Annotated in this window: 56 protein-coding genes and 1 tRNA gene (1 of these 57 only partly in view); 31 read left to right on the forward strand and 26 right to left on the reverse strand. The window is 61.1% G+C overall.

What is annotated here, in order from left to right; genetic code table 11:
• Window positions 1-32: 32 nt before the first annotated feature.
• Window positions 33-308 carry a hypothetical protein gene (locus ASE04_RS11520; RefSeq protein ID WP_056816859.1) on the reverse strand — a complete coding sequence of 92 codons (276 nt, stop codon included), beginning with the start codon at window positions 306-308 and terminating at the stop codon, window positions 33-35.
• Window positions 309-311: 3 nt separating this feature from the next.
• Window positions 312-3044 (reverse strand): DNA mismatch repair protein MutS, encoded by a 2733-nt coding sequence (gene mutS, locus ASE04_RS11525; RefSeq protein ID WP_056816864.1) that lies wholly within the window; start codon window positions 3042-3044, stop codon window positions 312-314.
• A 111-nt stretch (window positions 3045-3155) separates the two neighbouring features.
• On the opposite strand from mutS, the gene ASE04_RS11530 reads away from it, so the two are divergent.
• Window positions 3156-5441: an NADP-dependent malic enzyme gene (locus ASE04_RS11530; RefSeq protein ID WP_056816868.1), complete on the forward strand. Its 2286-nt coding sequence runs from the start codon at window positions 3156-3158 to the stop codon at window positions 5439-5441.
• A 57-nt stretch (window positions 5442-5498) separates the two neighbouring features.
• On the opposite strand, the gene ASE04_RS11535 is transcribed toward ASE04_RS11530, so the two are convergent.
• The 5 genes from ASE04_RS11535 to ASE04_RS11555 all read right to left on the reverse strand — a co-directional run bounded on the left by ASE04_RS11535 (window position 5499) and on the right by ASE04_RS11555 (window position 11262).
• Window positions 5499-6374: a GNAT family N-acetyltransferase gene (locus ASE04_RS11535; protein WP_056816871.1), complete on the reverse strand. Its 876-nt coding sequence runs from the start codon at window positions 6372-6374 to the stop codon at window positions 5499-5501.
• A gap of 109 nt (window positions 6375-6483) precedes the next feature.
• Window positions 6484-8748: an ATP-binding response regulator gene (locus ASE04_RS11540; protein ID WP_056816875.1), complete on the reverse strand. Its 2265-nt coding sequence runs from the start codon at window positions 8746-8748 to the stop codon at window positions 6484-6486.
• Window positions 8749-8804: 56 nt separating this feature from the next.
• Complete coding sequence (lspA, locus tag ASE04_RS11545; RefSeq protein ID WP_056816879.1) at window positions 8805-9308, reverse strand: signal peptidase II; 504 nt, start codon at window positions 9306-9308, stop codon at window positions 8805-8807.
• Complete coding sequence (locus tag ASE04_RS11550; protein WP_056816881.1) at window positions 9305-10165, reverse strand: TrmH family RNA methyltransferase; 861 nt, start codon at window positions 10163-10165, stop codon at window positions 9305-9307. The genes lspA and ASE04_RS11550 overlap by 4 nt, the downstream gene beginning before the upstream one ends.
• Window positions 10162-11262 (reverse strand): class I SAM-dependent methyltransferase, encoded by a 1101-nt coding sequence (locus ASE04_RS11555; protein ID WP_056816884.1) that lies wholly within the window; start codon window positions 11260-11262, stop codon window positions 10162-10164. Before ASE04_RS11555 ends, ASE04_RS11550 begins: the two co-directional genes overlap by 4 nt.
• 118 nt (window positions 11263-11380) lie before the next feature.
• On the opposite strand from ASE04_RS11555, the gene ASE04_RS11560 reads away from it, so the two are divergent.
• Window positions 11381-11833: an SRPBCC family protein gene (locus ASE04_RS11560; RefSeq protein ID WP_056816887.1), complete on the forward strand. Its 453-nt coding sequence runs from the start codon at window positions 11381-11383 to the stop codon at window positions 11831-11833.
• A 29-nt stretch (window positions 11834-11862) separates the two neighbouring features.
• On the forward strand, window positions 11863-12300 hold the full coding sequence (locus ASE04_RS11565; RefSeq protein ID WP_056816890.1) for a GNAT family N-acetyltransferase: 438 nt from the start codon (window positions 11863-11865) through the stop codon (window positions 12298-12300).
• A 5-nt stretch (window positions 12301-12305) separates the two neighbouring features.
• Here the strand turns inward: ASE04_RS11565 and ASE04_RS11570 are convergent, their stop codons facing one another.
• From ASE04_RS11570 to sppA, 4 genes are all read right to left on the reverse strand, one after another.
• On the reverse strand, window positions 12306-13211 hold the full coding sequence (locus ASE04_RS11570) for a S1C family serine protease (protein ID WP_056816893.1): 906 nt from the start codon (window positions 13209-13211) through the stop codon (window positions 12306-12308).
• A gap of 183 nt (window positions 13212-13394) precedes the next feature.
• The gene (locus tag ASE04_RS11575; RefSeq protein ID WP_056816896.1) at window positions 13395-13727 is read right to left on the reverse strand and encodes a LapA family protein; all 333 of its coding nucleotides are present in this window, start codon (window positions 13725-13727) and stop codon (window positions 13395-13397) included.
• 109 nt (window positions 13728-13836) lie between these two features.
• Window positions 13837-14136 carry an integration host factor subunit beta gene (locus tag ASE04_RS11580; protein ID WP_018898213.1) on the reverse strand — a complete coding sequence of 100 codons (300 nt, stop codon included), beginning with the start codon at window positions 14134-14136 and terminating at the stop codon, window positions 13837-13839.
• A gap of 26 nt (window positions 14137-14162) precedes the next feature.
• Entirely contained in the window at window positions 14163-15116 is a 954-nt protein-coding gene (gene sppA / locus ASE04_RS11585; protein WP_056816899.1) for a signal peptide peptidase SppA, read from the reverse strand.
• Window positions 15117-15327: 211 nt separating this feature from the next.
• Here sppA and lptC point away from each other — a divergent pair, with 211 nt between their 5' ends.
• The 6 genes from lptC to ptsN all read left to right on the forward strand — a co-directional run bounded on the left by lptC (window position 15328) and on the right by ptsN (window position 20533).
• Window positions 15328-15993, forward strand: a complete 666-nt coding sequence (gene lptC / locus ASE04_RS11590) for an LPS export ABC transporter periplasmic protein LptC (protein ID WP_056816903.1) — start codon at window positions 15328-15330, stop codon at window positions 15991-15993.
• A 15-nt stretch (window positions 15994-16008) separates the two neighbouring features.
• Window positions 16009-16638, forward strand: a complete 630-nt coding sequence (locus ASE04_RS11595) for an LptA/OstA family protein (protein WP_056816906.1) — start codon at window positions 16009-16011, stop codon at window positions 16636-16638.
• Between the two features lie 15 nt (window positions 16639-16653).
• Window positions 16654-17463 carry an LPS export ABC transporter ATP-binding protein gene (gene lptB, locus ASE04_RS11600; RefSeq protein ID WP_056816910.1) on the forward strand — a complete coding sequence of 270 codons (810 nt, stop codon included), beginning with the start codon at window positions 16654-16656 and terminating at the stop codon, window positions 17461-17463.
• 159 nt (window positions 17464-17622) lie between these two features.
• Window positions 17623-19179, forward strand: a complete 1557-nt coding sequence (rpoN, locus tag ASE04_RS11605) for an RNA polymerase factor sigma-54 (protein ID WP_056816914.1) — start codon at window positions 17623-17625, stop codon at window positions 19177-19179.
• Window positions 19180-19427: 248 nt separating this feature from the next.
• Window positions 19428-20003, forward strand: a complete 576-nt coding sequence (hpf, locus tag ASE04_RS11610) for a ribosome hibernation-promoting factor, HPF/YfiA family (protein WP_056816918.1) — start codon at window positions 19428-19430, stop codon at window positions 20001-20003.
• Window positions 20004-20068: 65 nt separating this feature from the next.
• Window positions 20069-20533 carry a PTS IIA-like nitrogen regulatory protein PtsN gene (gene ptsN / locus ASE04_RS11615; RefSeq protein ID WP_056816923.1) on the forward strand — a complete coding sequence of 155 codons (465 nt, stop codon included), beginning with the start codon at window positions 20069-20071 and terminating at the stop codon, window positions 20531-20533.
• 72 nt (window positions 20534-20605) lie between these two features.
• On the opposite strand, the gene ASE04_RS11620 is transcribed toward ptsN, so the two are convergent.
• The 3 genes from ASE04_RS11620 to ASE04_RS11630 form a co-directional block, all read right to left on the reverse strand.
• Window positions 20606-22951: a methyl-accepting chemotaxis protein gene (locus ASE04_RS11620; protein ID WP_056816927.1), complete on the reverse strand. Its 2346-nt coding sequence runs from the start codon at window positions 22949-22951 to the stop codon at window positions 20606-20608.
• Between the two features lie 220 nt (window positions 22952-23171).
• Window positions 23172-24071, reverse strand: a complete 900-nt coding sequence (locus tag ASE04_RS11625; RefSeq protein ID WP_056816930.1) for a ribokinase — start codon at window positions 24069-24071, stop codon at window positions 23172-23174.
• Between the two features lie 49 nt (window positions 24072-24120).
• Window positions 24121-25344, reverse strand: a complete 1224-nt coding sequence (locus ASE04_RS11630) for a DNA recombination protein RmuC (RefSeq protein ID WP_056816933.1) — start codon at window positions 25342-25344, stop codon at window positions 24121-24123.
• A gap of 198 nt (window positions 25345-25542) precedes the next feature.
• Here ASE04_RS11630 and ASE04_RS11635 point away from each other — a divergent pair, with 198 nt between their 5' ends.
• The 5 genes from ASE04_RS11635 (at window position 25543) to arsC (ending at window position 29926) form a co-directional block, all read left to right on the forward strand.
• Window positions 25543-27042 carry a globin-coupled sensor protein gene (locus tag ASE04_RS11635; RefSeq protein ID WP_056816938.1) on the forward strand — a complete coding sequence of 500 codons (1500 nt, stop codon included), beginning with the start codon at window positions 25543-25545 and terminating at the stop codon, window positions 27040-27042.
• Window positions 27043-27140: 98 nt separating this feature from the next.
• Window positions 27141-27656, forward strand: a complete 516-nt coding sequence (gene def / locus ASE04_RS11640; protein WP_056817661.1) for a peptide deformylase — start codon at window positions 27141-27143, stop codon at window positions 27654-27656.
• A 146-nt stretch (window positions 27657-27802) separates the two neighbouring features.
• Window positions 27803-28738 (forward strand): methionyl-tRNA formyltransferase, encoded by a 936-nt coding sequence (gene fmt, locus ASE04_RS11645; RefSeq protein WP_056816942.1) that lies wholly within the window; start codon window positions 27803-27805, stop codon window positions 28736-28738.
• Complete coding sequence (truA, locus tag ASE04_RS11650) at window positions 28738-29544, forward strand: tRNA pseudouridine(38-40) synthase TruA (protein WP_056816944.1); 807 nt, start codon at window positions 28738-28740, stop codon at window positions 29542-29544. The genes fmt and truA overlap by 1 nt, the downstream gene beginning before the upstream one ends.
• Window positions 29522-29926 (forward strand): arsenate reductase (glutaredoxin), encoded by a 405-nt coding sequence (gene arsC / locus ASE04_RS11655; protein ID WP_056816947.1) that lies wholly within the window; start codon window positions 29522-29524, stop codon window positions 29924-29926. The genes truA and arsC overlap by 23 nt, the downstream gene beginning before the upstream one ends.
• Window positions 29927-29929: 3 nt before the next feature.
• Here arsC and ASE04_RS11660 read toward each other — a convergent pair whose 3' ends face one another.
• The 3 genes from ASE04_RS11660 to dapD all read right to left on the reverse strand — a co-directional run bounded on the left by ASE04_RS11660 (window position 29930) and on the right by dapD (window position 32714).
• Window positions 29930-30526: a hypothetical protein gene (locus ASE04_RS11660; RefSeq protein WP_056816950.1), complete on the reverse strand. Its 597-nt coding sequence runs from the start codon at window positions 30524-30526 to the stop codon at window positions 29930-29932.
• Window positions 30519-31706: a succinyl-diaminopimelate desuccinylase gene (dapE, locus tag ASE04_RS11665; RefSeq protein ID WP_056816953.1), complete on the reverse strand. Its 1188-nt coding sequence runs from the start codon at window positions 31704-31706 to the stop codon at window positions 30519-30521. Before dapE ends, ASE04_RS11660 begins: the two co-directional genes overlap by 8 nt.
• Before the next feature lie 147 nt (window positions 31707-31853).
• Window positions 31854-32714 (reverse strand): 2,3,4,5-tetrahydropyridine-2,6-dicarboxylate N-succinyltransferase, encoded by an 861-nt coding sequence (gene dapD, locus ASE04_RS11670; RefSeq protein WP_056816956.1) that lies wholly within the window; start codon window positions 32712-32714, stop codon window positions 31854-31856.
• A gap of 193 nt (window positions 32715-32907) precedes the next feature.
• On the opposite strand from dapD, the gene ASE04_RS11675 reads away from it, so the two are divergent.
• Window positions 32908-33774, forward strand: coding sequence for an LOG family protein (locus ASE04_RS11675; protein WP_056816959.1), 867 nt, complete (start codon window positions 32908-32910; stop codon window positions 33772-33774).
• Window positions 33775-33821: 47 nt separating this feature from the next.
• On the opposite strand, the gene ASE04_RS11680 is transcribed toward ASE04_RS11675, so the two are convergent.
• A complete protein-coding gene (locus tag ASE04_RS11680) occupies window positions 33822-34469 on the reverse strand; it encodes an EF-hand domain-containing protein (protein WP_056816963.1) in 648 nt (215 codons plus the stop codon).
• 110 nt (window positions 34470-34579) lie between these two features.
• Window positions 34580-35287, reverse strand: coding sequence for a pyrimidine 5'-nucleotidase (locus tag ASE04_RS11685; protein WP_056816965.1), 708 nt, complete (start codon window positions 35285-35287; stop codon window positions 34580-34582).
• A 101-nt stretch (window positions 35288-35388) separates the two neighbouring features.
• Between ASE04_RS11685 and ASE04_RS11690 the strand changes: the two genes are divergently transcribed.
• Window positions 35389-36468, forward strand: coding sequence for a bifunctional transcriptional activator/DNA repair enzyme AdaA (locus ASE04_RS11690; protein WP_056816968.1), 1080 nt, complete (start codon window positions 35389-35391; stop codon window positions 36466-36468).
• Entirely contained in the window at window positions 36465-37238 is a 774-nt protein-coding gene (locus ASE04_RS11695; RefSeq protein ID WP_056816972.1) for an isocitrate lyase/PEP mutase family protein, read from the forward strand. The genes ASE04_RS11690 and ASE04_RS11695 overlap by 4 nt, the downstream gene beginning before the upstream one ends.
• An 18-nt stretch (window positions 37239-37256) precedes the next feature.
• Here the strand turns inward: ASE04_RS11695 and argB are convergent, their stop codons facing one another.
• Window positions 37257-38144, reverse strand: coding sequence for an acetylglutamate kinase (gene argB / locus ASE04_RS11700; RefSeq protein WP_056816975.1), 888 nt, complete (start codon window positions 38142-38144; stop codon window positions 37257-37259).
• A gap of 157 nt (window positions 38145-38301) precedes the next feature.
• Here argB and ASE04_RS11705 point away from each other — a divergent pair, with 157 nt between their 5' ends.
• The 3 genes from ASE04_RS11705 to ASE04_RS11715 all read left to right on the forward strand — a co-directional run bounded on the left by ASE04_RS11705 (window position 38302) and on the right by ASE04_RS11715 (window position 40219).
• The gene (locus tag ASE04_RS11705) at window positions 38302-38841 is read left to right on the forward strand and encodes a sigma-70 family RNA polymerase sigma factor (RefSeq protein ID WP_056816980.1); all 540 of its coding nucleotides are present in this window, start codon (window positions 38302-38304) and stop codon (window positions 38839-38841) included.
• Window positions 38838-39560, forward strand: coding sequence for an anti-sigma factor (locus ASE04_RS11710; protein ID WP_056816983.1), 723 nt, complete (start codon window positions 38838-38840; stop codon window positions 39558-39560). Before ASE04_RS11705 ends, ASE04_RS11710 begins: the two co-directional genes overlap by 4 nt.
• A gap of 101 nt (window positions 39561-39661) precedes the next feature.
• The gene (locus ASE04_RS11715) at window positions 39662-40219 is read left to right on the forward strand and encodes a fasciclin domain-containing protein (protein WP_056816986.1); all 558 of its coding nucleotides are present in this window, start codon (window positions 39662-39664) and stop codon (window positions 40217-40219) included.
• Window positions 40220-40271: 52 nt separating this feature from the next.
• Here the strand turns inward: ASE04_RS11715 and yihA are convergent, their stop codons facing one another.
• From yihA to rpmH, 4 genes are all read right to left on the reverse strand, one after another.
• The gene (yihA, locus tag ASE04_RS11720) at window positions 40272-40931 is read right to left on the reverse strand and encodes a ribosome biogenesis GTP-binding protein YihA/YsxC (RefSeq protein WP_056816988.1); all 660 of its coding nucleotides are present in this window, start codon (window positions 40929-40931) and stop codon (window positions 40272-40274) included.
• Window positions 40932-41072: 141 nt separating this feature from the next.
• On the reverse strand, window positions 41073-42869 hold the full coding sequence (gene yidC, locus ASE04_RS11725) for a membrane protein insertase YidC (protein ID WP_056816990.1): 1797 nt from the start codon (window positions 42867-42869) through the stop codon (window positions 41073-41075).
• A complete protein-coding gene (rnpA, locus tag ASE04_RS29950) occupies window positions 42869-43270 on the reverse strand; it encodes a ribonuclease P protein component (protein ID WP_082597317.1) in 402 nt (133 codons plus the stop codon). Before rnpA ends, yidC begins: the two co-directional genes overlap by 1 nt.
• 22 nt (window positions 43271-43292) lie before the next feature.
• The gene (rpmH, locus tag ASE04_RS29955) at window positions 43293-43427 is read right to left on the reverse strand and encodes a 50S ribosomal protein L34 (RefSeq protein ID WP_016552555.1); all 135 of its coding nucleotides are present in this window, start codon (window positions 43425-43427) and stop codon (window positions 43293-43295) included.
• 448 nt (window positions 43428-43875) lie between these two features.
• On the opposite strand from rpmH, the gene ASE04_RS11735 reads away from it, so the two are divergent.
• The 6 genes from ASE04_RS11735 to ASE04_RS11760 all read left to right on the forward strand — a co-directional run bounded on the left by ASE04_RS11735 (window position 43876) and on the right by ASE04_RS11760 (window position 50440).
• Entirely contained in the window at window positions 43876-45876 is a 2001-nt protein-coding gene (locus ASE04_RS11735) for a methyl-accepting chemotaxis protein (protein ID WP_200960709.1), read from the forward strand.
• A 157-nt stretch (window positions 45877-46033) separates the two neighbouring features.
• Window positions 46034-47545, forward strand: a complete 1512-nt coding sequence (locus tag ASE04_RS11740; protein WP_082597318.1) for an ATP-binding protein — start codon at window positions 46034-46036, stop codon at window positions 47543-47545.
• Between the two features lie 122 nt (window positions 47546-47667).
• Window positions 47668-47744, forward strand: a tRNA-Arg gene (locus tag ASE04_RS11745).
• Between the two features lie 185 nt (window positions 47745-47929).
• Window positions 47930-48259, forward strand: coding sequence for a DUF6204 family protein (locus ASE04_RS11750; protein ID WP_056816999.1), 330 nt, complete (start codon window positions 47930-47932; stop codon window positions 48257-48259).
• Window positions 48260-48386: 127 nt separating this feature from the next.
• Complete coding sequence (locus ASE04_RS11755) at window positions 48387-48758, forward strand: hypothetical protein (protein WP_056817002.1); 372 nt, start codon at window positions 48387-48389, stop codon at window positions 48756-48758.
• A gap of 644 nt (window positions 48759-49402) precedes the next feature.
• Entirely contained in the window at window positions 49403-50440 is a 1038-nt protein-coding gene (locus ASE04_RS11760) for a 4-hydroxyproline epimerase (RefSeq protein ID WP_056817004.1), read from the forward strand.
• Between the two features lie 2 nt (window positions 50441-50442).
• Here ASE04_RS11760 and ASE04_RS11765 read toward each other — a convergent pair whose 3' ends face one another.
• Window positions 50443-50925 carry an RbsD/FucU family protein gene (locus ASE04_RS11765; RefSeq protein ID WP_056817007.1) on the reverse strand — a complete coding sequence of 161 codons (483 nt, stop codon included), beginning with the start codon at window positions 50923-50925 and terminating at the stop codon, window positions 50443-50445.
• The gene (locus ASE04_RS11770; protein WP_056817010.1) at window positions 50909-52156 is read right to left on the reverse strand and encodes an ROK family transcriptional regulator; all 1248 of its coding nucleotides are present in this window, start codon (window positions 52154-52156) and stop codon (window positions 50909-50911) included. The genes ASE04_RS11765 and ASE04_RS11770 overlap by 17 nt, the downstream gene beginning before the upstream one ends.
• A 235-nt stretch (window positions 52157-52391) precedes the next feature.
• Between ASE04_RS11770 and ASE04_RS11775 the strand changes: the two genes are divergently transcribed.
• The 5 genes from ASE04_RS11775 to pyrC all read left to right on the forward strand — a co-directional run.
• Window positions 52392-53417 carry a sugar ABC transporter substrate-binding protein gene (locus ASE04_RS11775; protein ID WP_056817013.1) on the forward strand — a complete coding sequence of 342 codons (1026 nt, stop codon included), beginning with the start codon at window positions 52392-52394 and terminating at the stop codon, window positions 53415-53417.
• Between the two features lie 150 nt (window positions 53418-53567).
• Window positions 53568-54632 (forward strand): ABC transporter permease, encoded by a 1065-nt coding sequence (locus tag ASE04_RS11780; RefSeq protein ID WP_056817016.1) that lies wholly within the window; start codon window positions 53568-53570, stop codon window positions 54630-54632.
• Between the two features lies 1 nt (window position 54633).
• Window positions 54634-55416, forward strand: a complete 783-nt coding sequence (locus tag ASE04_RS11785) for an ATP-binding cassette domain-containing protein (protein ID WP_056817020.1) — start codon at window positions 54634-54636, stop codon at window positions 55414-55416.
• On the forward strand, window positions 55413-56039 hold the full coding sequence (locus tag ASE04_RS11790) for a nucleoside triphosphate hydrolase (RefSeq protein WP_056817023.1): 627 nt from the start codon (window positions 55413-55415) through the stop codon (window positions 56037-56039). The genes ASE04_RS11785 and ASE04_RS11790 overlap by 4 nt, the downstream gene beginning before the upstream one ends.
• A 147-nt stretch (window positions 56040-56186) precedes the next feature.
• On the forward strand, window positions 56187-56216 hold the start of the coding sequence (pyrC, locus tag ASE04_RS11795) for a dihydroorotase (protein ID WP_056817026.1). It continues 1011 nt past the right edge of the window; the window shows 30 of its 1041 coding nt (coding positions 1-30); its start codon is at window positions 56187-56189; the stop codon falls past the right edge of the window.

A 56216-nucleotide genomic window follows, 5' to 3' on the forward strand; every position in this document is an offset into this window, starting at 1 on the left:
ATGTGGCGCGTGAAAGCGGCGACATCGGCCAATCAGGCAGCGATCTGGGCCTGCACGGAATAGAGCACCTGACGTGTCTCGCTGGTGATTGCCTCCAGCGTCTCTTGGTCGCACTCGCGGTAGCCCGCCTTGGCGACGGACGTCGCAAGCTCCAGAATTCTGGCGCAGCAACGGATAATGTGCAGCAGGCCGAACGGCGACGCCCAGCCGCGCGGCGTACCGTGCTCGTCTGCAAGTCGCAGCGCTTCAAGCGCGCTGAAGATGGCCGCTAGCCTCTGGGTCTCGTTGAACAGCCGGTCCATGAACATCGATCAGCCCTGCTTCAGCTTTTTCTTGAGGTCGTAGAGCGCATCCATCGCTTCGCGCGGCGTCATGTCGTCGAGGCTCATGCCCTTCAAAGTCTCTTCCACCTTCGAGGCGCCGCGATTGGTATCCTCGCGGCGGACCGCCACCTGGAAAAGCGGCAGATCGTCGATGAGCTGGCTCGCCGGGTTCTTCCGGTCGGCGTCCTCGAGACGGGTCAGCACGTCGCGGGCGCGCGCCACCACCGAGGCCGGGAGGCCGGCAAGCCGGGCGACCTGGATGCCGTAGGAGCGGTCGGCAGCACCGGGGCCGACTTCGTGCAGGAAGATCACGTCGCCGTCCCATTCCTTCACCCGCATCGTCGCGTTCGATAGCCGCGCAAGCTTCTCCGAAAGCACCGTCAGTTCGTGGAAATGGGTGGCGAAGAGGCCGCGGCATCGATTGGCTTCGTGCAGATGCTCGACGGAGGCCCAGGCGATGGAGAGGCCATCGAAGGTCGCGGTACCGCGGCCGATCTCGTCGAGGATGACCAGTGAGCGATCGGTCGCCTGGTTGAGGATCGCCGCCGTTTCGACCATCTCGACCATGAAGGTCGAGCGGCCGCGCGCGAGATCGTCGGAGGCGCCGACACGCGAGAACAGCCGATCGACGATGCCGATATGGGCTGATGTGGCCGGCACGAACGAACCCATCTGGGCGAGGATCGCAATCAGCGCGTTCTGTCGCAGGAAGGTCGACTTACCGCCCATGTTCGGGCCGGTCAGCAGCCAGATCGCGCCATCCTTGCCGTCGGCAACAGGCGACAGATCGCAGTTGTTGGCGACGAACGGACCGGATGATTGCCGGCGCAGCGCCTGCTCGACAACCGGGTGACGTCCGCCTTCGATCGCAAACATCTTCGAGCCGTCGACCAGCGGCCGGCAATAGGCCTGCTCGTCTGCAAGCAGCGCAAGGCCGGCGGCAACGTCGATGACGGCGAGCGCGCGCGCGCCGGCCTTGATTGCCTCGGCCTCGGCGACGACGGCTGAGGTCATGCGGTCGAAGGCCGCCAGTTCGATCGCGAGCGCCTTGTCGGCGGCGTTGGCGATCCGGCTTTCCAGATCGGCAAGCTCGGTGGTGGTGAACCGCATCGCGTTCGCCATCGTCTGGCGGTGGATGAAGCGGCCCTTCGCCTCCGGCGTATCGGTCATCGGTCCGGCATTGCCGGCAGTGACCTCGATGAAGTAGCCGAGGACGTTGTTGTGCTTGATCTTCAGCGATTTGATGCCGGTTTCCTCGGCATATTGCAGCTGCAGGCCGGCAATCACGCGGCGCGACTGGTCGCGAAGCGCCCTGACCTCATCGAGTTCGGCATTGGCGCCGTCGCGAAGGAAGCCGCCGTCGCGTTTCAGCAGGGGCAACTCGTCGCCGAGTGTCTCGAAAAGCAGCGCTACGAGATTGGAGGGAAGTGCCTGAAGACTCGCAAGCGCAAGCTGCAGCTCTTCCGGCAGCAGCGCTTCGGACAACAGCCGGGCGACATCGCCCGCAGCGTTCAGACCATGGCGGATGGCGGCGAGGTCGCGCGGCCCGCCACGATCGAGCGCCAGGCGCGAAAGCGCGCGCGGCATATCCGGAACATGCTTGAGATGGTGGCGCAGGTCGCCTGACAGCGCAGGCTCCTCCATCAGGAAGCCGATCGAATCCAGCCGCTCGTTGATGCGGACGGGATCGGTCTGCGGCGACATCAGCCGTTCGGCCAGCAATCGTGCACCGCCGCCCGTGACCGTGCGGTCGATCGCCCTCAGCAGCGAGCCGTTGCGATCGCCTGACAGCGTGCGGGCAAGTTCGAGGTTGGCGCGGGTGGCAGGATCGATGAACAGCGTCGACGCGCCGCTCTCGCGCTCCGGTCGTCCGAGTGGCGGCCGCTCGGCGATCTGCGTTTTCTCGACATAGGCGACGGCGGCAGCCGCCGCCGCAAGCTCGGCGCGCGAGAAGGTACCGAAGCCATCAAGCGTCGAGACATTGAAATAGCGAGCGACCCGGCCCTCGGCGGTGGCGCTGTCGAAAAGGACGGATGGTTGTGGAACGGCGGTGCGACCCAGAACGTCGAAGACGGGCTTCAGCTCGGGATCGTGAAAGATCGTATCCGGCACGATCAGTTCACGCGGGTCGATGCGCAGGATATCGGCAAGCAGCCGCGAGTTTTCGGTCTCGGCCAGCCGGAAAATCCCGGTCGAAATGTCGATCCAGGCAAGCGCCAGCACAGGCTCGGCGCCGGCGCGAATCCGGGTAAGCGCCATCAGATAGTTTGATTCCGATGGCGAAAGCAGCTTTTCCTCGGTGATCGTGCCTGGGGTCACGAGGCGGACGACGTCGCGCTTCACCACCGACTTCGAGCCACGCTTCTTGGCTTCGGCGGGATCCTCGACCTGCTCGCAGACAGCAACCCGGAAACCGAGCGAGATCAGCCTCTGAAGATAATCGTCGGCCGCATGAACCGGCACGCCGCACATCGGAATATCCTGCCCCATGTGCTGGCCACGCTTGGTCAGCGTGATGCCGAGCGCGCGCGAAGCGTCGAGCGCGTCCTCGAAGAACAGCTCGTAGAAATCGCCCATACGATAGAACAGCAGCGAGTCAGGGTTGTTGGCCTTGATCTCGATGAATTGCTCCATCATCGGCGTTGCCGAGGCACGGCTTTCTTCCGTGGCCAGCTCTGCGGCCGAAAAGGCTTCCATTCCAGTGTCTATTCGTTCGTTCACGGAGATGCATTTTTTCCAAAAAAGAGGTGCCAACCCTAGCCGCCCGTCGCTATAGATGACAACTGCGATTGAGGAAGAGCAAGGCGTCACCCACAAGACGTTGGAGGAAAAATGCCCGATACCGAGAAGAAGCAGCGGCCGGTTACATCAGTGACGGACAACGAGGCTCTTGAGTTCCACGCCATGGGGCGGCCCGGAAAGCTGGAGATCAACGCCACCAAGCCGATGGCGACGCAGCGCGACCTGTCGCTCGCCTATTCGCCGGGCGTTGCCGTTCCGGTGAAGGCAATCGCCGCCGATCCTGCCACCGCCTATGATTACACGACCCGCGGCAACATGGTCGCGGTCATCTCCAACGGTACGGCGATCCTCGGTCTCGGCAATCTCGGCGCACTGGCCTCGAAGCCGGTGATGGAAGGCAAGTCGGTGCTCTTCAAGCGCTTTGCCGACGTCGACTCCATCGATCTCGAGGTCGATACCGAGAATGTCGACGAATTCATCAACTGCGTCCGTTTCCTCGGCCCGTCCTTCGGCGGCATCAACCTCGAGGACATCAAGGCGCCCGACTGTTTCATCATCGAGCAGCGCCTGCGCGAGCTGATGGACATTCCGGTTTTCCACGACGACCAGCACGGTACGGCGATCATCGCGGCCGCCGGTCTCATCAACGCACTGGAACTGACCGGTCGCGACCTGAAGACGACGAAGCTCGTCTGCAACGGCGCCGGTGCCGCTGCCATCGCTTGCGTCGAACTCATCAAGGCGATGGGCTTCGCGCCCGAGAATATCGTCCTTTGCGACACCAAGGGTGTGATCTACCAGGGCCGCACCGAAGGCATGAACCAGTGGAAGTCGGCGCATGCGGTCAAGACCAAGGCGCGCACACTCGAGGAGGCCATGAAGGGCGCCGACGTTGTCTTCGGTCTTTCGCAGAAGGGCGCCTTTGCCGAGAAGATGATCCGCTCGATGGCTGACCGCCCGATCATCTTCGCGATGGCCAATCCCGATCCGGAGATCACCCCGGAAGAGGTTGCCCGCATCCGCGACGACGCCATCATGGCAACCGGTCGCTCAGACTATCCGAACCAGGTCAACAACGTCCTCGGTTTCCCCTACATCTTCCGTGGCGCGCTGGACGTTCGTGCCACCACGATCAACGATGCAATGAAGATCGCCGCCGTGCAGGCGCTGGCAAACCTCGCACGCGAGGATGTGCCGGATGATGTGGTTGCCGCCTATCAGGGCAATCGTCCGCGCTTCGGCGCGCAATACATCATTCCGGTGCCGTTCGATCCGCGCCTGATCTCGGCGATCCCGGTTGCCGTGGCACAGGCAGCGATCGACAGCGGCGTCGCCCGCAAGCCGATATCCGACATGGCAGCCTATGCCCGCGAGCTTTCCGCCCGTCGCGATCCGATCGCCTCGACGCTGGCAAGCCTCTACGAACGCGTTCGGCGCCGCCCGAAGCGGGTGGTCTTTGCTGAAGCTGAGGAAGAGCAGGTCATGCGTGCGGCAATGTCCTACGCAAACCAGGAGCTCGGCACGGCGATCCTGCTTGGGCGCGAAGACCTGATCCGCCAGACCGCCGAGCGCGCCGGCATCGATCTCAATCGGCCGGGGCTCGAGATCGTCAACGCGCGCATCTCGACGCGGGTGGAAGCCTATACCGACTATCTCTATGCGCGGCTGCAGCGCAAAGGCTACTTGCACCGCGATGCCCAACGCCTGATCCACAATGACCGCAATCACTTTGCGGCCTGCATGGTGGCGCTCGGCGATGCCGATGGCATGGTCACCGGCATCACCCGCAACTATTCGACGGCACTCGAAGACGTGCGCCGTTGTATCGACATGAAGCCGGGTCACAGGGTCATCGGCGTATCCATTGCGCTCTGCCGCGGCCGCACGGTGTTCGTTGCCGACACGGCGGTTCACGATATGCCGAATGCCGAGGAACTGGCCGATATCGCCGTCGAGGCAGCCGGCTTCGCGCGCCGTATGGGCTACCAGCCGCGCGTTGCGATGCTTGCCTATTCGACCTTCGGCCATCCGTCGGGCGAGCGTTCCGAGCGCGTGCGTGAGGCCGTAAAGATCCTCGACAAGCGCCGCCTCGATTTCGAGTACGACGGGGAGATGGCCGCTGATGTGGCGCTGAACCGCAAGGTGATGGAGCAATATCCGTTCTGCCGCCTGTCGGGACCGGCCAACGTGCTGGTCATGCCGGCGTTCCACTCGGCTTCGATATCGACCAAGATGCTGCAGGAACTCGGCGGCTCCACCGTCATCGGCCCCATCCTCGTGGGTGTCGACAAGGCCGTCCAGATCACCTCGATGGGCGCGAAGGATTCCGACATTGTCAACATGGCCGCCATCGCGGCCTACACGGCTGGATCGTGACATAGAAAAGGAGCGGGAGGCTGCCTCCCGCTCCGTCTCAGTTACATCAATGAAAAATCAGCTCGCGAACCGTCCGGCGTCGGCGCCGTAATAGTTCAGGTAACGATCGGAAATGCTGGAGATCGGCAGAACGATCAGGACGTCCGTCGTGTTGAAGGCCTTGTCGACCACGGCGGTCGAGCCGACCATGGCGCCGAGGCGGAGATAACCCTTGATCAGCGGCGGCAGCGCCATCAGCGCCCGCTTCGGATTGACTGCTTCAGCAGGCATCAGGTCCATGTCGCGCGCCAGGTGCGGAAGAGCGTTGACTGCCCATTCGTCCTTGGCGACAACGTTGTGATGCAGGAAGGAAAGAGCCAGCGCATGGCTTTCCGGATGGACGCCCGGGAAGGATGCGCATCCGAACATGGCGCTCATGCCGTGCTTCAGCGCATAGGCCCAGTTGCCCTGCCAGAGCAGTTCGACGATCCGCTTGGTGCGGTAGTCGGGCAGAACGCAGGAGCGGCCAAGTTCCATGAAGCGCTTATCCGGGTGGCGGGCAAGCAGCTCGTCGATCACGAATTCCGAAGCCGAGTAAAAGCCACCGTTCGCCATGGCGACGTCCTGCCGCAGCAACCGATAGGTTCCGACGATCTGGTCCTCGCTGTCGCCCTCGATCGAGCGGTCGAGCACCAAAAGGTGGTCGCAGAAAGCGTCGTAGGCATCGACGTCTCGCTTGCGGCGCATGGCTTCCGCCGGCAGTTGCGCCTGCATTTCTTCGACGAAAACTCGGTAGCGGACAGCCTGTGCAGCGTCGATTTCGCTCGGGGTGCGGGCGAGACGCGTTTCGAGATTTCCGATGCGTCCGAAAACGTCGCTTTCCTTTGGCGCGGGTGCCCGGGAAGCGTGCGAAGCCTCGGCGACTGCGTCACGGTTGATGATGTCTACTGACATGGCGACTCTTTCATTGCCGGCTTTTGACACGCCATAAAACACTTATATGCGACAGGAAAGTGACATTTTAAACCCCCTGCTACGCAGCAAATGCAAGGGTTGTTGACGACTATTTCGCCTCCGCACGTCGTGCGGAAAGGGCAGCTACTGCTTGGACTTCCGTCAGAAGTCTTATCGGATCTACGGGCTTCAACATGACGCGGTTTGCGCCGTTCAGCAAGACTTGGCGCCGTGAATCATCGCGTTTGTCGGCGGTCAGAACGATAATAGGCACGGATGGCAGATCGAGACGGCGCTCATGTCCGCGTAGCCGGCCAATCATTTCGATGCCGTCACCGCCGGGCATGGAAAGATCGCTGATGATGATGTCGGGGCGTGCCCCTTCGGCAAGTGCACCATCAAGCAAGGCTTCGAAATGCGTCACGTGCTGGACGCTGTGACCGGCCTTGTCGAGCATGGCGCGAATCAGCATCGCGTTGATCGGGTCGTCTTCGGCCAGAAGGATCTTCAGGCCGCCATGATCGCCGGTATCCGGAACGATGGCGCTGAAGCCCGGCTGGTTGTCGTTGAGGGCGTCGCGCTTTTCCATACCGCGCATGCGGCCGCGCAGGACGTCGATCAGCGACTGTTCGCGCAGCGGACGGATCAACCAGGCATCGAAGAGATCGAGGGAATGCGCGTTGCGCTCCTCCGGGTTCACCAGAAGGATCTTTCTGAGACCCAGCCCCGCGATATCCGCACGGTCCGCAAGGTGGGCGGCAAACTCACCGGACATGCGGTGATCGACGATGATGTCGGTAGGTCTGCGACCAATGCCGGCCATCTCGAGCAGTGTCTGACGAGCCGTGCTGCCGTCTTCCGCGAAATGGCAGATGCCCCCGAGCGTGGTGATGGTTTCAGAGATGGCCATTCTTGCCGCGCCTGCCGGCGCAAGCAGCAGAACCATGTTGCCGGCAAGCATCGCATCGCGCCGCGGCTGCTTGGCGTCATCAGGCGCGACGGTGAAGCGGATGCTGAACTCGCTGCCGAGACCCTGTTCGCTGGCGACGCTGAGTGCGCCGCCGAATTCGCGCATGATACGCGAGGAGATCGCGAGACCAAGCCCGGTGCCAGTGCTTCTGTCCGCCATCGTGCCTCCCTGTTCGAACTCGCCGAAGATCCGCGATTGTTCCTCTTCGGTCATTCCGGGACCTGTGTCGGTCACGGTGATCAGCAATTCGTCGGCTTGCTTTGAGGCACGGATGAAGACGCCGCCGGCCTGCGTGAATTTCACGGCATTGCCGATGACGTTGAAGAGCACCTGCCGCAGGCGCGCGGGGTCGAAGTTCATCAGGTCAGGCACATCGGACGAGACCGTCGCGCCGATCTCGATCCCTTTCTCGTGGGCACGATAGGCGAGCATCTCGACGACGCTTTCCAGAAGCTTGCGCAGCGACTCGGCACGGGGGCGAAGCTGGAAGCGGCCGACTTCGATCGTCGAGAAATCCAGGAGGTCCTCGACGAGCTGCGTCAATGCATCGCCGGATTGGCGGATGCCGTTGAGGTAGCTCTGCTGCTCGAGGGATTGCCGCGTCTCGCTCAAGAGGTGCGTCATCCCGAGAATGCCTGAGAGAGGCGTGCGCAGTTCATGGCTGACGGTTGCCAGCAGCCGCGATTTGGCGGCGCTGTTGTACTCGGCTTTCTGGCGAGCATGTTCGCGAGCCTGGGCGGCAAGCCGTTCGTCGGTGACATCCCGCGCGATGCTGTGGAGGAGCAGGCGCCCGCCATCGGCGTCGCGAACGACCACGTCACGCCACAGGAAGATACGCTGACCTTGCGGCGTGGAGATTTCGACGTCGTAGCAGTGGGGCTCGGTTCCCGGTCGAAAGGCGACGCCTATTTCCTCGCAGGTCTGCCCTTCGGGCGCCGATCGCCCGGTAAGCTGGCGAAAGGTCTCGTTCGCTGCGATGATCCGGCGATCCATCGTCCTCGTTACGGTAATGTCGCCAAGCGCGTCATGGACGTTCGCAAAGAGCTCTGTCCCGCCGCCGGCCGTCAGGTTTCGGCGGCCTGAGGTGCCGCGGGCGACGCGTCGCCGGGTCGAGAAGACGACGGCCGCAAGAATGGACGCCACGATGATCGTGCCAACGCCGATCAGAAAGAGCAGGACGCCGCCTGCATAGGCAAGGGCAAGGAGAACGACCGAAGCCACCAAGCCTGCGCCGCCGAGCCAATGCGTCAGCAGCTTCCGCCCCGTGGGCGTTGAACTGGAGAAGGTGATGTCGGCTGAACCGAAGGGCGCAAGCGACCGTTCCGCCGCAGCGTCGCTATGACGTGCCGCATATGCGCCAAAGGCGTTCGCCAGCTTTTGCTGCAAGTGACCCAGACCGACCATGTGGATCGGATTAGCACGCCGGCCGTTCCAAATAGCTTCAGCAAACTGCTAAAACTTTAGGTATCCGCTTTTTTAGGTTGTATTAGCTCGTCAAGAATCACGCATCCCGCGCCGATTGTGATGAAACTGTCGGCCAGGTTGAAGACGGCGAACGACCATGTCTCGGTATGAAACAGGATGTAGTCGATGACGTGCCCATAGAGGAACCGGTCGATCAGGTTGCCGAGCGCACCTGATATGATCAGCGCATAGCCAAGATGGGCGAAGGTGCGCTGCTTGCCGGTCCGATGCCAAAGCCAGATGACGAAGGCGACGATGATGAGGCGCATTCCGACGATGAACCAGCCGTCCATGCCCGAAAGCATCGAGAAGGCGACGCCGAGATTGTAGGTCCGGTAGAGCGCCAGCATCGGGATAAGATGCACCGGCTCCTGCAGTGGCAAGGTGTGGTCGACGACGATCTTGACGATCTGGTCGAGCACGACAGCAATGACGATGAAGATCAGGATTGGCAGCGGCCGGGCAAACAGGGTCGGTCGTTCTAGCGTCTGATCGGTCATTTGGCCTCGTCGAGTGAGAGGAGATGGCGGCGTGCCTCGAACAGCATGACGGCGCTGGCGACGGCAAGATTGAGCGAGTCGGCGCGGCCCTGCTGCGGAATGCGGGCAAGCGCGTCGGCTTCCTTGGCAAGATGCTCCGGCAGCCCTGATTGCTCGTTGCCCATCAGGATCACCACCGGCTTCTTCTTGTAGTCGATCGTCCGGTAGTCGACGGAACCCGCTAGATGTGTGGCGACGACCGAAACGCCGGCGTGCTTCTTCCAGGCAACGAATTCATCCGCCGTGGCACGGGCAACGGGAACGGCAAACACTGAGCCCATAGTGGCGCGCACCGTTTCCAGCGAGAAGGGATCGGTTGTTTCGCCGACGAGAATGACGCCGGAGGCGCCGGCTGCATCGGCGGTGCGGATGATCGTGCCGAGATTGCCGGGGTCGCGCACCCGATCAAGGGCAATCCATGTCTCGCCCTGCTTCGGGTGGATTTCGCGCAGTGGCTTCCAGCGGCTCTCGAAGATGCCGACGACCATCTGCGGATTGTCGCGGCGGGTGATCGCGGAAAGCACTTTCTCGCTGACCTCGAGGACCAGCCCGCCCGATGCGACGGTTCGCGCCGCCATCTGCTCGACCAGCGGCTTGCCCTTGGCAGCCTTGGCATAGACAAGCGTGCGGATCGTCCAGCCGAGCTCGATCGCATCGATGACGAGCTTCAGGCCTTCGGCCATGAAGGTGCCGCTCTGCTCGCGCGTCTTCTTGTCGCTGAGCGCCTTGATATCCTTGATAATAGGATTGGCGAGCGAGGTGACCTCTTTCACATGCCCGACCTTATGCGGGCCATGGCCCTTGTGTTCATGGCTCATTTCGGCACCCAGCGGGAGAAGAGTGATGTGGAGAGCGCCCGGCCCGGCGCCTTGCCGTCCAGCCCGGCCTCGCGGATGACGAGCTCGCCCGACTCGACGACACCGCCGGCCCCGCGCATCGTCTCGCGCATCAGTTCATGGATCGAATAGAAGCTGGCGCGGATCGAATAGGCGGTCAGCACAAGTCCGACCGCCTTCGGCGACAGGATCTCGCGGCAGATGTCGAGCATGACAGGCAGATGTTCGAAAAGGTGCCAGACCTCGCCATTGGGTCCGCGGCCGAATTTCGGCGGATCGGTGAGGATGATGTCGTACTTGTTGCCGCGGCGTTCCTCGCGCTGGATGAACTTCATCGCGTCTTCGCAGATCCAGCGGATCGGCGCTTTCTCCAGCCGGCTCAGCGCCTGGTTCTCACGCGCCCAACCGATCGCCTTCTTCGAGGCGTCGACATGGGTGACTTCGGCTCCCGCCGCTGCTGCGACGAGGGAGGCGACACCGGTGTAGCCGAAGAGGTTCAGCACCTTCAGCGGTCGCCCTGCAGTCTCGACCTGCTGCTTCATCCATGTCCAGTGGACGATCTGCTCGGGAAACACGCCGACGTGGCGGAAGGAGGTGAAACGGCCAAAGAAATCGACGCCGAGCAGGTTCAGCGGCCAAGTCTCGCCAAGCGCTTCCTTGGGAAAGCGCCAGCGCCCGGTTCCTTCCTCGTCGGTATCACCGGTGAAGACAGAATCGACTTTTTCCCAGACCTGTTTCGGCAGGGAAGGCTGCCACAGCGCCTGGCCCTCGGGGCGCACGATCCGGTAGGGGCCGTATTGCTCCAGCTTCTCGCCATTGCCGCTGTCGATCAGATGAAAGTCGCCTGCGCCAAGGGATTCGAGGATGACGGGTACGCGTTCTGCCGGGCGCTCGCCGGTGCGCTCCATCAGCGGTCGATCGATCGCCGTCGGTACCGATGCCGGTTCGCGCATCTTCTCACGAGCCGGCGCAGGCTTGGCGGCGGGTCTTGTCGGCTGCTGGCCACGATCGTCGGCGCGGCGCCCGCCAGAGGGGCCGGCGGCGGATTTCTGGCCTGGCCGGCGTTCTTTTTGTCTCAACGTGATTTTCCGCGTGCTTCAATTCGATGGAACTCGTGCAAATAGCATTCCGTTTCACCTTGGCAAAGCGCTTTCCGGCTGTGATAAATCGAGCCAGGTCGAAATGGGAGGATTTCGGATGGACTTGACCGGCGAAGAACGGATTATGGCGCCTCGGGATGTCGTATGGGCCGCGTTGAACGATCCCGAGATTTTGAAGAAATGTATCCCGGGCTGTCAAAGCCTGGAGATGAAATCACCGACCGAGCTTGCCGCTGTCGTGAAGATCAAGATCGGCCCGGTCTCGGCGACCTTCAACGGCGAGGTGACGCTATCCAACATCAACGCCCCGGAAAGCTACACCATTTCAGGTGAAGGCAAGGGTGGTATCGCGGGCTTTGCCAAGGGCGGCGCCGATGTCGTTCTCAAGGAGGACGGCGGCGAGACCATTCTGCAGTATGAGGCGAAAGCCCAGGTCGGCGGCAAGATCGCTCAGCTCGGCGCGCGATTGATCGACTCGACGTCGACGAAGCTCGCACAGCAGTTCTTTTCGGATTTCAATGCCGCTGTCAGCGTTGCGGCGGCGGAATAGCGCGAGCAGATTGCTCGGTCAGGCAGGTCATGCAGTGGATAGTTAGGCCTGCCAATGCATCCGATCGGGAACCGTTGGCCGATCTCTATCTCGCTGTTCGACGACAGGCATTTTCGTGGGTCGATCCGCTGGCGTTCCGGCATGGCGATTTCTTCACGCAGACTCAGGGAGAAATCATCTGGGTGGCCGAGACGCCCGCAGGCGAAGTCGCCGGGTTCATCTCGCTTTGGCCGCCGGATGATTTCATCCACATGCTCTACGTGGCCGGTCCCTGGCAGTCGCGTGGAGCGGGTGGCGCTCTTCTGCGAGCGCTTCCCGATTGGCCGCACCAGAAGTACCGATTGAAATGCCTGGTCCAGAACAGGCGGGCAAAGGCATTCTATCTGGCCAACGGGTTCGTCGTTACAGGAAACGGCAAGTCCGCCGAAGGCATGTATGACGAGATGAGCTTCTTTCCCGCCGGCTAGCAGGCCTACTGCAACTGCGGCTTCTTCAGGTAGCTGTTGCGATCGGCCGATCTGATCCGCAGCCAGGCCTCGCGTCCGTCACGCAAGACTCTTATTGGAATTTCAGCGCCGGCGGATCCGCTGCTCCAGATCTTGCGGTAGAAGTCGGCAAGCCCGTCCACTTCGCCATCTCTTATTTCGGAGATGATGTCGCCTCTGCGAAGGCCAGCGTCATCGGCCGGGCTGCCATCGGCGACGCTCATGACGATGACGTCGCCGTTGCTCTCGGCGGAGAAGGCACCGAGCCAGGGGCGAGCGGGCTTGTTGACCTGCCCGCGGGTCAGGAGATCGTCGAGGATGGGCGGCAGAAGGTTGATCGGCACGATCATGTTGATGTCGGCAACTTCGTCGTTCTGGCTCATCTGCAGGCGCAGGGAGCCGATGCCCAACAGCTTCCCATCGGCATCGACGAGGGCAGCACCTCCCCACGACGGATGCGCAGGTGTCGTGAAAATCGCCTCGTCCAGCAGGTATTCCCAATACCCGGCAAACTCCTGCTTCGCGACGATCCGGGCCTCGACGAACTGGCCGATGCCATCGGCCAGCACCACCGGGTCTCCGAGGTTCGCGCCGATGCCGTCACCGAACTCGAGCGCCGGCAGAGCAAGATCGCCGAGAGCCTGCAGCAGGCCAAACCCGGTCTCCTGGTCGTAGGCGAGGGGATGGGCGGCGATCACGCGGCCATCGAGCGTTGTCAGCCAGACTTCGTCGGCCTCGGTGATCAGGTACCCGATCGTCAGCACGAGGCCCGATGAGCGGATGACCACGCCGCTTCCTTCCCGGCGCGTGCCGAGCGTGTCCGCCGTAAAGGCGTCTTCGGGGATTGAGGAGCGAACGGCCACAACAGACCGCAGAATGTCGTCGATATCCATGGTTTCATCCTCGCAAGGCAGAATGTCGGCCCGGCAAATGCGCACGCACTAACTGTATCGCGTATAGCTATGAAGGCAGGTCTATGGCTGCAAGTGGCCTTTAGCCTAATTCAGGCGACATCAGGTCAGTTCGGAGATGGTCCTTCTGGAGAAACAGGCGTTTTCGGCACAGGTTGCGGCGCGCTACCGCGACGGCAGCTGCCCGGCGATTTCCTCGGCGCGCGATTTGTGGTGTCCGGCTTCCGTCTGCCAGCGGACGGCTTCCTTCGCCTCGTTGCGGGCGCGCTTGCGATGCTTTCCCTGCCCGAGCCATGTGGCGGCGGCGCCGACGAACATGCCGATGATCAGCGCGATGAACAGGAAAACGAAGAGTGGTGCGGAAAGCGAGAGCACCTGATCTTCCGGCCGGAAGGGGTTGAAGGCCAGCGACACGCTCTGCCGGTTGGCGACGCAGAAGATGACCAGAATGATGCCAAGAGGCAGCAAAATCAGAAGGTTGATGATTTTCTTCGTCATTGTGCTGTCTCCGTATGCTGTCATTCACCGCGGCGTGCGATGGTGCATATCAGGATAAGCGGAGCCGGCGGAAGTTCAAGTGCGATGTCGCTTTGGTGGAGAAACCCGATCAGTCGTCCTGATCCGCCTGTCCTGGGTTCAGACGTTCGCGCAGTTCCTTGCCGGTCTTGAAGAACGGCACCCACTTCTCCTCGACGAAGACGGTATCGCCGGTACGCGGGTTGCGGCCGGATCGCGACGGACGGTTCTTGACGGAGAACGCGCCGAAGCCGCGCAGCTCCACGCGGTTGCCTGCCGCGAGTGCATCTGTGATCTCGTCGAGGACCGCGTTGACGATATTTTCGACGTCGCGGTGATAAAGATGCGGGTTGCGTGCCGCAACTATCTGCACCAGTTCGGACTTGATCACAGTTGCCCCCTTAAATTATTGATTTCTTATCTATCATTGCCAACCTGCCAAACTGAAAGGAGCCCGTCAAGGAGCAACTTCTGCGGCAGAATTCCGGTGAGGTCCTGGCTACGGGCAAGATCGCCGTAACCCAGGAGTGTGAGGATTTGGGATGCGGCGCCGGCGAGCAGGAACGGCGTCGTGCTCTTCTTGTCCCAGTCGACTTCGGGCAGGTCTTTCTTGACATTCCGCGTTGCCAGATAGGCACGGATTTCGTCGTCGCCGCCGATCTTGTCGATCAGCTTTACTTTCAGTGCTTGCCGGCCCGTGAAGATCGTGCCGTCCGCGAGTTTCAGCACTTCCTCGCGCGGAAGCTTGCGTCGGTCGGCCACGAGATCGACGAACCAGCCGTAGCTGTCGACGATCATCGAATTGATCATCGCCTTGGCCTCTTCGCTGGCGGGATGGAACGGCGACGGCTCGGCCTTCAGCGGCGAGGACTTGATCTCCTCGAGCGAGACGCCGATCTTGTCGAGCAGCGGCTTGACCTGCGGATACTGGAATATCACCCCGATCGAGCCCGTGATCGAACTGTCGCCGGCGATGATCATGTCGCCGGCCGTGGCGATCATGTAGCCGGCCGATGCCGCGAGCGTGCGTACGTCCGAGACGACGGGCTTCTTGGCCGCGATGGCGCGGATCGCCTTGAAGATCCGTTCGCCGCCATAGGTCGTTCCACCCGGAGACGAAATCGAGACCACGACCGCCTTCACCGCATCGTTCTTCTCGATCTTGCCGAGCCGCTCCAGCAACTCGTTGTCGTCGGTGATCAGGCCGGAGATCGTCACATGGGCGATGTGCGGGCGTTCCAAGCCGACGTCTTCGGCAAAGAACCGATATGCGACGAAACCGAGCGCCAGGAGCAGCAGAACCGCGATCACGCGCCAGAACCCAACCTTGCGCCGCAGTCGCCGGCGGTCTGCGATCATCGAACTGTCCATTCATTCCTCCGAATCGGCAAGCCTCAGGCAACCCCGTCAATCTAGAGTTCACCAGGCGCGCGGAAATGCTTTTGTGGCTAATTTCATGCTTTTCTTGCTTGTTGCAGAAAAAAATCCATATTGGCAAGTCGGTGTAATAATGCGAAACGAACTGTGATCTGCAGACGCGCTCCCTATATAAGCCTGCCGATCACTGCAACGGACCCTACTTATGCTCAATACACTGAACAACGGCGGACAGGCTGCCTATGCGAAGCCCGCAAGGAGCGCCTATGGCGACGCGCGGTTTCACTCGGCCAGAGTTCGCCGGCTGAAGGTGCTGCTGCCTGTGGCCGCCGTGATCGTGTCGCTCGCCTTCATCGGCGTTTCAATCATCCGCACCTATCTGCCCGAGAACATCAAGATCGAGGGTGCCAAGATCAAGGACGGCAAGGTCGTGATGGAGAAGCCGGCGATCTCGGGCCGCAACTCCGATGGCATCAACTATTCCATGCTGGCCGAGCGCGCGCTGCAGGATATCAAGAATCCCAATCTCATAACGCTCGAAACCATCAAGGCTGCCGTTCCTATTCGCGATGATCTCATCGCTCGAGTCGAGGCAACGACGGCCGATTACGACCGCGCGACTGACAACCTCAACGTCAAGTCGCCATTCACCATTCTTTTGAGCAATGGCCTTTCCGCGAAGTTCCAAACCGCTCAGGTCGATATCAAAGGTGGCAAGCTTACGACCAATGATGCCGTCGAGATCCAAAAAGACGGCGCATCAGTTGTTGCGCGCTCGCTCAAGATGACAGATAAGGGGCGGACGATCACATTCGAGGGGAATGTTCGAATGAATGTTGATCCGTCCGCTATTCACAAACAGGGCACTTAACCAGCCGGGTTCCTAATGGCAAACTATTGTCGCATTTCCACCCGCAAGTCGGGCGCAGTATTCTTTAACGGTGCGCTCGCACTGATGCTTTTGGCGGGCGGTGCGCTGGCTCAGGCAACGACCAGCCAGATGAACGGTCTGAAACTCAACCGGGATGAACCGATCCAGATCGAAAGCGACAAGCTGGAAATCCACGATCAGGAACACACGGCCGACTTCACCGGCAACGTCAAGGTTGTCCAGGGGGCGACGACCCTGCAGGCCGGTCACATGACGGTGTATTACAAGGCGAAGGGCGATGCCGCGAACGCCGACGCGAATGGCGCATCCAAGGCGTCGGCCGCCGACGACAAGCAGGCATCGACCTCCATCGCATCGGGCAGTGCCGACATCGACCACATCATCGTCACCGACAAGGTGTTCCTGAGCTCCGGAACGCAGACCGCGACGGCCGACAACGGATCCTTCGACATGGCGAAGCAGCTTTTCATCCTGAAGGGTGAGAAGGTCGTGCTGTCAGACGGACCGAATGTCTTCACCGGTTGTCAGTTGACGGTGCATATGGCGACCGGACAGGCGCAATTGGACAGCTGCGGGGGGCGCGTCCAAATTCAGCTTGATCCGAAATCACAGAAAAAGAACTGACCCCGGCATTACCACGTGAAATTATTCTCGCTATCGACCAAGTTCGGCAAGACTGGTTCGCAGGCTGCGGCTGATGCCGCAACCACGGACAAGAGCCGTTATCAGGGCACGCTGATCGCGCGCGGTCTGACCAAGACCTACAGCACGCGACGCGTCGTCAATGGTGTCTCACTCGTCGTTCGTCGCGGCGAAGCTGTCGGGTTGCTCGGGCCGAACGGTGCCGGCAAGACGACGTGCTTCTACATGATCACCGGCCTTGTTCCGGTTGATGAGGGCACCATCGAGATTGACGGCAACGATGTTACGACGATGCCGATGTATCGTCGGTCGCGCCTTGGCGTCGGCTATCTGCCGCAGGAAGCGTCGATCTTCCGTGGTCTGACGGTGGAAGAAAACATTCGCGCCGTCCTCGAAGTGCATATCAAGGACAAGGCGGCGCGGGAAAAGAAGCTCGACGAACTGCTGGACGAATTCCATATCCGCAAGCTCCGCAAGAGCGCGGCCGTGTCGTTGTCGGGCGGCGAGCGTCGGCGCCTCGAAATCGCGCGCGCCCTGGCAACCGATCCGACGTTCATGCTCCTCGACGAGCCCTTCGCCGGCGTCGATCCGATTTCCGTTGCCGATATTCAGAACCTCGTTCACCACCTGACCGCGCGCGGCATTGGCGTTTTGATCACCGATCACAACGTTCGCGAGACGTTGGGCTTGATCGACCGCGCCTACATCATCCATGCAGGCGAAGTATTGACGCATGGTCGTGCCAACGACATCGTCAATAACCCGGAGGTTCGCCGGCTTTACCTGGGCGATAACTTCAGCCTCTAGGAACGCCCGGTTGTGACGGAAATTCACCTTACCGTCACACTACCGCTTGACCAAATAAGATAAAAAAGCAATTTTTGGGCCAACTTGGTTTTCGTGGCCCGCTCCCAAATTTTTGGGCACGATTTCCCGGAGGAAATGAACGGGAGTTTCGCGTCCGCTATGGCACTTTCGGCCAACCTTTTCCTGCGCCAAAGCCAGTCTCTGGTCATGACGCCGCAGCTGATGCAGTCGATCCAGCTGTTGCAGATGACCCATTTCGAGCTGAACCAGTTCATCGCGCAGGAAGTTGAGAAGAACCCGTTGCTCGAGTTTCCGTCAAATGACGCGGAAACGGGCAGCGATCGGATCGAGGACGATGCCTTCGCCCGCGGCATCGAAGAGCCGGGCGGCGATGAAGACTATGATCGCCGGGCCGAAGTTCTTTCAGATGACTGGTCAGATAGGTCGGATGGCGCCGGCGCCGGTCGAATGAGCGACGAGCTCGATGCAAACTACAGCAATGTCTTCCAGGACGACGCGGCGCCGCAACGGGCCGATGCGCCAGAACTCATCAGCCAGTGGAAGTCGATGCCGGGAGCTGGCGATGCCGCCGAATCCTACGACCTCGATGATTTCGTCGCCGGCCAGGTGTCCCTTCGAGACTATCTCGGCCAGCAGTTGCCTTTCGTTTTGCCAGAGATGAATGACCGCCTGATTGCGCAGCATCTCGTCGATCAACTCGATGAGGCGGGCTATCTTCAGGGAGACCTGAAGGAAGCAGCCGAGCGCCTCGGATGCGATGCCGCGGACACGGAGCGCGTGCTTGCCGCCCTTCAGACGCTCGATCCGCCGGGCGTCTTTGCCCGCAACCTCGCGGAGTGCCTTGCGATACAGTTGCGCCAGAAGGATCGTTACGACCCCGCGATGCAGGCGTTTGTCGGCAACCTCGAGCTGCTTGCGCGGCGGGATTTCGCGGCGCTGAAGCGGCTCTGCGGCGTCGACGAGGAGGATCTCCTCGATATGCTGACAGAAATCCGCCAGCTCAACCCGAAGCCCGGCAGCGGCTTCGAGGCGGGTGTATCCGAGGCGATCATGCCTGATGTCGTCGTCAGGGCGGATTCGATCGGCGGCTGGCTGGTGGAGCTCAATCCGGATACCTTGCCCCGCGTTCTCGTCAATCAGTCCTATTTCGCCAATGTAACCAAGAACGGCCAGGATTATGCCTTCCTCTCAGAATGTCTGCAGAGCGCCAACTGGCTGACGCGCAGCCTAGACCAGCGTGCGAAGACGATCATAAAGGTGGCGAGCGAGATCGTCCGGCAGCAGGATGCCTTCCTGCTTCACGGCGTCGATCATCTCCGTCCGCTGAATTTGAAGACGATCGCCGACGCGATCAAGATGCATGAGTCCACCGTCAGCCGGGTAACCTCCAACAAATACATGCTGACGCCGCGCGGTCTGTTCGAACTCAAATACTTCTTCACGGTTTCCATCGGTGCCGTGGAAGGCGGCGACAGTCATTCCGCCGAGGCGGTCCGCCACAAGATCCGGATCCTGATCATGCAGGAGAGCCCGGATGCCGTCCTCTCGGACGACGATATCGTGGATATCCTGAAGAAGAGTGGCATCGAGCTTGCTCGCCGTACGGTAGCGAAATATCGTGAAGCCATGAATATTGCTTCATCCGTCCAACGTCGGCGGGAGAAGCGGGCCTTGGCGAAGGTCGCCGGTTTCTGAGGGTCCGGCACCGCGTTTTGTACGCGTATTCCTGCGTAAAATGAGCTCTTGTTGACTTTTTGGTAACTTCTGGATAGAAGCCGCCGCGATCGACGCTGTCGGCAGCGTTAGAGGTTATCCCCATCATCCTCAGGGCGGGCGCAGCCGAGAACTTCGGCCGATCTTGCTCGGGATCGCGTGAAGTGCTTGGATGAGGATGAGCCTTGGCGTAAACTGGTACTCGCAAACACCATAAGAAGGGAAACTCCATGAGTGTGCGTGTAGCCGGTAAACATATGGAAATTGGTGACTCCTTCCGTCAGCGGATCGAGGACCAAATAGATGTAGCCGTCACGAAATACTTCGACGGAGGGTATTCTGGCCAGGTAATCGTCGAGAAATCTAACGTCCGCTTTTCCGCAGATTGCAAGCTTCACCTCGATAGCGGTGTCGTTCTGCATGCCGCCGGAGAAGCAATGGATCCGCAGCCGGCGTTTGACGCTGCCTTCTCGAGAATCGAGAAGCGGCTTCGCCGGTACAAGAGGAAACTCAAGGATCATCATGCGGGCAACCATTCGAATGGTTTTGCAGAGGTTGCCTACACCGTCATGGACGCCGTGCCGGATCACGAGGATGAGGTTCCCGATGACTTTGCGCCAGCCATCGTGGCGGAAAGCACGAAGCAATTGAAGACCATGTCCGTTGCGACCGCCGTGATGGCGCTCGATATGACGGATGAGCCGCTGCTGCTGTTCCGCAGCCCCGGCAACGACCAACTTAACATCGTTTACCGTCGGCACGACGGCAACATTGGCTGGATAGACGCAGCCAACATCAAAGGCTGAGATTGAGGCGAGGGGCGGCAGACAGCCTGCCGCTCCCCCGGTTCTCGGCGCAAAAGGAAGAAGAAATGGCATTGGCAGATCTGCTGCAGCAAAATGCGATCATTCCCGCACTCAAAGTAAATTCCAAGAAGCAACTTCTCCAGGAATTGGCGGCCAAGGCATCCAAGGTGACCGGGCTTTCCGAGCGCGAGATTTTCGACGTTGTCCTGCAGCGCGAGCGGCTTGGCTCGACCGGTGTGGGCAACGGCATTGCGATCCCCCACGGCAAACTGGCAAGCATCCATTCCATCGTCGGGATTTTTGCGCGACTCGATCAGCCGGTCGATTTCGAGGCACTGGATGACCAGCCCGTCGATCTAGTGTTTTTGCTTCTGGCGCCGGAAGGTGCTGGTGCAGACCATCTGAAGGCGCTGTCACGCATAGCGCGCGTGCTGCGTGACCACGATCTCGTCGCCAAGCTGCGCGCGACCGATTCCGCATCAGCGATCTATGCCTTCCTCAACGAAGAGCAGACGTCGAACGCCGCCTGATAACAGGCAAGTTTAATAGAAAAGAGGCGCCCGAGCGATCGGGCGCCTCTTTTTTATTCAGTAGCGACCGGATCAGAACTCTTCCCAGTTGTCCTGTGCAAGCGCCGCGTTGCCATGCGTCTGGGCGACGGCCGGACGGCGGGGTGCCGGTGCAGCTGCCCGCTGGTAGCTCGGCGCCGAGGCTGTTGGTGCCCGCATCTGCTGAGCTGTGGAGCGCAGAGCCGCACCGTTGCCGGAGCCGGCGATGCGGAACCGCATGACCAGTTGCTTCAACGTTTGGGCTTCGTCGTTCAGGGTCACGCTGGCTGCGGTGGTTTCTTCGACCATCGCCGCGTTCTGCTGCGTCACCTGGTCCATCTGGTTCATGGCCTGGTTGATTTCCTTGAGGCCGATCGCCTGTTCGCTGGCGGAGGCGGAAATCTCGCGGATCAGGCTGTTGATGCCCATGACCTGCTCGGAGATCTTGTGCAGCGTATCGCCCGCACGTCCGACGAGATCCACACCATCCTTCACCTGGGAGGCGGAGGTGTTGATTAGCGTCTTGATCTCCTTGGCGGCATTTGCGGAACGCTGTGCAAGCTCGCGAACTTCCTGCGCGACGACTGCAAAGCCCTTGCCTGCTTCGCCTGCGCGCGCAGCCTCGACGCCGGCGTTGAGCGCCAGCAGGTTGGTCTGGAACGCGATATCGTCGATGACGCCGATGATGCGCGAGACCTCGGTCGAGGACTGCTCGATGCCACGCATGGAGGCGATAGCCTTGCGAACCACTTCGCCGGACTTCTCGGCATCCTCGCAGGCATGGTTGACGTTGTCGGCCGCGGTCCGAGCGTTCTCGGCGCTGGAGTTGACCTGCGCGGTCAGCTCGTTGAGGGCCGCTGCGGTCTCTTCCAGGCTGGCTGCCTGCTGCTCGGTGCGCTTGGCGAGATCGGAGGCGCTGCCGCTGATTTCGCTGGTGCCGGATCCGATGTTCACGACGCTCATGTTCATCGTGTTGATCGTTTCCTCGAGGCTTGCGAGAGCCGCGTTGAAGTCCTGCTTCAGCTTAGCATACTCACCGGGGAAGTCCTCGCTGATGCGGTGGCTGAGATTGCCTTGCGACAGCTCGGACAAGCCAGAACCGACGATCGAAACGATGTGGCGCTGCAGGTTTACCGACTGTAGACGTTCGGATTCCGAGCGGCCGCGTTCGGCTTCAGCTGCGTCGCGCTGGTTGTTGGCTTCGACCTCGAGGCGCTGTGTATTGGCAAGCGCGAAACGGAAACCTTCCAGGGCCTTCGCCACTGAGCCGATTTCATCGGCGCGATCCTGGCCCTTCACCGGCTGCTCGTAGCGTCCCTCGCTCAGAGCACGCACGCTGGAGACAAGGCCGCCGAGCGGCAGCTGAACCAGAGAACGGACCGCGAGATAGAGAGCGACCATGACGGCAGCGAGAACGAGGATGCCGGCCACGACCATCATGAAGGTCTGGTCCTGAACCGGAGCGTTGATGGCGCTGTGCGGCACATCGACGAGAATCACCCAGCTGGCGTTCACGTCAGGCAGTGCGAAAGGATAAACGACGCGATCGAAGGGCTCAAACCCATCGAAAGTAAGATCCTTGACGACGGCAGGCTGGAGCGAGGTCAGCGCGTTCTTGACCGAAGCGAGGCCTTCGCCGTCGTAGTCCTTCATGGAGAGATCGGCCTTCGGCGCGACGATCCACTTGCCCGTCTGAGACAGCAGGGTGACGCGGCCGGTGCCGAACGGGTGCAGTGTCGAGAGCTTGTCGCGCAGCGACTTCAGCGAAATATCGACGCCGCTGACACCGACCAGCTTGCCGCCGGACATGACGGGATATGCGATCGAGGTCATCGCGGTGTTCTCGCCGGTCGTCGTCTCGGCGTAAGGCGGCGAAAGCGCGCCCTTCTTGCTCTGCGCGGCGAGGGAGTACCATTCGGCCTTGTAGTCGGAATCGAAGGTCGAGAAGGTGAAGCCACCATCCTTCTTCTTCGTCCAATAGGGGTTGAATGTGCCATCCTTGGCGGAGCCGAAATCGACCTTGCCGGCCATCGTCGGCGACTGGCCGTCGAAGGCGTTCGGCTCCTCGGCAAACCAGCTGCCGAATGCGAACTGGTTGCGTTCAACGTTGGCCTTCAGCATGTCGACGACCGACTTGCGGTCGAGATACTTGCCTTCATGACCACGGCTGATCGTGCCGGCCATCGAGCGCGCCGCGCCGGCGAGTTCGCCGACGGAAGAGGCGACTTCGTTGGCGATCGACTTCGCCTCAAGGTTTGCCTGGTCCATCGTCAGCGTCTGGACGCGGCTGCGCGTCTCGCCGATCAGGAAGAAGTTGGAAACGAGAAGGACAAGTGCAATCGAGATGCCAGTAATGAGGATAAGCTTAGCCGCAAGCGACTTCATGCGAAAAATGAACATGGTTTCCTCGGGGGAAGGATGCGTCGGCCGGTGCATTCACCGACGCAGAGACGGAAGCCCGCCCCTTCATGGAGCAGCCGTAAAGAAATGCCCGATCCTTGGAGGAAGGTCTGGCGATCACCCGAAACATCGCCAGAAATCTATTAAATTTGAATGAAATGCCATCAAATTTCACGGGTGGAGATCGTCCGCGCCGCGAAATGTCGTCGCGGCGACGACGCTATAGTTCCTTTGCGACGTCGGCGCTCAGGGGGATGGAAGGCTGTGCGCCCTGCTTCAGGCAGGCGAGCGAACCGGCAACGGCCGCGCGCCGCAGCGCGGTCTCGAAATCCAGGCCCTCGTCCAGGCTGGCGGCGAAATAGCCGCAGAAGGTATCGCCCGCGCCAACGGTATCCACGGGCTCGATCTTCAGCCCCTTGGCCCTGAAAAGATGGCCGTCGCGGATGGCGACCACGCCGTCGGCGCCGAGCGTGACGATCAGTGTCTGGCCGGTCTCGCTGTTGAGTTGTTTCAGCGCCGCCTCGCGTTCGCCGGCGTCCATGACTTCCTGCCCGGCCAGTCGTTCGAACTCCGTCTCGTTGGCGATGACGATGTCGGCAAGGCGCCCGAGGCGCGGTGCGTCGGCGATCAAGGGTGCGAGGTTGAGGACCGTCGTAATGCCTTTCGCTTTCGCGCGGGCCAGTGCCTGCTCGACGGCTGGAACGGGGACTTCCAGCTGAAGCATGAGGATATCGTTCGTCTGCATCGCATCGATTGCCGCATCGGCATCCGTGGCCGTGACCGTACCGTTCGCGCCCGGCACGACGGCAATCATGTTCTCGCCATCGCCGCCGACGAGAATGAGGGCAGTGCCGGTTGGCTCGTCCACATGCTTCACACTGTCGAGCGTCGCTCCAGCGTCCTTCAGGAGTTCCAGCGCCGGTTCCGCGAAGTTGTCCTGGCCAACAGCGCCGGCCATATGCACGACGCGGCCCGCGCGCCGTGCCGCCAGCGCCTGGTTCGCGCCCTTGCCGCCAGCCGCCGTGGAAAAGCCACTGCCGGCGACGGTTTCGCCGGGCTTCGGCAGCCGGTCGGTGGTGGCGATGAGGTCCATGTTGATGGAGCCGAAAACTGTGATCATGAATGTGCCCGTCCGATATCTTCTTCGGGCGCGACACTGCCTGAATGGCTCACTCGTCGTCAACCACTCTGAGCTTCAGCAAGCCTGTCCGGCTGTCGACCGACTTCTGTGAGGCGTCGCTTTCCTTTGCCCGTTGCGCCGGAGCGTCGCCTTCGAATTCCAGCGCTTCTATCTTCGCTCCGCGCTTGTTCAGCTTGTCCGCGGAGGTCAGGATCATGTCGACATCCTTCTGCGCCATGGAAAAATGGCTCTGTAGTTTCCGGACGCGATCATCAAGCCGCCCGAGGTCATCCATGAGGCTGACGACTTCGCCCTGGATGACGTGCGCCTGGGCGCGCATCCGCTGATCCTTGAGCACTGCCTGAATGACCTGGATCGACAGCATCAGCAGGGAGGGCGAGACGATGACGACCCGCGCCCGATGCGCCTTCTGCACGATCGGTTCGAAATTCTCGTGGATCTCGGCGAAGATCGATTCCGATGGCACGAACATGAATGCCGTGTCCTGGGTCTCGCCCTGGATCAGATACTTCTCCGAGATGTCCCGGATATGCGTCTCCATGTCGCGGCGGAACTGCTGCGAGGCGACCTTCGCGCCATCAGGCCCGCCCGCGTCGCGGATGGCATTCCATGCTTCCAGCGGAAACTTCGCGTCGATCACCAGCGGCGGCGCGCCGTTCGGCATGCGGATCGTGCAGTCCGGTCGCGAGCCGTTGGAGAGGGTATGCTGGAAGGTATAGGCGCCCATCGGCAGGCCGTCGGCAACGATTGTCTCCATGCGCGATTGCCCGAAGGCGCCGCGCGTCTGCTTGTTGGAGAGGATCGCCTGCAGACCGACGACGTCCTTGGCAAGCGTCTGGATGTTGTTTTGAGCCGCATCGATGACGGCCAGGCGTTCCTGCAGCCGCTGAAGGTTTTCGTGCGTCGACTTCGTTTGTTCGGAAATGGTCGTGCTGACGCGCTGCGTCATGCCGTCGAGACGCTGGTTGATCACCTGGTTGAGCTCGGCCTGCCGCGAGCCGAAGACCTCGGCCATCGTCGACATGCGCCCATGCATTTCGGCCTGAATCTTGAGGAGCTCGGCCATTCGGCCGTCGGCTTCCGTTGCCCTCATCGCGGCGTCGTCCGCCTGTTCCCGCCGCAACTGGCCGCTGCGCACGAGAAGCACGATCATCAAGACGATCAGCGCTGCGATCGCTCCGCCACCGAGGGCGAGGATAGCTGGATTGAGCTTGGAAAAGGCGAAAGAAAGTGAGTCGACGCTTGGGTTCATGAAAGCACCATAGCAAACTCGCAAGCATTTTCTAGATCAAAACGTGAACAACTCACAGGGCGATGTTGTCGGCCGCGTGGCGCATATTTGAGCCACTAGCAGACAAATAGGCTCTCGATTTAACCATTGCTCAACTATATTCGGCAAAAGCTCGGCTTCAATTTTTTCCTTCGGCATCAATTACAAAGCAGAGACATCATGACCACTCAGCCGTCCGACAATGCGCTCAAGCAACGCCTTGACTTCATCGAGCTGGACGATGATGCGCGGATGGCACTGCGCGAAATGCGTCCTGCCATTTCGGAGCTCCTTGGCGCTGCTCTGGACAAATTCTACGGTAAGCTCGGCAAGACGCCGGCGGTTGCGAAGTTCTTCTCCGACAAGAACCACATGAACCACGCCAAGAAACGCCAGGAAGCCCATTGGGCCAATCTGGCGGGCGGCAATTTCGATGAATCCTATGTCAACGGCGTCACCGCCGTCGGCCGGACGCACGCACGGATCGGCTTGGAGCCACGCTGGTATATCGGTGGTTACGCGTTGCTGATGAGTGACCTCATCAAGGGTCTGATGGACAAGCAGTGGCCGTCACGTTTTGCCCGCCCGCAGGGCAAGGTGCTCGCCGAAAAACTCGCTGCCGTCGTAAAGGCGGCAATGCTCGACATGGATTATTCTATCTCCGTCTACCTCGATACGCTCGACGAGAAGCGCAAGCAGCTCGAGGATGAGCGCGCGAAGGCCGAGGCTGACCAGGCGCTGGCGCTCAGCCATCTTCGCCGCGGATTGGAGGCGCTCTCGAACGGCGACCTCGAGGCAACCCTGCCGCCCGATCTGCCGGGCAGCTTCAAGGAGATGGCGGACGACTACAACCGTGCCGTGGCTGCCTTGCGCACGTCCTTCGCATCGGTTCGCGCAACATCCGGCGAAATTCTCCAGGGGACCGACGTCATCGCCAAGGGCTCTGATGACCTGGCACTGCGCACAGCGCAGCAGGCAGCAGGCGTCGAGGAAAGCTCGGCTGCCCTGCAGCAGCTCTCGGTCAGCGTCGGCCAGACCGCCGCCAATGCCGAGAAAGCTTCGGCAGCCGTGCGTGAAACACAGCAGAAGGCCAAGAACTCCGGCGAGCTCGTCACCAGCGCCGTATCGGCGATGGCCGAGATCGAAAAGTCCTCGACCGAGATTTCCAAGATCATCGGCGTCATCGATGAAATCGCCTTCCAGACCAACCTGCTGGCATTGAACGCCGGCGTCGAGGCAGCCCGTGCCGGCGATGCGGGCAAAGGCTTCGCCGTTGTTGCGCAGGAAGTTCGTCAGCTCGCGCAGCGCACTGCTGACGCCGCAAAGGAAATCAAGAACCTGATTTCGCAGAGCTCGTCGCAGGTCAATGAAGGCGTCGATATCGTCAGCAGCACCGGCGAGGCGCTGAGCGACATGATCAACCGCATCGATATCATCAACCGCTTCGTCGCCGATATCGCAGCCGCCGCGCGCGATCAGGCAACCGGCGTCAATGAAGTCAGCGTCGCCATCCGCAACATGGATACGATCACCCAGCAGAATTCCGGCATGGTGGAGCGGACATCCGAGGAGACCCGCCGCCTGCGCAACGAGGTCGACAGCCTTGTGGGCCTCCTGCAGCGGTTCCGCACCGGTGCCCCGGAACGCGTCATGCCGACGGCTTCCCGCCGCGCCGCGTAACGTAAAGCCAATGAAATTCCCGACGGCCGCGCAAAAAAGCGTGGCCGTCGGCTTTCGGATAATTCCATCGAGCGGAAAGATGCGTTATGGGAACGGCCATGACCATCAAGCCACTTATCATTCTTCCCGATCCGCTGCTGCGCCAGGTTTCCAAACCTATCGAACGTGTCGACAGCGACCTTCAGCGTCTCGTCGACGATATGCTCGAAACGATGTACGATGCACCCGGCATCGGCCTTGCCGCCATTCAGGTCGGCGTTCCGCGCCGCATGCTGGTGATCGACGTCTCGCGTGAGGGTGAAGAGAAGCAACCGCTCGTCTTCATCAATCCCGAGGTCGTCAAATCCTCCGACGAGCGTTCCCTCTATGAGGAAGGCTGCCTTTCGATCCCCGATTATTACGCGGAAGTCGAACGTCCGGCGACGATCGGCGTCAAGTATCTCGACCGTGATGGCAAAGAGCAGCTGATCGATGCCGACGGATTGTTGGCGACCTGCCTGCAGCACGAGATCGACCACTTGAACGGCGTCCTCTTCATTGATCATATTTCTCGGCTGAAGCGCGAGATGGTGATCAAGAAGTTCACCAAGGCTGCTAAAGCCAAGGCGATCTGAGCCATGATCTCGGCGCCGGGTGACATCACGTCATCTGACGCTATCATTGCCACGGTCAGCAGCCTCGCGGTGTGCCCCAAAGCGGATTGCTCTCCAGCTCGCAAGCCCATTGAGTAACGGCGGATCCTAAGGACAGGCGGGAAAGAATGTCTCTACGTATCGTTTTCATGGGGACGCCGGAATTTTCGGTCCCGACATTGCGCAGCCTGGTCGATGCCGGCCATACCATCGCCGCCGTCTACACCCAGCCGCCACGGCCCGGCGGGCGCCGCGGCCTGGACCTGCAGAAGTCGCCGGTGCATCAGGCGGCCGAACTGCTCGGCATCCCCGTCTTCACCCCTGTTAACTTCAAGGAGCAGGCGGAGCGCGAGCACTTCATCGCGCTGCAGGCCCATGTTGCCGTCGTGGTCGCGTATGGGTTGCTGCTGCCTGAGGCCATCCTGAATGGCACGCGATATGGCTGCTACAACGGCCACGCATCGCTTCTGCCCCGTTGGCGGGGTGCTGCGCCGATCCAGCGCGCGATCATGGCCGGCGACGAAAAGACCGGCATGATGGTGATGAAGATGGACAAGGGCCTCGATACCGGCCCGGTCGCCCTCACCAGCGAAGTCGAGATCGGACCGAACATGACCGGCGGCGAGCTGCACGACAAGTTGATGCATGCAGGTGCAAAGGCGATGGCCGAAGCAATGGTGAAGCTCGAGATGGGCGATCTGCCGCTGACGCCGCAGGCTGCCGAGGGCGTGCTCTACGCCGCCAAGCTCGACAAGGGCGAGACGCGGATCGACTTTTCGAAGAACGCGACAGACGTCCATAATCACATTCGCGGCCTGGCGCCGTTCCCGGGCGCATGGTTCGAGGTCGAGATCGGCGGCAAGCCGGAACGCGTCAAGGTGCTCGGTTCCGAACTGGCGGAAGGCTCGGGACCAGCTGGGGAGCTGATTACGAACGATCTCCTCGTCGCCTGCGCCTCCGGTGCGGTGCGGCTGACGAAACTGCAGAAGGCCGGCGGAAAGCCGCTTGCAGCAGCTGACTTTCTACGCGGTACGCCGCTCGCAGCCGGCACGAGGCTTGGCTGATGCATCGCTACCGAATGACCGTCGAGTACGATGGTGCCCCCTATGTGGGCTGGCAACGGCAGGACAATGGCGCCTCCGTCCAGGGCGCGATCGAACAGGCGATCTTGTCGGCAAGCGGTGAAACGGTCTCGATCCGCGGCGCCGGCCGCACCGATTCCGGTGTTCATGCCATGGGGCAGGTGATCCATGCCGACCTCGCCCGGGAATGGGCGCCGTTCAAGCTGCAGAACGCTCTCAACGCTCATCTGAGGCTCGCCGGGGAACGTGTCGCGATCCTTGAGGTGCTCGCCGCGGACGAATTCTTCGATGCACGCTTCTCGGCGGAGCGTCGTCATTATCTCTATCGCATCATCACGCGCCGCGCGCCGCTGGCGATCGAGGCCGGCAAGGCGTGGTGGACTACCAAGGTGCTCGATCACGAGGTGATGCATGCGGCGGCCCAGACGCTCGTCGGCAAGCATGACTTTACCACTTTCCGCTCCGCGCACTGCCAGGCGAACAGTCCGATACGCACGCTTGACCGGCTCGATGTGACGCGCAGCGGCGAGCTCATCGAGATTCGCGCGACCGCCCAGAGTTTCCTGCACAATCAGATCCGCTCCTTTGCGGGGACGCTGAAGCTTGCAGGTGAGGGGAAGTGGACCCCCGATGATGTTCGCGCAGCACTGGATGCCCGCGACCGCAAGGCCTGTGGCCCGGTCGCGCCGCCGGACGGTCTCTATTTCATGCAGGTCGATTATCCGCCGATCATCGTGGACCGGCGAAAGCCCAGGGAGTCTGGCAATGACGACGACGATCTATCATAACCCGGCTTGCGGCACCTCCCGCAACACCCTGGCGATGATCCGTCAGTCGGGTGAGGAGCCGGAGGTCATCGAATATCTGAAGACGCCGCCCAGCCGTGAAACCCTGATGGAGATCGTGGCTGCCATGGGCGGTTCGGTTCGGGCGCTGCTGCGCGAGAAGGGGACACCCTACGCCGAACTCGGGCTCGACGATCTCACGCTTAGCGACGATCAGTTGCTTGATGCGATGCTGGCGCACCCGATTCTCATCAACAGGCCGATCGTCGTGACGGAGAAGGGCGCGCGCTTGTGCCGGCCTTCGGAAACCGTGCTAGAAATTCTGCCGAATGGGTCCATCGGCAGCTTCGCCAAGGAAGACGGCGAGGTCGTTTACATCAGATAGAGGTCAGACGGGGTAGACGCCGAGGAAGCGCTGGAGATACTCGGAAAGAAGCAGCGTCGGCACCAGGAGCACCAGCGTCATCGCGCCGACAAGCAGGCCATTGCCGTAGAAGATCATGCGCAGGATGCGAGCGATCGCGAAGATTTGCGCGAGCATGAAGGCGAGCAGCAGCAGCGATACCAGGCCGACAAGCCCGGGTGCGAAAAACACCACGGCCAGCAGCAGGCCGTTGATGTAGGAGAGCGGCACGCCGAGCCAGTTGACGCTCACGACCAAAGGCGCGAAACGCTCGCCCTTGTGGAAGGCAAGAAGCAGAAGCCCGGCCAGCACCAGCGGCACGAACCAGTTCGCGACTTCGACCAACCCGAGACGGAAATAGAAGATCATCCCGACGTCGGTATGCGGCGGCATCGTCTGCAAAAAAGCCTGGCGCCACCAGAGCCACGAGATGCCCATCGGCGGCAGGCACCAGAAGATCGCCCAGAACGATCGATTGACGCCACGCTCGGACACATCGAGAAAGCGAAAGCCGCGTGGATCCATCCGGATCAGCAGCCATAGCCCCGCCAGATAGTATTGAACCTCCCGAAAGCTAGGCATTCGCGAACCAGCGCTCGATGAAGGTCTCGTAAATCGCGGTCAGCTGCTCGAGATCGGCGACCGCGACCCGCTCGTCGACCATGTGCATCGTCTGGCCGACAAGGCCGAACTCCACGACCGGGCAATAGTCCTTGATGAAGCGGGCATCGGACGTGCCGCCCGTGGTCGAAAGCTTCGGCGACTGGCCGGTGACGCTCTCGACGGCGGAGGACAGCGAGGCGATCAGCGCATTGTTGCGTGTCAGGAAGACATGGCTCGGGCGCTCGGCCCAGACGATATCGTACTTCAGCGGCGCGCGACCGGGGCGCAGCATACCTTCAGCTGCGGCCGCGTCGAGACGGCGCAGTATCTCCTGCTGCAGGCTATCGGCCGTCCAGCTGTCGTTGAAGCGGATATTGAAGCTCGCCGTCGCCTTGGCGGGGACAACGTTCGTCGCCGGATTGCCGACATCGACAGTCGTGACCTCGAGGTTCGACGGCTGAAAATTCTCGGTACCGGCGTCGAATGGCGGATGCATCAGCGCCTGCGTCAGCTGCAGGATACCGCGCACGGCGTTGTCTGCCAGATGCGGATAGGCGGCGTGGCCCTGAACGCCGTGGACCGTGATCTTGCCGGAAAGAGAACCTCGGCGGCCGATCTTGATCATGTCGCCGAGCCTGTCCGGGTTCGTCGGTTCGCCGACGAGGCAGGCATCCCAGCGTTCGCCCTTTTCGGCGGCCCATTGCAGCAGCTTGATCGTGCCGTTGATCGCCGGACCTTCTTCGTCACCGGTAATCAGGAAGGAGATCGAGCCCTTCGGAGCGCCGTGCTTCTCGACATGGCGGGCGACGGCTGCGACGAAGCAGGCGATCCCGCCTTTCATGTCGACAGCGCCGCGACCGAACAGTTCGCCATTCGCGATCTCGGCGCCAAAGGGAGGGTGCGTCCACGCACCCTCGTCACCAACCGGGACCACGTCCGTATGGCCCGCAAACATCAGATGCGGACCGTCGCCGCCGAGCCGGGCGTAGAGATTTTCGATATCGGGCGTGCCCGCTTCCGTTGCCTTGACCTTGTCCACCTTGAAACCAAGCGGAGCAAGCATGGCGTCGAGCACCGAGAGCGCACCGCCTTCGGCAGGGGTTACGGAAGGGCAGCGGATAAGGGTCTGCAGATTTGCAACGGGATCGATAGCGGTCATGGTCGTGGAATTATCCAGCGGGAATGGCAAAGAAATGGCAAGGCGATGCAGTTCGCCGAACCGAAGGGATGCCGTTTTCTACCGGATCGATCCCCGGCTGTCATCACCGCCGCGCCCGCCATGAAGCGTGGCGCAGCGGAGAAGGAATTAATCGCGCAGCAGTTCGTTGATGCCGGTCTTCGAGCGGGTCTTCTCGTCGACCGTCTTGACGATCACGGCGCAGTAGAGGTGCGGCGCGGCAAGCCCGTTCGGCATGGTGGCGTTGCCCGACGGCATGGAGCCGGCGACGACGACCGAGTAAGGCGGTACTTCGCCGTAGAACACCTCGCCGGTGGCGCGGTTGACGATCTTCGTCGACTTGCCGATGTAGACGCCCATGCCGAGAACCGAGCCCTCGCGGATGATGCAGCCTTCGACGACTTCCGAGCGGGCGCCGATGAAGCAGTTGTCTTCGATGATGGTCGGGCCTGCCTGCATCGGCTCAAGCACGCCGCCGATGCCGACGCCGCCCGAGAGATGCACGTGCTTGCCGATCTGTGCGCAGGAACCAACAGTCGCCCAGGTGTCGACCATCGTGCCCTCGTCGACGAAGGCGCCGAGGTTGACGAAGGACGGCATCAGCACGACGTTCTTTGCAATGTAGGCGGAACGGCGGACGATGCAGTTCGGCACGGCGCGGAAGCCGGCGGCGCGATACTCGCTCTCGCCCCAGTTCTCGAACTTCGACGGTACCTTGTCCCACCAGGTCGAGTTGCCCGAACCACCCTTGACGACTTCCATGTCGTTCAGCCGGAAGGACAGGAGAACGGCTTTCTTCAGCCACTGATTGACCTTCCATGCGCCGTCGCTGCCGCGTTCGGCAACGCGCGCTTTGCCGCCATCGAGAAGTTCGAGCGCTGCTTCAACGGCATCGCGAACTTCGCCTTTGGTGGACGTGTTCACGTTGTCGCGGTTGTCGAAGGCGGCTTCGAGGGTCTTTTCGAGGGAGGAAAGGTCGGTGGCGCTCATGGGAATTCCTTAAACTTCGATCTTTATCGTGGAGACCGAAGCCTCCGGGAATTGTGATAGGCGGGGTGCGATCTGCTCTATCGCATGCACGGGTAAAATGGAATGATTTTTCGGGACAGGATTACTCTCCCGATCAACGACATCAAACGACATACCGGCAAAGGCTGCCGGCGGTACTGAAAGGCATTTCGACATGGCAAAGGGAAGAAACGGCAGGCTGAGGCGCAAGGATGGCGTCTGGGACCCGTTGAAGACAAGCGAGACCGACAGGCAGCGCGCCGAGGCGGTGCCGAAGACGCCGCAGACGCTGTCGCCGGCCTATCGCCTTGCCTATGCCGACGAGGATTTCCTTTGCCGAGAAGAGCTGCGCCCGATCCGTCTGCAGCTTGAATTGATGAAACCGGAAATGCTGCTGACGGAACGCGGCATCAAGTCGACGGTCGTCATGTTCGGTGGCGCTCGTATCCCGGCGCCCGGCCAAAGTGCCTGGGCCGCGCGAAACGAGACACAGCGCGCCAATCTGGAAGCCGCGTCCGTCTATTACGATGAAGCGCGCAAGTTCGCCCGGCTGTGCTCTAAATACTCGGCCGGCTTTGATTTCCATGAGTATGTCGTCGTCACCGGTGGCGGGCCAGGCGTGATGGAAGCGGGCAACCGTGGTGCCGCCGACGAGGGCGCGCCCTCGATCGGCCTCAACATCGTGCTGCCGCACGAGCAGGCGCCGAACGTCTATGTGACGCCGGAACTCAGCTTCAATTTCCACTATTTTGCGATCCGCAAGATGCACTTCATGGTGCGCGCCAAGGCGATTGCCGTCTTTCCCGGTGGCTTCGGCACGCTCGACGAGTTCTTCGAGTGCCTGACGCTGATCCAGACAGGCCGCATGGAGAAGATGCCGCTCATTCTCTTCGGAGAGAAATTCTGGCGCAGCATCGTCAATTTCGACGCGCTTGCCGAGTTCGGCACGATCGCGCCTGACGATGTCGATCTGATCAGCTTCGTCGATACCGCCGACGCTGCCTGGAAGATCATCCAGGACTTCTACGAACATCACGAATAGAAAAAACCCGCCGCGAGGAGCGGCGGGTCGGATTTCGGCAAGGGTGTTTACGGGAACGGACGATCGGGCATGTCGTCGATCGTGATGACGCCGTCCTTGTTGCGATCCATCCACGTGAACAGCTTGTCGAACGCAGCTTCGGCTTCCTGCTTGGAAATCTGGCCGTTTTCGTCGGTATCGATCCGCTGCATCATCATCATGCTTCGCATCATCATTCCGCCATGTCGCATGCCACCGTGGTCGGGGCCGCCCGGAGGTGGAGGTGGAGCGGGATGGGCGGTGTCGGCATCAGCAGGCGGCGGGCTGGGTGGAGCGGCTTCATCCGCGCCTGCCTCGTCATCCGGCGCCTTCGCCTTGGCCATCTGCGCTTCGTGATACTTGCGAATCTCACCAGGGGTCAGCGAACCGTCCTTGTCGATGTCGATCGCCGCAAAGATTTCCTCCATGCCCTTCTTGGCTTCGTCCTTGGAAATCTGACCATCCTTGTTCGTATCGAACTGCTTGAGCATCCGAACGAAGATCACCTCACGCATGGCCATCTGCGGGCCACCCATCATGCCTGCGTGGCGCATGGCATGCTGCGGGCGAGGCTGATGATGCTTCTTGTCGTGAGGAGCTGCAAGGCTGGTGCCGGCTGCGCCGCCGAGGATCAGCACCGAGGAGAGTGCGGCCAGTATCAGCTTGTTCCGAGACATCTCAATTCCTTTCATTGTGCAATCGCGTTTGGGATCGCAACAAAAAAGGTAGGGCAGATGCGTCAATTCGCCCAATTAAACATCTGTAAGCTGGATGAAACTTTTGTAACCTAGCCGGTAATCTTCGCAAGAAAATCAGTAAGATCGTCGGTCACGAAGTCGATGTGATCGTCTTCGCCACTGGTCTTTTCCCACCACTCGACAACCGTGTCCTCAAGATTGTTCGGCACCAGCAGAACAGTCTGCATTCCGAGTGCCTTCGGAACCTGGAGGTTGCGCGGAAGATCCTCGAACATCGCCGCCTTGCCGGTTTCGATCTGCTGCAGGGCCGCGAACTTGTCGTAGGTCGCCTGCGCCGGCTTCGGTACGAAGTCCGCTGCCACGATGTCGAAGATGTCGTCGAAATGCTCGAGAATGCCGAGCGCGCCGGCCGCCATCTCCGCATGCTTGACGCTGCCGTTGGTGAAGATGAACTTGCGGCCCGGAAGCGCCTTGATCGCCGCGCCAAGTTCCGGCTGAGCCGTCAGGCTCGAATAGTCGATCGCGTGCGCCTTCTCGAGAAAGTCGTTCGGATCGACGCCGTGATGGATCATCAGACCCTGCAATGTCGTGCCGTGATCGAGGTAATACTGCTTCTGCAGCTTGCGCGCCTCGTCTCGCTCCATCTGCAGCAACGTCGCGACGTAGGCCGTCATGTTCTTGTCGATCTGCGCGAAAAGATTGACGTGATGCGGGTAGAGCGTGTTGTCGAGGTCGAAAACCCACTCGGTCACATGCGAGAAGTCGGCCTTGGACGGCGTGCGATCTATCTTGGTCATGGGGTCGTTATGCCACGGCTTGCCGAGCAAGGAAATCGGCAAGAAAAAATAGGCGCCCGATTTGCGGCGGACGCCATCGGGAAGGGATGCTAGAAAGTTTCATGCTCTTCGATCTGCCCAATGACGACGCGCTCTATAATGCGCTGATTGCCCGCAGTGCGGCCTATGAGGGCCTCACCTACGTTTGCGTCAAGACAACCGGTATCTTCTGCCGGCTGACCTGCCCGGCTCGCAAGCCGAAGCGCGAGAACACGCTGTTTTACGACACCATCGCCACCTGCATGCAGTCGGGATTTCGGCCCTGCCAGCGCTGCCGGCCCCTGGAAGAGGCAGGCAGGGAGCCGATCGTCGACCAGCTTCTCTCAGCACTCGATCGCGATCCCGCGGCCCGATGGACGGAAGACGATCTCATCGCGCATGGCTACGATCCCTCGACCGTGCGACGGGCTTTCAAGCGATCCCTCGGCATGACCTTTCTCGATATCGCCCGCTACCGGCGTCTCGGTGAGGCGGCCAAGCAACTGGCGAACGGCGCGCGTGTGATCGACGCGCAGATCGAGGCGGGTTACGAATCGGGCAGTGGCTTCCGCGCCGCCTTCCAGCGGCTGATCGGCAAGGCGCCTGTCATGTCCCAGAACCGCGATCTGCTGTTTGCCGACTGGTTCGAAACACCGCTGGGCCCGATGGTCGCCGTGGCCGACCAGACGCATCTGCATCTCCTCGAATTCCACGACCGCAAGGCGTTGCCGGCCGAACTGGAGAAGCTGCAGCGCAAGACGCGTTCCTCGGTGGCAGCCGGACGCACGCAGGCGATCGATCAGATCGAAGTCCAGCTCAAGGCCTACTTCGAGGGCCGCTCGGCAACGTTTAGCACACCGCTCGCGCTCGGTTTCGGCACGTCGTTCGAACGCGAGGTCTGGTCGAAGCTGATTGACATACCAGTTGGCGAGACGCGAGCCTATGGCGATATTGCGCGCGGCATGAACAACCCGCAGATGGTGCGCGCCGTCGGCCGCGCCAATGGCGCAAACCAGATGGCGATCATCATCCCCTGTCACCGGCTGATCGGCGCCGACGGGTCTTTGACCGGCTACGGCGGCGGCCTCTGGCGCAAGCAATGGCTTTTGCGGCACGAAGATGAGATGAAGACCAGGACTTTGTTTATGGAGGAGATCCAATGAATCAGGCTGAGAAGGCAAAGGCGTTCGGCGCGCTGCACCAGAAGGGCAATCCTGTCGTCCTTTACAATGTCTGGGACGCCGGAACGGCAAAGGCCGTGACCGAGGCCAGCGCCAAGGCTCTGGCGACGGGAAGCTGGTCGGTCGCCGCGGCGCAGGGCTATGGCGACGGCGAGAAGATCCCGATGGAGGCGTTGGTCGCCACGACCCGCCAGATCACCGCCGTCAACGATCTGCCGCTCTCCGTCGATTTCGAAGGCGCCTATTCCACCGATCCGGCGGGCGCCGCCACCAATGTCGAAAAGCTTGTTGATGCCGGCGCGATCGGTATCAATTTCGAAGATCAGGTGGTTGGCGGCGAAGGCCTGCATCCGATCGAGAAACAGGTCGCCCGCATCCGCGCCATCCGCGAGATGGCCGACCGCCGCGGCATCGCATTCTTCATCAATGCCCGCACCGACCTGTTCCTGCGCGAAGGCGATCTTTCGAAGCACGCCGGCCTGGTTGAAGAAGCGATCGAGCGCGGCAAGGCCTACGCTGCCGCCGGCGCCAACGGCTTCTTCGTCCCCTGGCTGATCGATGAGGGGCTGATCGAGAAGGTCTGCGCCGCGTCGCCGCTGCCAGTCAACATCATGATGCGACCGGGCGCGCCCGACGTGAAAACGTTGGCAAAGCTCGGCGTTGCCCGCGTCAGCTACGGACCGGGACCATATCGGGCGATGATGGAGAAGCTGAAGGAGGCAGCCGCGGCGGTCTATTCCGCCGCGGGCTAAGAGAGGTCAGGCAAAGGCTCAGGGAACGATCAGCGTTCCCGCGCCGTGCTCGGTAAAGATCTCGAGCAGGACCGAATGGGCGGTCTTGCCGTTCAGGATGACGACGCCCTGGACGCCGGCCTTGATCGCATCGATGCAGGTCTCGACCTTCGGGATCATGCCGCCGGAGATCGTGCCGTCGGCGATCAGCGCGTGTGCCTGCGCGACGGAGAGTTCCTTGATCAGGTTGCCCTGCTTGTCGAGAACACCGGGAACATCCGTCAGGAAGAGCAGGCGGGTGGCGTTCAGCGCACCGGCGATCGCGCCGGCGAAGGTGTCGGCGTTGATGTTGTAGGTCGCGCCGTCGCGGCCGGGAGCAACCGGGGCGATGACCGGGATCATCTCTGAACGCGCCAGCAGATCCAGCAGCGTGCGGTCGACTTCAACCACTTCGCCGACGAAGCCGAGATCGAGCACGCGCTCGATGTTGGAATCGGGGTCCTTGATCTTCTTCTGCGCCTTTTCGGCGAAGACCATGTTGCCGTCCTTGCCGCAAAGGCCGATCGCCCATTCTCCCGTCTGGTTGATGAGCGCCACGATCTCCTTGTTGATCGAGCCGGCGAGCACCATTTCGACGATCTCGACGGTCTTGGCGTCGGTGACGCGCAGGCCGCCTTCGAACTTCGATTCGATGCCCATCTTCGTCAGCATGGCGCCGATCTGGGGGCCGCCGCCGTGAACGACAATCGGATTGACGCCAGATTGCTTGAGAAGCGCGATGTCGCTCGCGAAGGCCTTGCCGAGCTCGGGGTTGCCCATCGCGTGGCCGCCGTATTTCACGACGATCGTCTTGTTTTCATAACGCTGCATGAAAGGCAGAGCCTGCGCCAGCAGACGTGCCTGAGTTTCGCTTTCGGACTGGTTCATGGGATACCCCGCGGAATTGTTCGCGGCCTTTTATCCCAAGTTTTTGACAGATGGAATAATCCAGATTGTATTAGTTCACCGTATCTGCTGACATTCGAGCGGCTGTCGGGAAAGCCCGGCACCCCTGCCGAACAGACAAGCGGATACGAGGCGCGGCATGAACGGCGAGGATATCGCAGAATTGATAGGCCGTGTTGCCCTCGGCGACAGGGAGGCTTTTGTCGGGCTCTATCGCCGCACCAGTCCGAAACTCTTTTCGATCTGCCTTCGTATATTGAAGGACCGGATCGAAGCCGAGGAGGTCCTGCAGGAAGTCTACATCAAGGTCTGGCAGCGCGCGTCGCGGTTTGCCGCTGCCGCGGGGCCGCCGTCGCCATGGTTGGCCGCAATCGCCCGGAACCAGTCGATCGATACGCTGCGAAGCCGTAAGCCGGTGGCCGACGAGCTGGACAGCGCCTATGACCTTGCGGACGACGAACCCAGTCCCGAACAGCAGACAGTAACAAGGGATGAAGGAAGGCGGATTGACACCTGCATGGAAGAGTTGGAAGCTGACAAGGCGACAGCGGTACGGGAGGCCTATGTCGAAGGATCGAGCTATCAGGAGTTGGCCGATCGGTTCGGCGTCCCTTTGAACACGATGCGCACATGGTTGCGACGCAGCCTGTTGAAGCTGAGAGAGTGCATGGAACGATGACATCGTCGGATCAAAGCAAGGGAGGCCGCTCTCGCGACGAAGTGCTCGCAGGCGAGTATGTGCTTGGTGTTCTCTCTTTCAAGGATCGGCGGGTCGTCGAGGAGCGCATGCGCCGCGATCGCCAGTTTGCCGCGATCGTCAGCCGCTGGGAGGCAAACCTTTCCACCTTCAACGACGACTATGACGCTGTCAGTCCAAACCCGGAAACCTTCAAGGAAATCGAGGCGCGTCTTTTCGGTGTTTCCGAGAAACCTGCGGCTGCGAGCGGTGGTGGCCTCTGGAATTCGGTCGTTTTCTGGCGCTCGTTGACGGCGGCCTCCGTGGTCGTTGCTGCCGCCTCGCTGGTTCTGGCCCTTGCCGCGGTCTACCCGTCGAAATCGATCGCGCCGCTGGTCGCCGAACTGACAGCTCCAGGCAGCCAGATGGACCTCCTCGCATCCTACGAGTCCAATAGTGGCCGGCTGAGGATCATTCCCGTTGCTGCCGGCAAGCCCGAACAGAAATCGCTGGAGCTCTGGCTTGTACCCGGCGCGGGCGCGCCGAAGTCGCTCGGTATCTTCGCGCCAGGACAGGACGGGGAACTGGTAATCCCGGCCGACATGCGTGCGAACATCGTCGCCGGTACGACGCTTGCCGTCAGTCTCGAGCCGTTCGGCGGCTCACCGTCGGGCGCGCCGACCGGCCCGGTGGTCGCAAGTGGCCCGGCCCACAGGCCATAAATTTCTTCTGAAACTCTTTTGGCAGAGCTTTCGTAGATCCTCATGTCCGCAAACGCAGGCATTCGGCCTGCGGGTGCTGCGGACGCTAGAGGAGAACAATCATGCTCAAGTCCGCATTGCGCGCCGTCACCCTTGCCGCCGCCGTTTCCGCGTTTGCCTTGGCTGCGGAGGCCAAGAACCCGATGGTCGGCGGTGCCGCCATGTATCCGACGAAGAACATTGTCGAGAACGCGATGAAATCGAAGGATCACACGACGCTGGTCGCCGCCGTCAAGGCAGCGGGGCTTGTATCGACACTCGAAGGCAAGGGCCCGTTCACCGTCTTTGCTCCGACCAACGAAGCCTTTGCCGCGCTGCCGGCGGGCACCGTCGAAACACTGCTGAAGCCTGAAAACAAGGCGAAGCTGACGAAGATCCTGACCTGCCATGTGGTCGCGGCGGATGCGATGTCGAAGACTGTCGCCAAGATGATCAAGGATGACGGCGGCGAGCACGACATCAAGACCGTCGGCGGCTGTGTGCTCAAGGCAAAGGAAAGCATGGGCAAGATCACGCTCACCGATGAAAACGGTGGCACTGCGGATGTGACCATCGCCGACGTCAAGCAGTCGAACGGCGTCATTCACGTCATCGACAAGGTTCTGCTGCCGAAGATGTAAGCAAGTTCAGGCAGCCCCTAGAGGCGCTCCGTTCCACCCCGGGGCGCCTCTTTCACTTCCAGTTGGCGACCCCGACCGTCTGGGCGATGGCAGCGCGCAGATCATCCAGCCCTTCGCTCTTTTCCGACGACGTTGCGATGATTTCCGGAAAGGCAGCAGGGCGCTTCTTGATCTTTTCGGCTGTCTCGGCGAGCAGCTTCACCACAGCCGGGGGCTTGATCTTGTCCGTCTTGGTCAGGACGATCTGATAGGAGACGGCGGCCTTGTCGAGCAGGTCGAGAACCTCGTCGTCGTTCTTCTTCACCCCATGCCGGCTGTCGATCAGCACGTAGACACGCTTCAGCGTGGCGCGGCCGCGCAGATAGTCGAACACCAGCTTGGTCCAGGCGTCCACGTGTTCCTTCGGCGCCTGCGCATAGCCGTAGCCCGGCATATCGACGAGCGCCATCGGCGGAAGGTCGCCACTTTCGCCGGAATAGCCCTCCGGAACGAAATAGTTGAGCTCCTGCGTACGGCCCGGCGTGTTGGACGTTCGCGCCAGCCCCTTATGGCCAACGAGGGCGTTGATCAGCGATGACTTGCCGACATTCGAGCGGCCGGCGAAGGCCACTTCCGCCGGCCCTTCCGGTGGCAGGAATTTCAACGACGGCACGCCACGGATGAAGATCCACGGGCGTCCGAAGAGCGGCTTGTCGTTCTTGTTGTCGGTCATTCGGCCTTTTCCGGAAGCGTCGAGGTACTGTTAGCCTATGGCATTCAGGTTTCGTGTCATTTTGTCAACCGCTGGCCGGCCATGCGACGGCGGCGCTGCTTGACCCTATAAAAGAAAAGCCCCGCCGAAGCGGGGCTTTTGTCACTTCTCTGTGGGCGCCGGCTTTCGTTTGAAGAGACCCTTCAGATTGCTGAAGAGTTCGATCTTCACGCCGTGGCGCTTCATGATCATCGACTGTTGGATGACCGAAAGCGTATTGTTCCATGCCCAGTAGATCACCAGACCGGCCGGGAAGCTTGCCAGCATGAAGGTGAAGACCAGCGGCATCCAGTTGAAGATCATCGCCTGCGTCGGGTCCGGCGGGGTCGGGTTCATGCGCATCTGCAGGAACATCGTGACGCCCATGATCAGCGGCCAGACGCCGAGATGCAGGAAGGCCGGAGCGGCGAACGGCAACAGGCCGAACAGGTTGATGAACGAGGTCGGATCGGGCGCCGAAAGGTCCTGGATCCAGCCGAAGAACGGCGCATGGCGCATCTCGATGGTGATATAGATCACCTTGTAGAGCGAGAAGAAGATCGGAATCTGCAACGCGATCGGCCAGCAACCGGCGATCGGGTTGATCTTCTCTTCCTTGTAAAGCGCCATCGTCGCCTGCTGCAGGCCCATCCGGTCGTCGCCGAACTTCGCCTTCAGCTCCTCCATCTTCGGCTGCACGCGCTTCATGTTCGCCATCGAAGCGTACTGCTTGCTGGCGAGCGGGAAGAACAGCGCCTTGACGACGATCGTGGTCATCAGGATCGCGACGCCGAAGTTGCCGAAGTAACGGAAGAAGAAGTCCATCAGTTTGAACATCGGCTTCGTGATGAAGTAGAACCAACCCCAGTCGATCAGGCGGTCGAAGCGCGGGATCTGGTACGAAGCTTCGTAGCCGTCGATGACAGGAACTTCCTTGGCGCCGGCGAAAACGAGGTTCTTCAGCTCGAGCGACTGGCCGGGCGCGACCGTGACCGCATCCTGCTTGTAGTCCGCCTGGAAGCGTGGCTGACCATCGGTAAAGTGCGTGAAGCGGGCATCATAGGCCGTCTGCTGCGGCGGAACGATCGTCGCGGCCCAGTACTTGTCGGTGATGCCGAGCCAGCCGCCGGTCGCCTTGGCCGGAACCACGGCTTCCTTCTCGACCGATGCATACTTGCTCTCGACCAGGCCGTCTTCGCCGATAACGCCGATGAAACCTTCATGCAGAACATAGGTCGAAGCGACCGCCGGTTTGTTGTAGCGCGTGACGCGACCGTAGGAAGACAGAGCTGCCGGAGCCTGGCCGGCGTTGGTGATCTTGTCCGCGACCGTGAACATGTAGTGGTCATCGACAGAGATCGTACGGGCGAAGGTGATGCCCTTGTCGTTGGTGTAGGTCAGCGTAACCGGCGTCTTGTCGGTCAGCTTCGCGCCTTCAGGAGCCGTCCAGACGGTCGAGGGACCAGGGACAGCGCCCGTGGCGTCGTTGCCGATATAGCCGAGTTCGGTGAAGTAGCCGTCCTTGGTGTCGGCAGGGCTGAACAGCGTGATCGTCGGGCTCGAGTCGTCCACGGTCTCGTGGTAGCCCTTGAGCTTCAGATCATCGAGGCGTGCGCCTGCCAGATTGATCGAGCCCGACAGAGCCGTCGTGTCGATCGTGACGCGCGGCGTCTTGGCGAGCGCTTCGGCAAGCGTTGTTGTCGCCGGAGCCTGGCCGGAAGGAGCTGCGCCATTCGGCTGTGCCGTTGTCGCGCCGCCTGCGGCAGGCGTCTGCGTCTGTTCCGTATGCTGCTGCGCCTTCTGGGCGAGCTCGGCCTTGCGCTGCGCTTCGATGCGCGGGTTCATGTAGAAGAACTGCCAGCCGAGAACGATCAGCACAGAGAGAGCGATCGCAATGAAGTAGTTGCGGTTTTTTTGCATCATACGTTCCTGGGACGACCCTCACCGGGCCGTTTGTGTTTCGGCTTGGTCTGGACGCGAGCGTTGAGCTCTGCGGCTAATTCTTTGAAGGATGCTTGGAGCACGTCCCTTCGCGCGACAACCACATAGTCGTGTCCGGGCTGCATTGCAAACCCTGCATGAAGTCGCACCGCCTCTTTCAGGCGCCGCCGCATGCGGTTTCGTTCGACCGAGTTGCCATGTTTTTTGGTGACGGTGAAGCCGACGCGGGCTTCTGCTTCTGGTTCTTTCCGGTCGAGCACTTCAAGCAGAAAGAAACCACCGCGGCGCTTTTCGCCATTGCGGACAGCAAGAAACTGCGGGCGGCTTTTCAGCCGCCCGGCAGTCTTTTTTTCATTACTGGTCGTCAATTCGCCCGCCATCTCTTAATCGGGCAATCCGGCCTTAGGCCGAAAGACGCTTGCGACCGCGTGCGCGGCGAGCAACGATAACCTTACGGCCGCCCTTGGTGGCCATACGTGCACGGAAACCGTGGCGGCGCTTGCGAACAAGCTTAGATGGTTGGTAGGTACGCTTCATTTATTTTAAACACCGCGGAGTGCGGCCCTTCTTAAGTTTGCATAGTGCAAGGAGCGTTGTTTTTCGAACGGGCGAGGCCAACGAGAGCCTTATATGACCGGACGTGCGGCGGCTTATACGGACGAAGGGCCATAAAGTCAATTATCGTAGGCATTTTCCGGATTCCGGGCGCTTTTACAAGAACTAGCCGTTTCCGTTAATGTCTATGACAACGCTTAAAACTTGTGCAGAGGTAATATTTTTCCGATACCGCAACCAATGCGCGCAGTTTGCGGCTCCTCTGCTTGGTCAGAGAGCAAAAAAGCCGACCGGGATCACTAACTACAGGTAATTTTTTGTAGTCTTTGCGTCAAGCCGCCGAAATCTAACGTTAATTTATTTCCTCCAATTTGAGCTACCGGCCGGAATGCTTTCCCGGCCCTTTGTTAGTCTTTTGGGGGGCGTTCTTTTGAAAATTCGAGGTAAGATCAATCTGCTTGTCTCCGCCATGTGCGGCGTTGCTCTGCTTATCGGCGCGACTGCGCTCTGGGCTGTGCGCCAGTACGAAGACAATCTGTCGGCTTATGAACAGGCCTCGGACCGCGCTTATGCCGGAGAACGCCTGAACCGTTTCGTGACCGCAACGGTCATGGAGGCACGCGGCATCTACGGCGCGGCGACAACGAAAGACGCTGGCCCGTTCGCCAAGGGCCTGCTGACCAACCTCGATAAGGTTGACGAGGTCATCGCAGCATGGATGCCGCTGGTTCCCGCGAGCCAAAAGGATTCCTTTGCCAAGCTGACGGATCGGGCCAAGGAATTCCGCAGCTTCCGCTCGGAAACCGCGCGCCTCGGAACCGACGTGAGCCCGGCGGCTGCCAACGAGCAGGGCAACAACGATGCCAACCGTGCGAACCGCAAGGCATTTCAGGCTGAGATCGATGCGGTCGTCGCGACCGACAAGGCCACGCTGGATGCCGTTATCGCCGAGGTCGAAAGCTCCCGTACATCCGTGCTCTGGCTCGTTCTCGCCATAACCGGCATCGGCATCATGGCTGGCATCGGCATGGGCTTCTATATCGGCACCGTCCAGCTCAGCCGCCCGATCAAGCGGGTTACGCAGGCGATCAAGGAAGTCGCCGACGGCAATTTCGATGCCGAGGTTCCCTTCGCCGGGCGCCAGGATGAAATTGGCGAAATGGCCGCCGCTGTCGCCGTGTTCAAGGAGAATGGCCTCGCCGTTCGCCGTATGAATGCGCAGGAAGCTGCGATGCGCGCCAAGAGCGACGATCTGCAGTCCAGCATGTCCGTCGTTGTCGCGTCCGCCGCTGCCGGCGATTTCAGCCGCCGTATCGAGAAGGACTATGGCGACGAAAGCCTCAATCAGTTCGCGAGCAACATCAACCACCTGCTCTCGAGCGTCGATGGCGGCGTCGGCGAAACCCGCCGCGTGATCGCGAGCCTGGCTGAAGGTGACCTGACACAGACGATGCGCGGCAACTTCCAGGGCGCCTTCGCCGAACTGCAGCAGAACGTCAACAGCACGTTTGCGACCCTGCAGACGACAATGCGCGAAGTCCGCGAGACCGCCGAAGGCTTCCACGGCAACACCAACGAACTGCGCGCTGCCAGCGACGACCTTTCGAAGCGTACGGAACAGCAGGCTGCGGCCCTTGAGGAGACCTCCGCGGCTCTCGACGAGATCACCGCTGTCGTCAACAACTCGACCGAGCGCGCCCAGGAAGCCAGCGTCATGGTTTCGGAAGCCAAGGACGATGCCGGCAAGTCGGGCGTGGTTGTCCGCAATGCCGTCGACGCCATGGGCCGTATCGAGCAGGCCTCGCGCGAAATCAGCCAGATCATCAACGTCATCGACGAGATCGCTTTCCAGACGAACCTGCTTGCGCTCAACGCCGGTGTCGAAGCCGCGCGTGCCGGCGAGGCAGGCAAGGGCTTTGCCGTCGTCGCCCAGGAAGTTCGCGAACTGGCACAGCGCTCGGCAACGGCCGCCAAGGATATCAAGGGCCTGATCACCAAGTCGGGCGATGAAGTCCAGGTCGGCGTGAAGCTGGTCCAGGCGACCGGTGAAGCGCTGTCGCAGATCGAGCGCCGCGTCAACGCCATCAACGACCACATCCATTCCATCGCGACCGCCGCGAAGGAGCAGTCGACGGGCCTCAAGGAAGTCAACACCGCCGTCAACCAGATGGACCAGGTCACTCAGCAGAACGCCGCGATGGTCGAGGAAACCTCGGCAGCGACCCACAAGCTTTCGGGCGAAGCGGACAATCTCGTACGACTGATCTCGCGCTTCCGCGTTTCCAACCAGCCGGTAGCCGCCCCCGTGGCCGTCGCCCGGCACGATCAGCACCGTCCGGTTGCTTCACCTGCACGCCGCGCCATGAGCAACGTCGCCCGGGCATTCAACGGCAACGCAGCCGTGGCCGAGCAGAACTGGGAAGAATTCTAAGAGAATTGCATCTCTTCTGAAAGCAACCAACGCCGCCTTCGGGCGGCGTTGCCATTTTGGGCCGTGCCGCTGCTCGCGAAGATTTGAAAAACAGCCGGCATGGTCTATTGTAGAAGCCTAATGTTGACGGCGCGGAGCGCCGATTGGACAGGAAGCAATGCCGGCCGCCGACCAGGGTGAAAAACCTTCGAACAATATAACCGTTGAAGAAGCCGATGTGGGAAGCCGCCCCTCGGGCCTCTTCGGTGGGCTCTCGGGAAAGCTGCTCTGGCTGACAGTCATTTGCATCATGCTGGCCGAGGTGCTGATCTTCTTTCCGTCCGTCGCCTCGATGCGGCTGCGCTGGCTCGACGAACGGCTGAGCGGCGCTGCAGCCGCCGCGATCGTGATCGACGGCCTGCAGCCGGTCGAGCTGCCTCGCTCTCTTCAGAAGGAAACGCTGGAGGCGACGGGCACAAAGGCGATCGTACTCCGCAAGGATGGTACAGCGCGCTTGCTGGCGACCACCGAAATGCCGGCCTCCGTCGATGAACAGTATGACCTGACGGACGTTCCGCCGCTGACCGCCATCCGTGATGCGCTCGACACGCTGATTTTCGGCGGCAATCGCATCATCCGTGTTTACGGGCCGGTGCAGGACACCAACACCGGCGTCGAAGTGGTGATGAAGGACAAGAACCTGCGCAACGCCATGTTGGCCTATTCGCGCAACGTCTTCCTGCTTTCCATCCTGATCTCGCTGTTTACCGCGACGCTGGTGTTCTTCGCCATCAACCGCATCCTCATCCGGCCTATCCGGAAGCTGACCGGCAGCATGCAGACATTCTCCGCCGATCCGGACAATCCACGACATATCTTTGTCGGCGATGGCGGGCGCGATGAACTCGCCGTTGCCGGCCGGCATCTGACGTCCATGCAGATGGAACTGCAGAAGACGCTGAAGCAGCAGAAGAACCTTGCCGCACTCGGGCTCGCCGTTTCTAAGATCAACCACGACATGCGCAACATCCTGGCCTCCGCCCAGCTGATGTCGGACCGGCTCGTCGATGTCGATGATCCCATGGTCAAGAGCTTCGCGCCAAAGCTCCTGCGAACCATCGACCGCGCCGTCGGCTATACGACCGAGGTTCTGTCCTATGGCCAGGCAACCGAATCGGCTCCGCGCAGGCGTCGCCTTCGGCTGCACACGCTGATCGAAGACGTCAGGGACATGCTGGCGATCGATTCTCAGGCCGAGATCGAGTTCCTCGATCAGATCGGCGCCGATCTCGAGATCGATGCCGATAGCGAACAGCTCTTCCGTGTCATTCACAATCTCTGCCGCAACGCGCTGCAGGCTCTGAACGCCGGGACGGCTGGGCCGGAGGTCGTCAAACGCATCACGGTTTCGGCGCAGCGCGTCGGCAGCGTCGTCAGCATCATCGTCGACGATACCGGTCCGGGCATGCCGCAGAAGGCACGGCAGAATCTCTTTGCCGCCTTCCGTGGATCGGCGCGTTCTGGCGGCACCGGGCTTGGTCTGGCGATTGCACGCGAGCTTGTTCTTGCCCACGGCGGAACCATAGCGCTGGTTGAAAAACCGTCGGTCGGAACCCAGTTCCGCATCGAAATTCCCGATCGCCCCGTGTCGCTGGACGATTACCGCAGCCGCAGCCATGTGGAAAAGTGACAGTTTTTTCACATTGCATGGATGGTTTGACGAAAGTCGCGATTTTTTCTGAAACCCTATTGCATTCGTTCAGATGACCCTTTAGAGAACCGCTCACGCCAGCGGGACACACCGCTGCAGACGCACCCGTAGCTCAGCTGGATAGAGCACCAGACTACGAATCTGGGGGTCAGGAGTTCGAATCTCTTCGGGTGCGCCATTTCCTTCTCATTGAAAAGTTGATGTTTTCGCTCTCCTAGAGAGCAGCTTTGCTGCGCTCGGCGCTTTGAGCACCCGGCGGCTTTGCGGCTCCACGCCGTTAGCTTGGCGCAATCTTCCCCGGGCATCTTTCCGATCCGCTGCCCGCGTGGCGGCGGTGTCGTGACGCGTTTCCGGAGGGAATGAATGTTGAGTAAGATGCTTCGGGCCGTGGTGCTCGGCGCGGCGCTGGCGACGCTCGCCGGCTGCGTCGATCATGCGAACGCGCCGATCATGGTCCCGGTTGCCGCCCAGACGGATCCGCCGCTCAATCCTCCGGGTATCGCTCATACGATCTGCACGTCGGATGGAAACTTCATGTATAATGAGGCGCGCAAGCAATTCGAGCTTCGGGCGCAGATGACGCAGACGCCGATCGACCCGAACAACGAGGAAGCGCAGGCGAGGGCTGCGGCCCGCCGGCAATATGTGACGTGCCTCTCCAGCCAGGGCTACCGCGCCGTCTACGACTACTGATCGTCGCGCACTCTTTATATCACGCCCAATCGCCGGCATTCACGAGTGTTGGAGGTCGCGTGTGATCGAGGAACTTTGCAAGCAGTGACGGCATTCTTCCGAGGTAAATCCGAAAGGAGGATTTATCATGAAAATGTTCCGCTTCGCTTCAGTGGCGCTCCCTCTTGGTGCATTGCTTTCTCTCTCGAGTGTGGTTCCTGCAAACGCGTTGCCAGCCGCTCCGGGCTTGCGTCCGGCGGTCACGGATGTAGAGCTCGCGCAATACAAGCCGCAGCCGGGTTATTGGCATGGCTATCGCGGTTCGCGGACAGAACTCCCGGGAACACGCCGTCACTCTGACGGTCTTTGGTATCCGCTTGCCGCCTTTGGTATCGATCCCGGCTCAACGGGCTCGATTGGCGCGCGCGACGCGATGCCGAAACAGCGGCAGGGCTATTGTCAGGACACCTTTGGCGGCACCAACGGTGACGGCAGCATGCCCTGCAACAACGGCTTCTAGCTGTGCCAGAAAAGGCGGCCCAATCGGCCGCCTTTTTTTAATCTCCCCCCCCCCAAATTTCTCTCGGCTGGCGATTCGCGGAAAGTAGGGATCGCGACGCGTTGATTTGGCCATGTCGTGACCCGAACGGAGAACTCCGACGCCTCGCAAATCGCAGTACGCCTATATTTTCATCATATGGTTGCCGAAAACATAGCAAAAGATCATGAAACGAGGCGCCGTTCGCACCGATACCCATTGAGATATGCGAAAAACGCATTGCTGCGTTGCGGTAATCTCCCTATTCCTGATCGAAACAATGGGGTATCTAATCTCTCGAAGGCAGCGCACTCCTCCTCCCAGCGCTCCTTCATCGGACTGACAACACTCCTCCTCCCAGTTGTCAGTCAGGATCAAGAGCCCGGTGCACCTCCTCCCGCACCGGGCTCTTTTCTTTTCCGGACGATCTCATCGAAATCACTCTGGGCGATCCTCGTCCCTTGAGGCGATGCAAGCGCATTGCATTGCCGGCATGTCCGCGCGATCTTTCCTGCCCATACGTAGGATTGTCCACCCAGCGAAAATTCGCATAGGCAAACACTCGCGTTCTGATATATCACGTCCTCGACTACGTCAGTCGAGACACTGGAGATTGGAGTTCGCCGATGAGATGGAAGCGCACCATTCAGCTTCTGGATGTTCATGCCGAGGGCGAGATCGGCAAGGTCGCCATTGGCGGCGTGCCGAAGATTCCCGGCAATACGGTTGCCGAGCAACTACACTGGCTGAACACCGATCCCAAGGGCCAGGAGCTTCGCCGCTTTCTCTGCCTCGAACCGCGTGGCGCTCCGATCGGCTCGGTCAATCTCCTGCTGCCGCCGAAGCATCCGGAAGCGGATGCCGCCTTCATCATTCTTCAGCCGGATCAGGCGCATGCGAGTTCGGGGTCGAATTCGATCTGCGTCACCACCGCTCTCCTCGAAGCCGGCATCGTCGAGATGCAGGAGCCTGAGACCATCGTGACGCTGGAAACGGCGGCCGGCCTTGTGAAGGCGCGGGCGACATGCCGGGACGGTCGTTGCGAGAAGGTGACGCTGACCATGGTGCCGTCGTTCGTCCACGAGCTTGATGTCCCGGTGGAAACGCCGGAGTGGGGCAGGATCACCGTCGACCTCTGCTATGGCGGCATTTTCTACGCCCTCGTAGATGTCGGTCAGGTTGGTCTCACCATTGAAAAGGCCAATGCCGCCGAGCTCGTGCGTGCGGGCATGGTTCTCAAGGATATCATCAACCGCAGCGTTTCGGTCGTTCATCCCGAAATCCCGGCTATCTCGGGCGTTGCCTACGTCATGTTCCGCGATCTGGAAGCGGACGGCACGGTGCGCACCTGCACCACGATGTGGCCCGGACGCGCCGATCGCTCGCCTTGCGGCACCGGCAACTCCGCCAATCTCGCCACCTTGCATGCACGAGGCAAGGCAAAGGTCGGCGACGTCTTCAAGTCGCGTTCGATCATCGATTCGGAGTTCGAGGTCGGCCTGCTCGCGGAAACGACCGTTGCCGGGCGCCCGGCCATTATCCCGACGATATCAGGGCGCGGCTTCACCTTCGGGCTCTCGCAGGTGGCGCTTGATCCGTTCGATCCTCATCCGGGCGGTTTCGCGCTGACGGACGTGTGGGGCCCGTCAGCCGGCGAGATCTGAACTCAGTAGGTAAAGGGATCGACCTCGGCCTTGTCAGTCGCGCTATCGCCGGGCTTGGCCGGGTAGATCACCCCCTTGCGCAGGATGATATTGGCGTAAAGCCGAGGCTCGCTGGTCTGGATCAGGGCGTGCGCCTCGCGAACTCGGCCGTAGAAATCCTGCCCGACCAGGGGGACGACCTTCTGGTGCGGCTCATGCCGCGCGCAGCAGTCGATCATCTCTTCGTGCACCGGGTCGAGCCGGTCGCGATCGGCCTTCACCGTTGACCGAAAGATGGCTTCAGGGACGAAATCGTCGATCGGCAGCACGCTCAACACGGCATCGAGCACGGCCACGATCCCGTGGCCATCCAGGCGGATGAGCCGCCGGGCGTGTTCGACGCCCGGATAATTACCGTCGACAATGGCGATCTCGTCGCCGTGCCCCATGGAGCGCAGCGTCGACAGCAGTTCTGGTCCGAGAAGCGGATTAAGGCCCTTCAGCATTGTCGACCTCCTTGAAGAGTACGTTCTGGTCCGTCAGGTATCGGGCAAAGATCGGCAGGCTTGCGCCGCCGATCGCGCGCGCCTGGGCACCGACCGCGCCTTCGATGATATCCGGCATGACGACACCCTGCAGGTCGAGCTTGTCGGCCTCGGCGATGGTCGCTTTGACGATCCGCTCGCGCACCCAATCCGGAAAGCCGCCATCGATGACAGCGGCGCTGAAGTCGATGATCGAGGCGGCGGCGACGATCGCCTGCGCCAATGCTCTTGCTGTATCCTGTATCCAGTTCTCCAGCGGTTCGCCGAAATCGATCCAGTCGTCGGCCGAATACCAGAGAGGCTGAGGATCGATGTCGCGCTCGCGCAGCATGTTCTCGAGGACGAAGATCGATGCGACTTCGAGAAGCTGCAGCGTCTCGCCGTTCTTGCCGCGAACGGGAAGGGGGCCGATGGCGCCGGCCGTGCCGGTCCGCCCGGAAAAGATCGCCGAATTCAGCACGATGCCGCCGCCGATAAAGGAGCCGATGAAGAAGTAGACGAAGTCGGGGTAGGAGGGCCCATTGCCGAACACCAGTTCCGCGCCGCAGGCGCTGGTCGCATCGTTCTGCAGGAACACGGGCAGCGAAAGGCGTGCCGCGACCTCCGTTTGCAGGTCCACATCCCGCCAGACGTCCATCGCGCCCTTGGGAGACCCGACTTCCTCCTCCCAGTTCCAGAGCTCGAACGGAGCAGCGATGCCAACGCCCGCGATGCGGCTGCGCTCTTCTGCGCTGAGGCGGGCCTCCAGTTCGGTAATGCCCGTCGTGATGAAATCCAGGAATTCGTCGGGCAATGGATAGGCGTAGGTCTTGCGCTTCTGCATGCGAATCCGGCCGACGAAATCCATTAGCACGAGATCGGCGCTGCGCCGGCCCATCTTGACCCCGAACGAGTAGACGGCATCCGGATTGAGCCGCATCGGAATGGAAGGCTGGCCGACACGTCCGCGCACCGGCTCGCCCCGGGAAAGCAGCCCTTCCTTCTCCAGTTGCCGCATGATGACCGAAACGGTTTGTGCCGAAAGCCCGGTTTTACGAGCAATATCCGCCTTCGACTGGGAACCGTGAAGGCGCACCAGCGATAGCACGAGCCGCTCGTTATAGGCGCGCACTCTGATCTGGTTCGCGCCACCCGCTGGACTGAGAATCGGTTGCTGAACCGCCCCTTGAGTCGGTCCGCCTATCGACGACATTGGCCACTCCTCCCGTTTATCGGCCTATGCGCTATTTTCTCCAAACATGCCACACGGAATTAATAATTCAATTGGATTTATTTATTGACAAGGCGTTTTCTTTCGATCTTAATTGCCCTCGTCAAAGGGCACGGAACGGTCTGGAGGAGGCCGTCGGCGAGACTGCAGGCGTTCTCGTGCTCGTTTAAATCCGGCACCGCCAGGGGGTGGGTCGGCAAATCTCTGGGAGGAGTAAATGAAGAAATCAGTGCTTTCAGCCGCGCTCGGCGCGCTTGCCCTCGGCGTCGCATTCTCGGCGCCGGCAATGGCCGCGGATGTATCCGCCTGCCTCATCACCAAGACCGACACCAATCCCTTCTTCGTCAAGATGAAGGAAGGCGCGACGGCAAAGGCCAAGGAACTCGGCGTAACGCTGAAGTCCTATGCCGGCAAGATCGATGGTGACAGCGAAAGCCAGGTGGCTGCGATCGAAAGCTGCATCGCCGATGGCGCCAAGGGTATCCTGATCACCGCCTCCGACACCAAGGGCATCGTTCCCTCGGTCAAGAAGGCGCGTGACGCCGGTGTCCTCGTCATCGCTCTCGACACTCCGCTCGATCCGGCCGACTCCGCCGATGCGACCTTCGCCACCGACAACCTGCTCGCCGGCAAGCTGATCGGCCAGTGGGCGAAGGAAACCATGGGCGACAAGGCCAAGGACGCAAAGGTTGGCTTCCTCGACCTGACGCCGTCGCAGCCGACCGTCGACGTTCTGCGTGACCAGGGCTTCATGATGGGCTTCGGCATTGATCCGAAGGATCCGAACAAGATCGGCGACGAAGACGACGCTCGCATCGTCGGCCACGACGTCACCAACGGCAACGAAGAGGGCGGCCGCAAGGCTATGGAAAACCTTCTCCAGAAGGATCCGAGCATCAACGTCATCCACACGATCAACGAACCGGCCGCAGTTGGCGCTTATCAGGCGCTGAAGGCTGTCGGCATGGAAAAGAACGTCCTGATCGTTTCGGTTGACGGCGGTTGCCCGGGCGTCAAGTCCGTCGCTGACGGCGTGATCGGCGCCACCTCGCAGCAGTATCCGCTGATGATGGCGTCGCTCGGCATCGAAGCGATCAAGAAGTTCGCCGACAGCGGCGAAAAGCCGAAGCCGACCGAAGGCAAGTCCTTCTTCGACACCGGCGTTTCGCTGGTCACCGACAAGCCGGTGTCAGGCGTGAAGTCGATCGACACGAAGGAAGGCACTGCCAAGTGCTGGGGCTAAATCCCGCAATTTGAACTTGCTGCCGGCCGAGGATCGTTCCTCGGCCGGTTTCGACCGACCAGCCACTGTCTCAGAAACCGGCGCGCAAAGACCGACACGACATGAGCAGGGCTTCCGCGCGCGGTTTGGCGCGAAAGCGGAGGAGGAAAAATGACCGGAGCACAGGAATTCGAACAGACGCTTGAGAGCAGCGACAAGAGTGTCGCGTCATTCGATCACCAGGGCGTACCATTGGTGAAGCGCGCTCAACACTTCCTGCACTCGACGCCGGCGGCCGTGCCGCTGATCGTGCTGGTGCTGTCAATCATCATCTTTGGCGTCGCGATCGGCGGACGTTTCTTCTCGTCCTACACGCTGACGCTCATTCTTCAGCAGATCGCCATCGTCGGTATCCTCGGCGCGGCCCAGACGCTCGTCATCCTGACGGCCGGCATCGATCTGTCGATCGGTGTCATCATGGTCATCTCGGCGGTGATCATGGGCAACTGTGCGATCACCTACGGCATTCCGACGCCGATCGCCGTGCTCGCCGGACTGGTGGTCGGCGGCCTCTGCGGATTGCTGAACGGTTTTCTGGTGGCAATCATGAGGCTGCCGCCGTTCATCGTAACGCTCGGCACATGGAACATCGTCATGGCGACGAATTTCATCTACTCAGCCAACGAGACGATCCGCGATACCGATGTCGACGCGCAGGCGCCCCTGCTGCATTTCTTCGCGATCAGCTTCCGGTTCGGAAGTGCCGTGCTGACGCTTGGCGTCATCGCCATGGTGCTGCTCGTGCTTCTCCTTTGGTACATTCTCAATCACACGGCCTGGGGCCGGCATGTCTACGCGGTCGGCGACGACTCCGAGGCCGCCAAGCTCTCCGGTATCCAGACGAAAAGCGTTCTGATGACGGTCTATACGGTTTCCGGCGTCATCGCTGCCTTCGCCGCCTGGGTTTCCATCGGCCGCAACGGTTCGATCTCGCCGTCTTCGGCGGTCACGGACTACAATCTTCAGGCCATCACCGCGACGGTGATCGGCGGTATCTCGCTCTTCGGTGGTCGCGGCTCGATCCTCGGCACGCTGTTCGGCGCGATGATCGTCGGCGTCGTCTCCATGGGCCTCAATATGCTCGGCGCCGATCCCCAGTGGAAGGTGTTGCTCACCGGCGTGCTCATCATCGCCGCAGTCGCAATCGACCAATGGATCAGAAAGGTGTCGGTGTAATATGGCAAACGAACCCCTTCTTTCGGCTCGCGGGCTCGTCAAACGCTACGGACGCGTCACCGCCCTCGACCATGCCGATTTCGATCTCTATCCCGGCGAGATCCTCGCCGTGATCGGCGACAACGGTGCCGGCAAATCGTCGCTCATCAAGGCGATCTCAGGCGCGATCAGTCCCGATGAGGGCGAGATCACGCTGGAGGGCAAGACCGTCAACTTCAAGTCGCCGATGGAAGCGCGCGAAGCCGGCATCGAAACGGTGTACCAGAACCTCGCCCTGTCGCCTGCTCTCTCGATCGCCGACAATATGTTCCTCGGCCGCGAGATCAGACGGCCGGGCATCCTCGGCAGCTTTTTTCGCATGCTCGATCGCCCGGCAATGGAAAAACGGGCACGAAACAAGCTCTCCGAGCTCGGCCTGATGACCATCCAGAACATCAACCAGGCAGTCGAAACGCTGTCGGGTGGCCAGCGCCAGGGCGTGGCGGTGGCGCGTGCCGCAGCCTTCGGATCGAAGGTCGTCATCATGGACGAACCGACGGCGGCCCTCGGCGTCAAGGAAAGCCGTAAGGTGCTGGAATTGATACTGGATGTCCGCTCGCGCGGCTTGCCGATCGTCCTCATCTCGCACAATATGCCGCATGTGTTCGAGGTTGCCGACCGTATCCACATCCACAGGCTCGGTCGTCGCCTCACGGTCATCAACCCGAAGGAATACACGATGTCCGATGCGGTCGCTTTCATGACCGGTGCCAAGGCAGTTCCGACCGAACCGGTTGCTGCATGAGTGTGACGGTCGATGAAATCGCCGGCGACGTCATCCACCGCGCCGGCGATGCAAAACGGTTCCTGATTGCCATCGCCGGGCCTCCCGGCGCTGGCAAGTCCACGATGGCCGACAACGTCGCTCACGCCCTCAAATCGAGGGGTGAAACGGCCGAAGTGCTGCCGATGGATGGCTTCCACATGGACAATGCCATCCTCATCGAACGCGGCCTCCTGGCGCGCAAGGGCATACCGGAGACCTTCGATGTGCGCGGGTTTCTCGACATCATCCGCGCGGTGCGCCCCGCCGATCAGGAAGTGCTCATTCCTGTCTTCGACCGCTCCCGTGAACTCGCCATCGCCTCGGCGCGCGTCGTCTCGCCGGAGCATCGCTTCATCATCGTCGAGGGCAACTATCTGCTGTTCAGCCTGGGCAAGTGGGCCGAGCTCGAGGGCATCTTCGATTATTCAGTCATGCTCGCTCCGCCGATCGAGGTGCTCGAGGAGCGGCTGTGGGCGCGCTGGCGCGGCTACCAGCTCAGCGAAGAGCAGGCGAGCGCCAAGGTCTACGGCAACGACCTGCCGAACGGGCGCCTCATCCTCGAAAACCGCCGCCGCGCCGACGTGACGCTCGAGATGGCCTGAGTTTCCAAGGCTTCGGCATTGGTAAGCGCGCTCTACGGTATCGCGGGCCGGTCGCCTGAGCGGCAGCCAAAGTGTTTGCCATCGAGCGCGTCGGGGTGATAATGCGCAGGGCGAACGTCTACAGCCTTGTCCGCGGAGTTTCAGCCCATGCAATCGATCACCATCCGTCGCCCCGAT

It is taken from the genome of Rhizobium sp. Root708 (assembly GCF_001429725.1).
Lineage (GTDB): Bacteria > Pseudomonadota > Alphaproteobacteria > Rhizobiales > Rhizobiaceae > Rhizobium.

Bases quoted from the DNA above. Each gene is read 5' to 3' on its own strand.
- ASE04_RS11520 (WP_056816859.1), bottom strand. From the start codon at position 308: ATGTTCATGGACCGGCTGTTCAACGAGACCCAGAGGCTAGCGGCCATC.
- ASE04_RS11530 (WP_056816868.1), top strand. From the start codon at position 3,156: ATGCCCGATACCGAGAAGAAGCAGCGGCCGGTTACATCAGTGACGGAC.
- ASE04_RS11535 (WP_056816871.1), bottom strand. From the start codon at position 6,374: ATGTCAGTAGACATCATCAACCGTGACGCAGTCGCCGAGGCTTCGCAC.
- ASE04_RS11540 (WP_056816875.1), bottom strand. From the start codon at position 8,748: ATGGTCGGTCTGGGTCACTTGCAGCAAAAGCTGGCGAACGCCTTTGGC.
- lspA (WP_056816879.1), bottom strand. From the start codon at position 9,308: ATGACCGATCAGACGCTAGAACGACCGACCCTGTTTGCCCGGCCGCTG.
- ASE04_RS11550 (WP_056816881.1), bottom strand. From the start codon at position 10,165: ATGAGCCATGAACACAAGGGCCATGGCCCGCATAAGGTCGGGCATGTG.
- ASE04_RS11560 (WP_056816887.1), top strand. From the start codon at position 11,381: ATGGACTTGACCGGCGAAGAACGGATTATGGCGCCTCGGGATGTCGTA.
- ASE04_RS11565 (WP_056816890.1), top strand. From the start codon at position 11,863: ATGCAGTGGATAGTTAGGCCTGCCAATGCATCCGATCGGGAACCGTTG.
- ASE04_RS11570 (WP_056816893.1), bottom strand. From the start codon at position 13,211: ATGGATATCGACGACATTCTGCGGTCTGTTGTGGCCGTTCGCTCCTCA.
- ASE04_RS11575 (WP_056816896.1), bottom strand. From the start codon at position 13,727: ATGACGAAGAAAATCATCAACCTTCTGATTTTGCTGCCTCTTGGCATC.
- sppA (WP_056816899.1), bottom strand. From the start codon at position 15,116: ATGGACAGTTCGATGATCGCAGACCGCCGGCGACTGCGGCGCAAGGTT.
- lptC (WP_056816903.1), top strand. From the start codon at position 15,328: ATGCTCAATACACTGAACAACGGCGGACAGGCTGCCTATGCGAAGCCC.
- ASE04_RS11595 (WP_056816906.1), top strand. From the start codon at position 16,009: ATGGCAAACTATTGTCGCATTTCCACCCGCAAGTCGGGCGCAGTATTC.
- rpoN (WP_056816914.1), top strand. From the start codon at position 17,623: ATGGCACTTTCGGCCAACCTTTTCCTGCGCCAAAGCCAGTCTCTGGTC.
- hpf (WP_056816918.1), top strand. From the start codon at position 19,428: ATGAGTGTGCGTGTAGCCGGTAAACATATGGAAATTGGTGACTCCTTC.
- ptsN (WP_056816923.1), top strand. From the start codon at position 20,069: ATGGCATTGGCAGATCTGCTGCAGCAAAATGCGATCATTCCCGCACTC.
- ASE04_RS11620 (WP_056816927.1), bottom strand. From the start codon at position 22,951: ATGTTCATTTTTCGCATGAAGTCGCTTGCGGCTAAGCTTATCCTCATT.
- ASE04_RS11625 (WP_056816930.1), bottom strand. From the start codon at position 24,071: ATGATCACAGTTTTCGGCTCCATCAACATGGACCTCATCGCCACCACC.
- ASE04_RS11630 (WP_056816933.1), bottom strand. From the start codon at position 25,344: ATGAACCCAAGCGTCGACTCACTTTCTTTCGCCTTTTCCAAGCTCAAT.
- ASE04_RS11635 (WP_056816938.1), top strand. From the start codon at position 25,543: ATGACCACTCAGCCGTCCGACAATGCGCTCAAGCAACGCCTTGACTTC.
- def (WP_056817661.1), top strand. From the start codon at position 27,141: ATGACCATCAAGCCACTTATCATTCTTCCCGATCCGCTGCTGCGCCAG.
- fmt (WP_056816942.1), top strand. From the start codon at position 27,803: ATGTCTCTACGTATCGTTTTCATGGGGACGCCGGAATTTTCGGTCCCG.
- truA (WP_056816944.1), top strand. From the start codon at position 28,738: ATGCATCGCTACCGAATGACCGTCGAGTACGATGGTGCCCCCTATGTG.
- arsC (WP_056816947.1), top strand. From the start codon at position 29,522: ATGACGACGACGATCTATCATAACCCGGCTTGCGGCACCTCCCGCAAC.
- ASE04_RS11660 (WP_056816950.1), bottom strand. From the start codon at position 30,526: ATGCCTAGCTTTCGGGAGGTTCAATACTATCTGGCGGGGCTATGGCTG.
- dapE (WP_056816953.1), bottom strand. From the start codon at position 31,706: ATGACCGCTATCGATCCCGTTGCAAATCTGCAGACCCTTATCCGCTGC.
- dapD (WP_056816956.1), bottom strand. From the start codon at position 32,714: ATGAGCGCCACCGACCTTTCCTCCCTCGAAAAGACCCTCGAAGCCGCC.
- ASE04_RS11675 (WP_056816959.1), top strand. From the start codon at position 32,908: ATGGCAAAGGGAAGAAACGGCAGGCTGAGGCGCAAGGATGGCGTCTGG.
- ASE04_RS11680 (WP_056816963.1), bottom strand. From the start codon at position 34,469: ATGTCTCGGAACAAGCTGATACTGGCCGCACTCTCCTCGGTGCTGATC.
- ASE04_RS11685 (WP_056816965.1), bottom strand. From the start codon at position 35,287: ATGACCAAGATAGATCGCACGCCGTCCAAGGCCGACTTCTCGCATGTG.
- ASE04_RS11690 (WP_056816968.1), top strand. From the start codon at position 35,389: ATGCTCTTCGATCTGCCCAATGACGACGCGCTCTATAATGCGCTGATT.
- ASE04_RS11695 (WP_056816972.1), top strand. From the start codon at position 36,465: ATGAATCAGGCTGAGAAGGCAAAGGCGTTCGGCGCGCTGCACCAGAAG.
- argB (WP_056816975.1), bottom strand. From the start codon at position 38,144: ATGAACCAGTCCGAAAGCGAAACTCAGGCACGTCTGCTGGCGCAGGCT.
- ASE04_RS11705 (WP_056816980.1), top strand. From the start codon at position 38,302: ATGAACGGCGAGGATATCGCAGAATTGATAGGCCGTGTTGCCCTCGGC.
- ASE04_RS11710 (WP_056816983.1), top strand. From the start codon at position 38,838: ATGACATCGTCGGATCAAAGCAAGGGAGGCCGCTCTCGCGACGAAGTG.
- ASE04_RS11715 (WP_056816986.1), top strand. From the start codon at position 39,662: ATGCTCAAGTCCGCATTGCGCGCCGTCACCCTTGCCGCCGCCGTTTCC.
- yihA (WP_056816988.1), bottom strand. From the start codon at position 40,931: ATGACCGACAACAAGAACGACAAGCCGCTCTTCGGACGCCCGTGGATC.
- yidC (WP_056816990.1), bottom strand. From the start codon at position 42,869: ATGCAAAAAAACCGCAACTACTTCATTGCGATCGCTCTCTCTGTGCTG.
- rnpA (WP_082597317.1), bottom strand. From the start codon at position 43,270: ATGGCGGGCGAATTGACGACCAGTAATGAAAAAAAGACTGCCGGGCGG.
- rpmH (WP_016552555.1), bottom strand. From the start codon at position 43,427: ATGAAGCGTACCTACCAACCATCTAAGCTTGTTCGCAAGCGCCGCCAC.
- ASE04_RS11740 (WP_082597318.1), top strand. From the start codon at position 46,034: ATGCCGGCCGCCGACCAGGGTGAAAAACCTTCGAACAATATAACCGTT.
- ASE04_RS11750 (WP_056816999.1), top strand. From the start codon at position 47,930: ATGTTGAGTAAGATGCTTCGGGCCGTGGTGCTCGGCGCGGCGCTGGCG.
- ASE04_RS11755 (WP_056817002.1), top strand. From the start codon at position 48,387: ATGAAAATGTTCCGCTTCGCTTCAGTGGCGCTCCCTCTTGGTGCATTG.
- ASE04_RS11760 (WP_056817004.1), top strand. From the start codon at position 49,403: ATGAGATGGAAGCGCACCATTCAGCTTCTGGATGTTCATGCCGAGGGC.
- ASE04_RS11765 (WP_056817007.1), bottom strand. From the start codon at position 50,925: ATGCTGAAGGGCCTTAATCCGCTTCTCGGACCAGAACTGCTGTCGACG.
- ASE04_RS11770 (WP_056817010.1), bottom strand. From the start codon at position 52,156: ATGTCGTCGATAGGCGGACCGACTCAAGGGGCGGTTCAGCAACCGATT.
- ASE04_RS11775 (WP_056817013.1), top strand. From the start codon at position 52,392: ATGAAGAAATCAGTGCTTTCAGCCGCGCTCGGCGCGCTTGCCCTCGGC.
- ASE04_RS11780 (WP_056817016.1), top strand. From the start codon at position 53,568: ATGACCGGAGCACAGGAATTCGAACAGACGCTTGAGAGCAGCGACAAG.
- ASE04_RS11785 (WP_056817020.1), top strand. From the start codon at position 54,634: ATGGCAAACGAACCCCTTCTTTCGGCTCGCGGGCTCGTCAAACGCTAC.
- ASE04_RS11790 (WP_056817023.1), top strand. From the start codon at position 55,413: ATGAGTGTGACGGTCGATGAAATCGCCGGCGACGTCATCCACCGCGCC.